The sequence below is a fragment of the Pseudoalteromonas luteoviolacea genome, from assembly GCF_018100925.1.
Classification (GTDB): Bacteria; Pseudomonadota; Gammaproteobacteria; order Enterobacterales; family Alteromonadaceae; genus Pseudoalteromonas; species Pseudoalteromonas obscura.
Genome location: NZ_JAGJEH010000011.1, coordinates 1 through 57671, shown reverse-complemented (window position 1 = coordinate 57671; position 57671 = coordinate 1). Strand labels below are relative to the sequence as shown.

The following is a 57671-nucleotide window of genomic DNA, read 5'->3' as shown; positions in this document are numbered from 1 at the left end:
ATTGAGACACGGATCAGCGATCCGCGTGGCGGATGTGTTGTCTGGTTGGAGCTGGGTGCGAGTATAGATGGTGGTACATTGTTCAATATGGCAATGGCCCAAGGGATCAGTTTAACGCCCGGACAGTTGTTTAGTGCGTCTGAGCGGTTTCAAAATTGTATACGACTGAGTTATGGACTGCCTTGGCAGGACAAACATGAAGCGAGCTTAAAGCGATTGGGAGAGCTGGTACAAGTACTGAGCGAAAAGAAGAGGGGGCCTTAAACAGCGCCCACTCATTGGTTGGAGTGCTATCTTACTTATTGGGATTTGGTGTGCATCAATGCGTACCCAGACAGCGTCGGCATTGACTGTGCTAGATGAGCTTCTTGCTGGGCTATCTGTGCAAACTGATCACATAGTGAGTCTGCACTTGCTTCAAGTTGTTCTGCTTGCGCATTTATTCGGTGTTCAAAATTAGCACCTAATTGTTCCATGCGTTGCTCAAAGACACTGATGTCACCGTCCGCGTTTTTCATTTCTGAGCCCAGTGAAATGAGCAGTGTACCGATTGACTCAAACATGGCACTTTTCACTGCGCTTTCAACACGGGATTCAAATTGATGCTCGAATTGTTCGCCAAATTCAGCCATGGTTTGCTCACCCATGACAAAAGTACCCTCTTGGTAAAAGGTATTTTGTACTTCCACATTTAGTTCATCGAGGATCTCTGATAGGTCATCAAAGCTGTTTAAATTGAATGTTGTGGCAACTTCATTTAAAGCAACCTCGGCCAGATCGACCGCTTGTGTCGCGACTTCGGCGACTTTTGGTAATTCAGCCCGCAATGTTTCTGCATAAAAAGAGAGCGCTTGGCGTTGCTGCGGTGTCACTGTGATTATTTGCCCATTAACAGACAAGGTACCGTCTGCAGCGATCATCATATTTTGGTTATTGGCTTGTGTTATTGAGATCTCTTCGGGAGTGATTTTGACATCATTTTTGAACTCTAACTGGCAGTTATCACTAGAGATTGAAAAGTTGTGATCGCTATGCGCATAGACAGAGGAAGACGATAAAATTGCAAGTGTAATTAAAGTGGTTTTCATGGCTTGGCTCTTATTTTTTGTTGATGACACTTTGTGTGCTCCAAGTATGATGCCAATTTTTAAAGCCTTTATTTTTCAAGTGTATATGGTTTTTGTCGAGATGGGAGGTTAAGTGAGAAATAACCTTTAAACTAAAATTTGGCCATTTTACTCATAAATTGGTTTAATTTGTTTTATTAATCGTCACGATAAAAATCATTCACTGTCCAAGAGGCTTATTTCGAGCTAAATACTTTATAAGTCGTAATGTGTCTGTGGGGAGGTCTTTTCGCCCTTTCCAGTTATGCACACAGTAGTAAACAGCTACATCCGTGTATTGAAAGTTAATCTCTAAAGGTTAAATAGGAGCTTATCATGGGTAAAACATATTCCTATGATCCATTGGATGACGAATATCAAGAAGAATTTGGCGTACTGAGTGAAAAGGATGTTAATAAGCAGCGGCAAAAGGTCAGAAAAAAGCTAGATGAGTACTTAGAGCAAAAGCGATTGCGGCGACATTTAGGAGATGATGAATTTGATTTTTTTGATGAGTAGTTTCACAGCATGAAAGAGAGCGACGGTCATGCTCTCTTTATATGTGCTGTATTTTGGCGATTAATCTTTAAATGATTTGTGACAATCTTTACAGCCTTGCGCCCACTTGCCAAATGCTTTGGCAATCACCTTTTTGTCTCCAGATTCTGACGCTGTAGCGAGCGCTTGCGCATACTTTGCGAAGTCTGCCGCTTTTTTATCAAATGTTGCTCTGTCGCTCCATATTTCTGGTAAAGCGCTGGTATCGCCCTTATCGGTGCCCGCGATAAACGCTTCCCATGGCATATTAGAAAGTTGGGCTGCATTGTGAGCACGTTGTTTGAAACGTTCTGCATCAAATGGCACTTTACCTTTAAGCATGTCACCCATATCACCAATCTGATAGCGAATTAATTGAAACGCTGCTTTGCGATACTCAATGGCATCCTCTTTTTCTTTAAATAGTGTGTTGGCTTGACTTTGCATACTGAAACCCGCCAGCAAGGTTACTAGTGTTAATAACTTTTTCATAAGTTGCCCCTTAAATAAATAATTCTATCCCTTTTTAAGGGTTTCAATAGGATTTAGCAAGATTCTGAGTTCAACGGTGGAGCAAGCGGTACAAAGTGAAAACAAACTGTTTACTTTATGGGTCCAAATTAGTGGCTCATTTACAGTAAATTTAATTTAGATCTGTTTACTTTTCTTCACATTGTTGATTTTTCTTTTAAAACAACATGTTACGGTGTTGAATAAAATTAAAGTTCAAAAAATGTAACTTAATTGTATTTCCATTATTGCAATTAACCATGTAGTCACATTATATTGATGAATGATTCTACTCTCTAAATATAAATAAACACCAAATTAAACAACAAGTCCTAGGGGAAACTATGGCCAAGTATTCATTTAAAGCGACAGCGGTAGCTATGGCTGTCTCAGGTGCTCTTTCAGCAGCATCAGTAAGTGCTGCGACATTAGAGACCAACACTCGTTCAATTAACACAGAAGTAGCAAAAGTAGAGCTATCTGCAAAGCAAGAAAACAGAGCTGAAGCTTTCTTAGTCGTGTTAAAGCAAGAAACTGCTGCAAACCTAATGGAGCGTGGTAATTACTCAGTAAGTGATGCACGCCAAACGGTTGCATCTGTAGAGACGTTACAAACAACAGTTAAACGTGATTTAGCAAGCCTAAATGCAGACATCAAAGTTGTTGGTTCTACTAAACTATTAGCATCTACACTGATTGTTGAAGCGTCAGATGAAGCACTTGAAAAGATTAAAAAGAATAACAATGTAGCGCGCATCTTACCTCTATATGACTATGAGCTACATGTTGCTGATGCAAACAATTACATCCAAGCTGCACCTATTAACACTGCAGGTTTCACTGGTACTGGCCAAAAAGTGGCTGTACTAGATACAGGTATTGACTACACGCACAAAGTATTTGGCGGCGCGGGTACACAAGAAGCGTATGACGCAGCACAGGCAGATCCTGCAGCGGTAACATGGCCACAAGGTCAAGTTGTTGGCGGTTACGACTTTATGCGTAACGATGCTGACCCGATTGAAAACGATCCAGCTAACCCAACTGAAGATGACGCACCAACATCTCATGGTACGTCTGTATCTCACTCTGTAACGGGTATTGCTCCTGATGTTGAACTTTACGTTTACTCAGTGTGTGGTGGCGGTTGTCCATTTGCAGCTCAGCTCGGTGCACTAGAAGCGGCAATGGACCCTAATGGTGACGGTGATATCAGCGACCGCGTTGATGTAATCAATATGTCACTAGGTGGTGAGTTCGGTTCTACAGATCGTGAAGACGGTACGCAATTCCTAATCCATCAAGCAGTTAAAATGGGTACTAACGTTGTTATCTCAGCGGGTAACGATGGTAACCACCCATTCCGTATCGGCGGTCCAAGCACGACTCCAAATGCTCTATCTGTAGGTGCAATGGGTCACCCTGTACTACCTGACCTATTTGCAGTTGGTACTTTAAATGGCGAACGTATCGATGTAGGTACTGCGAGCTTTGGTCCACAAGACCCGTTCTCATTCACTAACACAGATACAGAACTTGTTTACCCTGAAGCAAATCAAAATGGTTGTAACATCCCTGATCCAGATAACGAAGGTGAAGTGTTAAATCCATTTGAAGGCATGGACTTCACAGGTAAAGCGGTACTGATTGACCGTGGTGCATGTGCATTTGTTGACAAAGCATTGAATGCCCAAGCTAAAGGTGCAAAATACGTTATCATTGCTAACAATGTTGAAGGTGGTGCGCCAGGTCTTGGTGGTTCAAGTGACGCGGTAACTGTACCAACTATTTCTGTATCTCTAGATACAGGTACTGCAATTAAAGCGGTATTGGCAGCTGGTAACCAACCAACGTTTAACTTTGGTATTGAATCACACGTTGCAATTGACAGTGTGGCTGATTTCTCTTCTCGTGGTCCTTCAATGGATGGCCTACTTAAGCCAGAAATTACAGCGCCAGGTGTTAACATCCAGGTTGCTGCAACAGGTACACTTGACCAGCTAGCTGGTGCGACAGGTACTTCTTTCTCTGGCCCAATCACTGCAGGTGCTGTTGCACTAGTACGTGAAGCGCGTCCTGAGCTAAGTGCTGCACAAGTGAAAGCGGTACTAATGAATACTGCAAACCTTAATGTATTCATGGAGCCAAAATCACTAAATGCGGAAACAGAACTAGCGCCAATCAGCTTAATCGGTGCCGGTCTTGTTGATGTTAAGAAGGCAGTTGATTCACAAACTGTTGCATGGGTACACCATGATGACTATGACACAATTCAAGCTGCACTTTCATTTGGTTTTGACGTCTTAGAAGAAACAACAACTTATACTAAGACTGTATATGTTAAGAACTTCCACACTGAAGCGAAAACATATAACTTACGTACTGAAGATCGCTACACAAGTGATACAGATCTAGGTGCAACAAGCTGGAAATTCCCTGCGTCAGTTACAGTTGCTGCTGGTGAAACTGCTTCTTTCCAAGTTGAGTTAACAATTGACCCAAGTAAACTGCCTGCATGGAGCCTACCTAACCCACAAGGTGCAAATGACCTAACTGCACGTGCGGCGGCGTTGACTCTTTCTGAGCTAGACGGTGCACTAATTTTTGATGACCAATCTCTAGATGGCGATCATGACATCCACATGGTTTACCATGTATTACCACGTGCAAATGAAGGTGTTGAAGTATCTGTACTTGAAGAAGGCGACAAGCGCATTCAAGTAACAAACAACGGTTTCACAACCTTTAACGTTGTAACAGATCAGTTGGTTGCAGTAGGTGAAGAAGCATCTGCAGAAGACAAGCAATTCAATATCCTAAGCACGTCATTCAACGTATACGGTAGCGATTCATGTGCTTCTGGCGCATTGTTCACGGCTTCAATGGCACTACGTGATGAGCTAACAATGCACCGTCAAGCGGGTTACCGTATGACATTAGATGTTAACTACGATGGTGTACCTGATTTCTTCTTACAAAACTACAACGATGTAGGTCGTAGTGCAGCCGTTATCGGTCGTGCTCGTACATTGAGTGGTCCAATTGTAGACGGTGAAGATCAGTGGAGATTCTTGTCAGCTATGTTCCACGAAGGTGGTACTAACACAATTACATTCTCTGGTTGTACTAGCCTAATCGGTTTAGACACGTCTAACCTTGGCGACAAGATCATGATCGAAGCGCAAGCGGGTATTGGTAACTATCAATCAGGTATCTTCGAAGTAACTGACTCTTTAACAGGTCACACTACATTCGAAACTGCGCCAGCATCTCTAGTTGATGCAGATGGTAACCGTGTTGAGTCTCTAGCACCGGGTGCATCAGCGTTTGTTGATAGCTACAAGCCATTCACACTAGCGTCAGATGACCAAATCTTAGCGAATATTACAGCAGATATGCTACCAGCAGTTGTGGTACCTATGATTGCTGATGCAGACTTAGAAGTTTCTGAAGATGCAGAAGTAGGCCATGTAATTGGTCAGCTAGAAGTCGTTGAACAAGACGGTGCTGCTAAGGTTTCTGAGTTTGAGCTTGTTGCTCGTTCACACTCAGGTATCACAGTAAACAGAGACGGTTCAGTTGTTGTTGCTGAAGGTGAGCCTCTTGACTACGATGCAGGCGTAATGTCAGTTGAACTAACTGTTGTTGCACACGATGAAAAAGGCTTCAAGTCAGAGCCAACAAATATCATTGTTGACGTGTTAAACGCGGTTGACGAAGATTCAGAGAAAGCACCATATGTTGCTGAAGGCCAAGAGTTTGACGTTGAAGAAAACGCAGACCTAGGTACTGAAGTTGGTATGCTTGAGTTCATGGACCAAGACGACAATGTTTCTTCATTCAAAGTTGAAGGTTCTGATGCAATTGCAATTGACGCAGAAGGTAACATCACTGTTGCTGGCGAAATTGACTTTGACATGGGTGAGTCTTTCGAAGTAACTGTAACTGCGGTTGATGCAGATGGCCTTGAGTCTGAAGCGGTAACTGTCGTATTCAACGTTGAAGAAGACGAGTACGAAGGTAAGCCAATGATCGAAGAAGGTCAGAGCTTCAACATCGAAGAAAATAGCCCAATTGGTACTGTAATTGGTCAGCTAACGTTCTCTGATTTCGACAACGATGTTGTTGAGTTCATGGTAGCGGGTACTACGTTAATCACGATTAACGAACAAGGTCAGCTAATCGTTGCTGGTAACCTAGACTTCGAATTTGACCGTCAGTTCAGCTTCGACGTAACAGCGAAAGATGCGGCAGGTAAATACTCTGACGACGTTCGCGTTGAAGTTCGCTTAATTGATGTAAGCGAAGACAATGGTGACGACGATGACGATTCAGGTTCACTAGCTTGGTTGACACTACTAGCTGCACCATTTGCTGCACTACGTCGCCGTAAGCAAAAGTAATATGATTGATATCAGCTAGGTCTGATAACTAATCAAACATAATAAACACCGGCTTTGAGCCGGTGTTTTTTTATTTCTAGTCAGGATAACTTTTTGAAACTCTCGGGCAGTAGCCTAGATCTATGAAATGGTGGATCTGCAACACCTGCACTATATGAGAGGGAGAGTTATAGCTGAGTTTGTATGGAGGGAGCGGAACTTATATAGACTTATATAAACCCGCCAGAAAATAGGGAAAGGACTGAATTGAGCGCTTACCCTATATCTTTAAAAATCATACCGCGCCGCATACTACGTGTTGCCAGCATGACCTCAGCGAGCAATGCTAAAAAAGCCCCAATTAAAAGCAGCATGGCAGCAATGAAGCAGCTTGAAACCGTGATTCCAAGTGACCACGTATAGAGGTGTGAAATAAACAGTAGGACGACCACTGCACACACCATGAGTGCACTAAGGACGCTCATGCTAAAAGCGATGTGAATGCAGCGAGAGCGCTTTAGCAAAGCGCGCATTTCTTGGGTGAGCGTAAAATGTAGGGTGTCATCTTGATTGGCATTGAGCTTTCTATCAAGTAAACGTGCTCGGTCTGTAATACGCGCTAATCGATTAGATAAAACCCCCAAAAATGCGGCGATCCCTGTTAATAGAAAGACTGGGGCTACAGCGGTTTGGATCACTTTGGCCATAGTTAAGATACTGACTACGTCTGAGTTTAGTTCCACTTTACCTGCTCAATTATATTTTCTGTTTCACCAATTAAAGTGTTAACGACTCGGTTGTTTTCATCAAGTAGGATCAGTCTAGGCACCCCTTTATTGGCATATTGGCTGTAAACATTGCGCTGTTCATCTGTGATGAGGGGAAAAGAGACATTATAGTCAACAGCAAATTGTGCAAGTGATTCAGAGGTTTCTTCTCGGCCAATTGCGACAATCGTGAGATTGTGATCAGTGACTAAAGGAGAAGCGTTGAGTGCATTAAACATACGTTGTGAGTCTGAACACCAAGTAGCGAAGAAGATGACAAGCTTTTTGCCTGGAGCATTAGCCAAATCGATAGGCTGACCATGGATGTCTTTAAATGTCAGATGTTTAAATATGTCGCCTGGGCTAATATAGGTTTCATAGTCCGGGTTAGGGGCGGTCGATTCAGTGGTGCCACATGCGCTTATGGTTAGACATGCGGCGGCGAGAAAACTGATTGTGAGCTGACTTTTTATCATTGTTGATTTCCTTATGGTAGGCTGGTCCTATTTACGCGTATTTTTAATCACATAGCAAGCTTTGTGATTGCTGTATTTCCAACACATTTTGTCTTTTTATTATGGTTTATCTAAGTCTTTTTTTCAGCGCATTTATTGCTGCGACGCTGTTACCTGCGGCATCGGAGTTACTGCTCACCAGTATGGTTGTTAAGCAATCTGGTCATGTATTTTTGCTTTGGTGTAGCGCAACCATCGGCAACGTGCTCGGAAGTTGTGTGAATTATTACCTTGGCACGCAAGTTGAGCTGCTTAGCCATCGCCGCTGGTTTCCGGTATCGCAGAGCAGCATGGCGAGGGCACAAGCGCATTTTCAACGCTATGGCACATTTAGCCTCTTGTTTGCGTGGTTGCCGATTGTCGGCGATCCACTGACGTTAATAGCTGGGGTATTTAAAATAAGATTTAGCGTATTCTTGTTGTTGGTGAGTATTGGAAAAGGGCTTCGCTATGCCTTGGTGATAGCGTTGGCCATGGAGTTGTTTTGAGCTTGTTGGCAATGCTCCAGCCATCTGGAGCATTCGGGCTTTTTAATCTATGTTACGTGCCTTGCGCCATTCTAGTGTTAAAGATACAGAGTCAGCAAAGCGCAGCGCGTGGGGTTTATCAACTCGCACACGGGCAAAAGAAACATCCGGATGCTGGTGACACTCCGATAATATATCTGCGACTAATTTTTCTAACAGTAAAAAGTGTCCATTCTCAACGAGTTTAATTACCGATTTGGTAATCGTTTTATAATTAAGCGCATGATCAACTTCGTCTAACTGAACACATTCAGTGTCAGCGGGGTAGTGGATCTCAATATTGATAACCACGTCTTGTTTTTTTTCGCGCTCTTCGTCATTGAACCCGATGAAGGTTCGCAGCCTCAGGTTGGTGATATTGATAATCGCATTATGCATCATTGGCATGTCCTTGCAATTTAGTCGTGTTTGACGAGTTGTAAAAACTCATTGCGAGTTTTTGCATCCTCTCTGAAGTTACCTAACATGACTGAGGTGCGCATTTTCGAGTTTTGCTTTTCTACGCCACGCATCATCATGCACATATGTTTTGCTTCGACAATCACACCAACACCTCGTGCACCCGTCACTTCTTCAACAGCTTTGGCAATTTGATGAGTCAATTGCTCCTGAATTTGAAAGCGGCGTGCATACATGTCGACAATTCGAGCAAATTTAGATAAGCCTAACACTTTGCCATTGGGAATGTAAGCAATGTGGCAACGGCCAACAAAAGGGAGCAGATGATGTTCACACATTGAGTACAATTCGATGTCTTGGATCAATACCATATCGTCAGCATCAGATGAGAACACCGCATTATTGGTTATCTCATCTAAAGTTTGTCGATAACCTTGAGTTAAGTACTCCATCGCTTTGGCCGCACGCTTAGGCGTGTCTAACAGCCCTTCTCTGTCTGCGTCTTCACCAACGGCGTTAATGATCTCTGTGTAACTGTTCTTTAATTCTTCATGCATAATAATAACTCACAAAATTTGTGCTTGGGCTTAAATCAATGCATCAAACCCAAACTTACTTTAAATGCCTGCCACCATCAACGGCGAGTGTTCTACCTGTTATATAGTTGCTGTTGAGTAAGAGCTCAATACTTGCAATGACTTCTTTGCAACCGGGCTCTATGCCCATGAGCGACTTTTTAAGGGTTTTGGCTTTATAAGCTTCATCGTCGTGCTCATTAAAAATAATAAGTGATGGCGACACTGAATTGACCTTAATGTCAGGCGCATATTTGGCTGCAAAAGAGCGACTTAAATTGTCTAAGGCAGCTTTGCTGGCAGCGTATGCAATGTGTTTGGGACTGCCTTTTTCCGCGACATAATCCGTAATATGAATTATGTCAGTCACTTCTTGTGATGCTTGTAGTAGCGGGGCCAGCGCCATATTGAGCAAGTAGGGTACTTTGGCGTGTATGCGCATCATATCATCAAACAGGGCATCGTGATTCGGATTGAGTTTTTCACAATCCCAACTCGAAGCATTATGCACTATGGCGCGCAACGCTGGCGTATACTCACTGACTTGATGAACAAGTGTATCGATGGCGTTTGGTTCGTTGAAGTCAACTTGTATACACTTCACGCCTTGTGCAGCTAATTCTTCCACCGAATTGTGGCGCGTTCGATAGGTGACTATGAGTGGTACGTTAGCTGCGATGAAGTGCCGAGCGAGTGCAAGCCCAATACGCTGTGCTCCACCTGTGATTAAAATAGGGGCTTCCATTGGTTTCCTTTAAAATTAGTATCTTGTGGTACATTCAAATTCAAATTTGAGGTTGAATGGGTCAAGTGCCACCAGCTGATACACATAATAGATAATACGGGATAAGTTACCTTTATGATCACTAACTTAGCATGAGTTTTTATTGGCTGTACACAGATGTGTAACTATTTTGTTAAATAGTGGCGGCTGGAATAAAAATAGCGTTGGGTGCTAAGCGCACCCAATAGGATTTATTAGACTAGGGTTTAGTCATATACGGTGGGAATAGGCTGACGCTTGTGCTGAGTGCGTTGATAAATCGCAATCAGTCTTTCTTCAACCTCCTGTGAAACTGGTTTACCCTCTAAAAAGTCATCAATATTATCGTAACTTAAGCCGAGCGCAGCTTCGTCGGCCAAGCCGGGGCGATCACATTCAAGATCAGCCGTTGGCACTTTTTCGACAAGCTGTGCAGGTGCGCCTAACTGTGCAGCCAATGAGCGCACTTGACGTTTAGACAGTCCAAATAGTGGTGCCAGATCACAGGCTCCGTCACCGAACTTGGTGTAAAACCCGGTGATGTTTTCTGCGCTATGGTCTGTACCAACAACTAAGCCTGCACTCAGCCCCGCAATTTCATACTGAGCAACCATACGCTGCCTAGCTTTTACATTACCTTTGACAAAATCAATTTGCGTTTGTGCTGGGAGTGCTAATTCTGCATCTTTCATAGCTTGAATAGCTTGCTCATGCATCGCGTCGGCGGCAGGTTTAATATTGACGGTAAGACGTGTAGTTGGCTTAATGAAATTCATCGCCATTTGTGCCTCGTCTTCATCTGCTTGCACACCATAGGGAAGACGCATAGCGATAAATTGATAAGATTTATCTTGTTGTTCTTGGTTCAATTCATCTACTGCTAGCTGGCAAAGACGACCGCACGTGGAAGAATCTACTCCACCGCTGATCCCAAGGACTAGGCTGGTGCAGTGTGCTGAAAGCAAACGCTGTTTGATAAACTGCACTCGACGAGTGATCTCTTCGGTTACATTAATAGAAGGTTTAACTTTCATTTCGGCAATTATAGCTTCGCGCATTGAATATCCTCAGGCCTCTTCATAATCTTCACAAACAGTTTAATAGATCCGTCAGTCTTGGGGCAACGATGTTTTTTGCCACAGGCAATTTAAAGCCCCAAATGTTGTTTGATTGCTTTTAGCTCAGCCTTTAATTGATTGATTTCTTCTAACAGAGCGTTGAGCTCACCTGGCTCATCAATGGATGCCGTGGGGTTGTCTGCTAGATCTGGCACGTCACCAAATAGGTGCTGATAGCGACTTTCTCGCTTACCTGGTTCTCTTTCTAATTTCACCACCAGTTCTTGTTGCTGCAATTGATTGAGCGCTTCTTCGACTTCGGTTACATTGGCAAATTCGGCAAGACGGCCACTACGAGTACGTAACTCACCTGGCGTTTGTGGGCCGCGTAAAAGTAACAAGCATACAATAGCTCGCTGCTGCTCATTTAATTGCAGGCTACTAAACTCGGTATTACAAAAGCGGTGAGTATATTTAGAAACACGGCCTGACAAAGCTTCATCACACATAACTAAACGCTGAGATTTCAGTTCTGACAGACCATCTAAAACCTCAGCTTCTGTGAGCGCTAGTACGGGCTCTCTATTCGACTTTTGGTTGCAGGCATTGGTCAGTGCATTTACAGAAAGAGGATATTGATCCGGTGTGGTGGTTTCTTTTTCCAGCAAACAACCAATCAAGCGTTGTTCGATTTTAGTGAGCTTCATAGTTTCCCTTTTCAAGTAGTATCGTAAACGAAGTTTAGACACCGCTTGTTGGCTTTGTGGCAAGGAGCCAAATCGAAATAAGGGTGTCAGTAATTTGCTTTACTCTATGCTATTTAAAGATATTTTCCTAGTTGAGCCAGTCCATTCTTGTAGTGATTTTGTCAACAAATCAAAATTGATTGGCTTGCTCAAGTAGGCGTCCATACCTGCGGCTAGGCACTTTTCTTCATCGCCTTCCATTGCATTTGCGGTGAGTGCGATAATTATAGTGTCTTGATGCTGCTTACCACATTTTCCATGGCGTATTTCTTGGGTGGCTGTGTAACCATCCATTTCTGGCATTTGACAGTCCATTAGGATCACATCATAGGGTTGCTCTAGGCTTTGTAAATGCTCTATAGCAAGGCGGCCATTGGTTGCACACTGTGCCTTTATGCCTATTTTGGCAAGTAAGCTAAGTGCCACAGTTTGGTTGATTTTGTTATCTTCGACTAACAAAACAGAGCAATTGAGCTGCACATCTTGGTTTTCTGATTTGGCAGTAGGCCTTTTTTGCACCAGTGCCAGCGCGTTGGCAGGTGTGAGTGGTGCAAGTATGGTATTGCAGTCGTGAGCATGCGGCAATGCATCGAGTTCTTCAGGTGTGTGGCATAAAATGGCGTAGTTGAGTTGATGCTTTTTTATAAACGTAAACAAGGCTTGTGAAACCAACTCTGTACTGTGATTTAATACTGTGGCTGTGACGATAAGCGCGGGATGGGAGTTGCACTGTGATTCACAAAATTCAAGGGCATCAGGAATGGTTAAAAAGTGCTCTGTCGGAACTCGCCATGCATTGAGCATGTGCCGAGCACTCAGCTCTGTTTGAGCGTGCTGGTCTATTATAAGCAGGTAGTCACTGGTACTGTCTAACGCTTTTATGGGCTGTGCATCTTGCAGTTCAATATAAAAAGTAAAAGTGCTGCCAACACTGAGCTTACTATAAGCATGCAGCGCCCCGCCAAGTAATTCGCACAGCTGTTTGGCGATGGTTAGGCCTAGCCCAGTACCGCCAAATTTGCGAGTGGTGGAGGGATCAGCCTGTGTAAATGAGTCAAAGATTTTGTCGAGCTGTGCTTTGCTGATCCCAATGCCTGTATCTTCGATACTGCACCATAATCGCGTGTTTTGGTTACTTTGCTCGGTATAACAAGTTAGGGTGATCTTGCCATTTTCAGTGAATTTGATGGCATTACTGATCAAGTTGTTCAGTACTTGTTTTAATCTGTGTGGATCTGTTTTCGCAAATTGATATTGCATATTACGGCTGTCGAGAAACAGTTCGGTATGCTGCTCAATGGCTTTAGGGGCAAAGGCTGAAAAGCAGTCACTAATAATCTGAATTAAGTCACATTGCACCGTATCAATTGACATTTTTCCGGCTTCGATTTTTGAAAAATCGAGAATGTCGTTGATGATAGTTAATAAAGACTCCGCAGAGCTCTGGGCTAAGGTTAAATGGCGTCTTTGCCCGTCATTTAAGGTCGAACCACTCAAGATATTCAGCATACCGAGTATGCCATTCATTGGAGTACGAATTTCATGACTCATGCTGGCCAAAAAGGATGCTTTGACTTTGGCGGATTGCTCCGCCAATTCTTTTTCCATGATCGCCTTATGTTGTGCTTTTTGCTGCTGTTGACTACTAAACAGGCTTGCCAGCATGGCTGCAATGGCTTTCAAAAAGCGTTTATCACTTTGGGTCCATTGTGGATATGCGGTAGTAAACTCCGCTGTTAACGTGCCGTATAGCGTGTCTTTAAAAAATATGGGCACAAATACAATTGCATCTATTTCAAATGGCGAGAGATATTGCTCATTGATCACTCGGGTTACAGGGTGGCTTTTTGCCGCCCACGCTTCGATGATATTTTTATCGGCCAGAGCACTAAACAGCGCAGCCTGAGAGGTTTTTCGCCATGGAGGGTAGTGCTGTAAGCTGTCTTTTTTAGTATTACTAAAACAGACCGGGTAGAGGTGAGTTTGCTCCTCACTGAATAGCCAGATGCTGGCTCGGGATGCGTTGACACCCTGGCAGATTGTGTCAATACACAATTCTTGCGCTCTATCTAAGTGGTTGTTTAATATAGCTTCATGAGTGCTGAGCTGGGCCAAGAGCTCATTGTTTTTGGCGACTTTTTCATGCTCGACTTCCATGGTTTTACGCTGATGGATATTTTGAATTGAACCGTATACTTCGAGTGTTTTGCGACCCGAAGTTTTAGTTTGTGCTTTGATAAGTACCCAGCAAGGAGGTTTATCTTTAGGAACTACTAAAAACTCTCCTTGGAAACCCTGACCCTTCTTAATGGCTGTACTCATGGCATCTTGAAACTTCTTACGCTGTGCACCCTCTTTAAAAAACTCAGTACTGCCCATCCACGAGGGTTGGTAATGTGTTGGTACATTAAAAATTTGCTTGGTCACTGTGGACCAGTTGATGTGATGGTTACTCAATTCCACAGCCCATGCTCCAACTTCAGCTAAAGATCCCATACTGGTTAAGGAGTTGGCTTGATCTTCAAGCTGTTTTAGCAAGCGCGTAAAAAAGATAAAAGCGACAACAAATATTATCACGATAGTGAGCAATGCCAGTCGAAACGGCCACAGTGCAGAATCCTCTCCTGACCAACCAAACCTTGGTGCAGCATAGAGCAACCAAGAGCCAGAAGGCACATTTATCTCAAAGGATAGTGGATTGAGGTGTTGGATATCACTTGAGCCATAAAAATAGGCTCCTTGTTCTCCACGAGCGTGTTGTCCACGAATGGCAATTTGGTAGTTGTCTTCCAGTTCATTTAGTCGGGCGCTTTGATACAATTTTTGCATATCAATGACCACTGAGAGTAGCCCCCAAAACTGATCCTCGGAATTAAAAACGGGCACCCGTGCTATTAACGCTTCTCCGCCTTGGACAAGCTGAAGGGGGCCTGCTAATACGATTTCTCTGGTTTCCTGAGCTTTTAGCGCTTCAATTCGTTGAGTAGGGTGAGTGCGGTAGTTTAACCCGATTGCTTTTTCATTGCCCTCGAGTGGATAGACAAACTGTAAGATCATATCCGGTGCTGCGCCCAAATTGCGCAGTATGTCATCCGACTCGAATAAAGGGGATGCTATATTTGAAAATTTTTGTTGGCTGAGTTGCTCTTCATTGGCAAGAGCAATTGCAAGCCCACGCACTAATTGAATATTAGCTGCAAGCTGCCCCTCTATGCGGGTACGGTAGACATTGACTTGTTCATAAGTACGGTTTTTTTGTACTTCTATGAGGTGCTTATGGTTAACACGGTCAACATACCAACCCGTGGCGATGATCACCGTCAGTAGCATTAACACTCCAAGCTTGGATAATATTGCTTTCCTTGGCGGCACAACATTCTCAGTTTGCATGTTTTATCTGTCGGTTCCATGAATTATTTAACTATAGTTGTCTTGCCTAAAAGTCGCCAAATCAAACCTTGTTTAAACCAAGCTTAAATAAATTGCAAAAAAAGCGTCGTAAATTTAAAGCATCAAAAGTGTCTTTGAACGTGGTGAAATGAATTGCTATAACTGTGTTGGCGAATAGAGTAAGTTGCAACGGTGCGTATCACCCGCTTATTTGTAGAAAGGAAAGTATATGTTGAAATGGTTTAGGATTAGTGTCTCGGTCTTAGTTATAGGCATATTGACGCTTACAGCAGCAATATATGGGATACTCTCACTGAGTTTACCTGCTTTGGATGGTCATACTCAAAGCAGCAATTTGCAAGCAAACAGCAAACTGAGTCGGGATGCGCTAGGGCAGGCAGTGATCTATGCGCAAAATCGTCAAGATGCAGCGTATACGATGGGTTATGCGCATGGTCAGGATCGTTTCTTCCAGATGGACTTACTGCGTCGAAATGCCGCCGGTGAGTTGAGTGAGCTTTTTGGTGAAGGGGCTGTTTCACTTGATAAATCCCTTCGGTTTCATCAGTTCAGAAAGCGTAGTGAAGAGATTTTTGCAACTTTGAGCGCAGCGGAGCAAACCTTACTACAAGTTTACGCTCAAGGCGTCAATGATGGTCGACTGCAATCAGGCATGTCAAACTTCGAATATCTATTGCTTGGTGCTCAAGCCAAAGATTGGCGTCCTGCGGATTCCTTGTTAGTTATATTCAGTATGTATCTCGACTTACAGACTGCCACGTTCAAAAGAGATAAAACACTGATCCATATTGCTGAGCAGTTTGGCCAGCCTATGGTCGACTTTATTCTTCAGCCAAGTCAATTCCAAGCTGCACTGGATGGCAGCCAGTTGTCCACAGCGACAGTGCCGATCCCTGCTTTGACACCGTCAGTTAATGTTGCGAAAAATGTGACACACATTGAGGCAACTCCTGTTTACGGCAGTAATAATTGGGCTGTGACTGGGAGTTTTACTGAAACAGGTGCTGCGATGGTATCTGACGATATGCATCTTGGCCTTAATGTGCCGTCCATTTGGTATCGTGCTCAACTAAATTACCATGCTGACTCAGCTAAGCCTGTGACGGTAACAGGTGTCAGTTTACCTGGCGTGCCTGCCATTGTGGTTGGTAGCAATGAGCATATTGCATGGGGTTTTACCAATGGGTATTTGGATACAGCAGATTGGATTGAGCTATCAGAGCAAGATGAGGTGCAAACGGTACTTGAAGAGATCAAGCTGCCAAATGGTGAGGTGCGGACCTACTCGCTCCCTATGAGCCAATTTGGTCCAGTTAAGCAGTTCAACAATAAGCGTTATGCGCTGCAATGGGTTGCACATCAACCTTATGCTGTAAATCTGAACTTGCTAAAGTTGGAGCAAGTAGGATCAGTAGAACAAGCACTCAAGGTCGCAACTGATGTCGGGATCCCAGTACAAAACCTGATGGTAGTTGATAATCGGGGTAATGCGGCTTGGCAACCGATAGGCGCTTTGCCATCTCGAGTCTTTCCCAGTGATTTGGCTGTCCCATCTGTGCGAGCAGAATCATTGCTTTGGAAAGCGAATGAAGCGGTTCGTCCACAAGTGATCAATCCCGACAATGGCAAGCTATGGACTGCTAACTCACGAGTGATGTCGGCTATAGATCATCGCCGCTTTGGCGATGGAGGATACGCGTTGGGAGCGCGTGCAGTTCAAATTCGAGACCGATTGTTGGCAGCTGAACAATTTACTGAAACAGATTTCAATAAACTGCAACTAGACAATGAAGCGCGCTTTTTAATGCCATGGCATGACTTGTTGGTGAATACACTCACAAGTGCGTCAGGAAAAGAGCAAAATTACAAACAGGCGCTGGCCCATTTGGCTAATTGGCAAGCTTGCGCATGCACGGGTTCAGTCGGTTATACCCTAGTGAAGTTTTTTAGAAAGAGTGTGATCGATATTGTTTTTAGCCCCGTTGAGCAGTATCTGCAAGGCCAAGATGAAACACTGGCACATTTAGCGCGTTACTTTGAGCCAGCCTTGTGGCAGTTGATCCAAACACAGCCCCGTGCTTGGTTAGCGGGGCATCAAGATTGGCAGCACTTATTAGAAGCGGCATATTTACGTACTCATGCTAGGCTGCAAACTCAATTTGGCGCTGGAATGGCTAATTGGACATGGGGCGAGGTGAATACTTTGACCGTACAGCATCCATTTAGTCAGCAAATGCCATTTTTGAGCCGCTTTTTAGATATGCCCGCTGTTCCCGGATTTGGCGATAGTTTTATGCCTGCAGTTCAGGGAAAAAGTTTTGGTGCATCGCAGCGCTTTATCGCTCAGCCGGGTCATTTGGAAAATGCAGTAATGACGGTTGCAGGGGGACAAAGCGGTCACCCTCTTTCACCTTATTATCGCAAGGGCTTTGGTGCATATGCTGAAGGTCAATTGACACCTTTGTTGCCTGGCAGTATACAGCACACCATTGCGTTTTCGGCTCAGTAAAAAGTTATTGTAGAGAGTGTTGAACCGCATCTGAGTGGGCGCTGGTGGTGCGGTTTCGCCCTTTAGCTTTACTCATATATAACGCATCATCAGCGAGCTTGACGGCAACTCGAAACGGCAATGCAGGATGCCACTGTGCAATGCCAAAACTCATGGTGACAGGCAGGCGCTGATCATTAAACGCGTGCGTTGCAATGTCACGGCGCAAGCTTTCAATACGAGCTTGCGTTGTGGTTAAATCACAGTTGACGAGCACCAGTAAGAACTCTTCTCCTCCCCACCGTACCGCAATGTCTGAGTGTAATGTGTGTTGCTGTATTTTCGATGCAACTTCAATAAGAACCTCATCACCTATTTCATGACCATATTTATCATTAATGGTTTTAAAGTGATCAATATCGGCCATGATGACGGATAATTGCTGTGATGTTTCAATACTATTCTCTTGAGCATTGTTGATCAGTTCTTTAGCGTAGCGGCGGTTAAATAGGTTAGTCAGGGGGTCGATGGCGGCCATCTGGGCGAGTTGATAACGGTTTGAAAATGAAACCTCTCTAATATGGCCAATGGTATAAATATTGGGTAGGGCACAAATAAGCACATTGATAAAGTGAATATAAGGTGCAAATTCACTGAATAAAAAAGTGTTTTGTACCGTGTTGAACAGTTCAAAGAGCATGGCAAACGTAAGTATTAATAACAGAGCCAGCGCTGACGCAAATTTCAATTTGAGTTGATAATCAAGCAAGATAAGGCTGGCAATGGTCCAAAGATAATATTGAAACCCATAGTCCATGCCCAGTGTGGCACACACGAAAACGGAGTGCACTGTAACTTCAATGCAAAACAGTCTCAGGGCCAGAGGGGTTTGGTGCATGTATAACAGTTTGATCCCCACAGACCACGCAATCACACTGCCGACATTAACTGCGGCTAATACCCAAATATCACAGTACCAAAAGAAAACCAGCAACAGACTGTGAAGCGCCAAACAGTAATAAGCCAGCTGTTTGAACAAGCGGTTTTTTACCAGTTCGACAGTATCTGGCTGACTAAAGTAATGTTGACGTGTTGCCACCCCAACTCCATTTGTATTTCACCGTTACTACAGTATAGGAGAAGTATTACAAGCTGAAAACTTGCTGGGGAATAAGTGATGCGGTGAACAATATGCAGTGCAAATGAGGGCATCACAGTGCGATAATATCATCCGCCATTACTAAAACAGCCGCGAGTGCGATTAAACTGAGCCCCAGCGTATCGCGCTTTTTGGGCGGAGACTTGAGCCAATAAGTTGCGATTAACATAGTAAAAAACACTTCGATTTGGCCTAAGGTTTTAACATAGGCGACGTGCTGCAAACTCATGGCGCTGAACCAACCGATAGAGCCAATGCAGCTGGTAGTGCTGATCAACAACACGATTGGGAGATGTGCTCTGAACGATTTCCAAATTTGAGGTTCTGTAAGCCAGGCATACCCACTTAATAAGAGAGTTTGGCAACAGAGCACAGAGAGTAAAACCCAGCCAGCACTATGTGGAAAAGGTAGCGCCAAGGTCAGCGCGGCTTCTCGCACCCACAGCGATGTTAATGCAAAGCAGGTGCCGCATAAGATACCAATTGCTGCGGTTTTAAAGTTGAGCTGTTTAAAGCTGAATCCGCTGAGTAGGAAAACTGCAATCCCACCGATCAGCACGCCAATCCAGCCTAAGAATGTCAAAGCCGAACCAAAAAATAACATACCGAGTATCGCCGCCATTAAGGCTTCACTTTTTGCTAATCCTGCACCCGTTGCAAAGTTCTTTTGTTTAAATAGCACTACCATGAGCGCAGTCGCGATGATCTGCATGATGCTGGCGCCTAGGATATAGATTAATAAGGTATGTGAGAACTGTGGTGTTGGAGCAGGATCAAAGTAGTAAAGGAAATATAAGTAGAGTCCAGCCAATGGTGTGGCAAAAATAAATCTAGCCAGAGTCACTGCGTTGACGCTGGCTTGTTTGCTGAGGCGACTTTGTAGCGCATTACGCCAAGCTTGGCTAAATGCGGCGAGACAAGTAAATAAAAACCACCCCATGATTTGCTCCTTTGTTTAAAACTGCGTTGTTAAAATACAACTGTTATGTATTGTTTCATAATGAATTTTTGTGATATTGGCTATTTCTAAATGTGACTAGACAGCACTGCGACAATCTGTCGCAGTGCGCTTTGCAATCTGGGTGCATATACTGATTGCCGATGTTACTCATAAAGCCACTGGGATGTGATTGGGTGGCTTTATTTCTTCCAAATACACTCTATTGGTTGGAATGATTTCATTTCTTGATAAATTGCGCTTAAATAGTGGCCAATTGTTTATCAAGGAGTATTTATGAGTGTCATCATTGTGTGTGCACTGATCGGTGTACTACTACCCTATTTAGCAAAAGTCCCCATTATCATTGCCGCAGGTAAAGAAGGTGGCTACGACAATAAGCAGCCAAGAACACAACAAAGCAAATTGTCTGGTCTTGGCGCCCGCGCTGTTGCAGCGCACTACAACTGTTTTGAATCACTGATTGTATTTGGTCTTGCAATCGCAATTGTGCTCGCAACTGAGACTACTGGCACATTAATTCAAGGTCTTGCAATTACTCATATTGTGGCAAGGTGCTTGTATTGTGTATTTTATTGGCGTGATTTAGACATGTTGCGCTCATTGAGCTGGCTGGTGGGCATTGCCTGTCCCATAGGTATGATTGCGCTGTGTTTATAGCCTGAAGAGCGCTACACGGATAATACTAACGCCGCGATATCGATCTGACAATATTGTCCCTCTGGCACAGTCATTGGATCGAGCATGAGGTTGGCAATACGCACGCGGTACAAGTCCATCACTTGTCGGCCACAGTGTTTTGCCATTTTCCTGATTTGGCGGTTGAGACCCTGTTTTAGCACAATCTTAAATGTTCGTTCATCGATTTGAACCACCGTGCATGGCAGGGTAGTTTGCCCGTCGACCGGCACACCTTTTGCCAGCGTTTCACAAAAGGTACCATCAATGGGTTTATCAACTTTGACTATATATTCTTTTTCCTGATGTTTATCTGGGTGGATCAACGCGTGACATAACTCGCCGTCATTGGTGAGCAATAATAGGCCTCGGCTATCTTTATCGAGCCTACCTACTGGATAAACACGGGGGCCCTTTGGCAGGTGATGGAGCAGGCTACTAGGGTCTTGTTCACTTAACTTACAGTCTATGCCAACTGGTTTGTGATAAAGATAAAGTAACTTGGGGGCCAGTCCTACGACTTTTTGTCCATTGACCCAGATATCATCTTGTTCTGTGACATGGTCGATATGGTTCGCTGCGCGGCCATTTACTTGCACTTGCCCTAATTCAATTAATCTAGATGCCTGTCGCCTTGAACAAACTCCACAATGACTGAGGAACTTAGCTAGACGCATAGGAGCAATATGGGAGTTTTCAGACATTTACGAGGAGCCACAATCAGGATTAGAGAAGGGCAAATTATATCAAATCTCAATCGTTATGTATCTGCTATAAACCCCATCGGAATATGACGCGTATAACTCAATATTTGGAGGTCTGTTATGAAAATCACACTGGCGGCACTGGTAGACAAACCAATTATTGATAAGTTTATCATTAACTCACTCGATCAGGCACTGTACCAACTTAGCGTGTGCTTGGGTGATTCCGAATATATTGTTGTCGACGCACAGGGCAAAGGAATTAAAGCGCATAACCCGCTGGCACTGCAAAAGCTCGTCCAGCACCTGCCATATCAAAAAATGATGTTACGCCAGCAAAGCGCCTATGACGAGATGATAGGTCAGCCAGTACGTCAAAGCAGTAACCTACTTGAAGTTCCCTTTGGTGACAACAAGTTATACTAGCTAAATGTTGACATTGTGTTTGATTCTACTGATCTTGATATCTTTATTGTGCGGTTATTATCAATTTTTTAAATTGTGTCATAGTGGTTAAACTACAAGTAATACAAGGCCCTCATAAGGTTTGCATGAAATTTTATTGTGTGAAAAATTACTTTTCTTAAAAAAATTCACACTTTATTAAAACAATCATATATATTGGAGTTACACTTAATGTAACTTGGGTTAAATTGGTGTTACTGGTTGTGGAGATCAATAAATTACAGAGACAATTGAGTCAATGTGGTGATCTCGTACGAGTAGGTGGACCGCATGAACGTGGTCATCAGGTCCCAGCTCGTGCGATTTCGAGAACAAAGACATTACTTTCGTTGGGTGCAAATGACAATTGGCGCTTTGATAAAGCATTTCAGGCACTCAATCCTGAATGCCAGATAATTGGTGTCGATCACAAGCTCAGCTTATCATCGGTGCTCAGTGAGGCTTTTGGCAGTGGTGTTAAGTCATTGCGCAGTGCACTGTCAGGCAAGCTAAAACAAAGCAAGCGTCATGCAGACTCACTGCTTAATCAAATCTTACTTTATACGTTTTACAGCAGTAGTAATCGGTTGCTACGCCGTCGTGTTAGCACACAAACCAATGAAGTGGATATCAGTTTAGAAACCTTAATTGCTGTCTATGGCACGATAGATGACAATGCCACTATGTTGAATATTAGTATGTCCTGCGACGAATATCATTTAGTTGATGATATCATTGCACTGGAAAGCATGCTCAGTGTGGTGACGATCGAGCTGTCGCCAATACCACAATGTATTAAGCAAGTAGAAGCATTCATTGCGCGTATGTCAGAGAGCTTTGATATTGTTTATGTGTCTAGCAATGGAGTTGATGTTGATAAAGCGGCATCCATAGACTGTTTGGCAGCGCCGCTTGAACTGACATTTATGAATAAAAGGTTATCTGCGTCTAGTGCGGCATAATTCATCGTAAATTATCTTGGTTTTAAAATCAGTTCGGCTCGCTGTTGATCTATTTCAAATTCAAAATGACGCAAGAAATTCATGCCAAGTAACCCAGGCCCGTAATGGGATTGCTCCATTACCCCAAATTCAAAAGGGGTTTTTTGCTTGCTACCAATCTGTATCCCCGTACTCATATAAAAAGGAACTTCAGTTATACCGTTAGCCGTGCTCACACGACGAGAGTTTAAATAGTTTACGTCATATGCGAGTTGTTCGAATTGGGCGGCTGTCAGTGCCGTAATACTAGCCCCCGTATCAATCATTAAAGAAATTTCTTGCCCTGCTATTTGCGCTTTTAAAACATAGTGCTCACCACGGCGTTCCAATGGAATTCGCTCGACTTGCTGTGTGACGTTTTCAAGCACATCTTTAAGTGGTGCAATCGCTTTATGGCGTTGCTGTTGAGCACTGAGCTGCGAGAGCAATAACTCTGCCTCTACTGGGTTATTGAGCGCTAAGTGTGCTTCGATAATGGCGGCAATGATAGGGAGGTTATTAGGCTGCTCACTGAGCCATATTTGCCCTTGTGCGATTATTTCATGCCAATCGCTGTGTTCTTTGAGGTGGTTGAGACGTTGCGCGATCAAAGCTGCAATGATGTCCTGTAAATGTTGATATTCAGGGTAAAGGTGCAACAGCTTGATATAGCGATAAATCGCTTCATTTTGCTCTCCTTGCGCAAGATATACATCTGCTTCTAATTTAAGCGCTGCAAAGTCTTGGGGGACTACTGCTAGAATGCGTTGTACAAACATTAAGATACTGGCAAGTTGCTGCTCACTTTTGAGTTTTAAATCTCTGCGTAGCTCAGTTAGCCATGCATGTACTGTGTTCAGGTGCTGAGTTGGATTTGTACTGTCGTGCCACAGGCGCGCTGCGGTGAGTAAATCGCCCGCTTTAAAGGCTTGAGCTGCTAGCTCTAAGGGGGATTCTTTTTTGACTAGTTGGACGTCAGTGTGCGGAACATCGGACATAGAATCCATATTGATACTCTGCGGTAGCGGCTCAGCGTGGGAGAGCATACTTTTTAGCAGCGAGTGTGGCCGTTGCCATTCTAGGTAGACATTGAGAGACAGGGAACAGACAAGTAATAGTCGAATAAAGTATCGCATAATTGAACGTCCCCAATGTTGCTTTAATGGCTGTGCTGACTCAGCACTTTGGCTATTGCCGTGGCAAAATCGCGATGATGTTTTATACCCATTGTGTGCAACCTAGTGTCTTGTAATGCACAGTTGTATGGCCTTGTCGCTGTTTGCGATGGCTCTGGTAGCGCGACTAAGCCTTGTGTGTCAAGCGCTAGTGCCTTGGCAATCTCTACTGCCATGGCGTATTTGGTCATCAGCTGGTTGTTTGAGATATGGAAAGTACCACATTGTTTGTCGCGAGGTTGTGCTAATAAGTCGTTGAGTGTAAGTGCGATATCCTCAACATGTGTTGGGTAACGTATTGCCCAATCATCATGTGCGCTATTGCGGTCTTTTATGACTTGCTCAGCAATGATTGTAACGGCTGACTCTGCTAAATATTCTACGTCACCATAGAGTACGGGGACTCTCACTACTGTATGTTCAGGGCAAGCTGCCAATACCGCAAGTTCAGCGTGCGCTTTGCTTTGGCCGTAAAAATTAACTGGCGAAGTTGCATCATTTTCTGTGTATGGGGCTGATTGACCGTCAAACACGTAATCTGTGCTGATCAAGACAAATTGGATGTGTCTTTTTTTGCATTGGCTCGCTAAAAATTCTGCCGCCTGGACATTTAAAGCCATGGTTGCTTGGTGGTCATTTTCACAAATGTCAGGTTTGCGTTCAGCTGCGGCGTGCACCAACACCTCAGGTTGGTGTGTATCTAAAAAGGCTGTAATGGCTGTTTGGTCGTGTAAATCCAGTTGCTCAATTGGCGGAGCGGCTCTGCGAAAACCGGTACCAATGACAGTATTTGACTGTGACAACACCTTCACCAATGCACGTCCGAGTAGCCCCGTTGCGCCTGTAACGACGATTTTTTTCATGGTTGATTCATCTCCTAAAACACCTGTTTATCTTAACCTTAGAACTTGGTGTAAAAAAAGGGAAATGTGGAGAAATAACATAGCTGCGTAATCAGTGGCACGCAGCGTTCAGAGATGCAACACGCGTTTGGGTTGCATCTCTATGAACTGATTATGCAGGTTGTTGCTGGGTTTGCCCTTCCCAAATCTTAGCTCTGAAGCTAAATAGCAGAATAAGAATACCCACACCGATACCAAATAAGCTGATCTGCAAATATAGATTTGGAATTTGATCGACTTGTTCAGGATCGAAGTTGCCCGCAAGTAGGCCTGAAATAATATTCCCGATAGAATAAGTAAGTACAAATATCCCCATCATTTGACCGGCAAAACGCTTAGGTGACAGCTTGCTGACCGCACTGAGTGCCACTGGACTAAGGCATAACTCACCAACAGTGTGTAAAAAGTAAGTAGTGATCAACCACATGGGCGCTACTTTTAAGCCCTGTGCTGCATACTGTGAGGCAAAGAACATGACAATAAAGCCGCTCGCCATAATCACCAGACCAATAGCACATTTTAAGCTGTATGATGGTGTGATCATGCGTTTAGCTAAGTTTATCCAGAGGGCTGCAAAGAAAGGGGATAAAATAATAATGAAGAATGAATTAGATGATTGGAACCAAGCTGTTGGTAAGGTGAAGCCCGCAATGACACGATCAGTATAGTCTTGTGCAAACAGATTTAACGATGAACCAGCTTGTTCAAAACCAGACCAAAAACAAGCTGAGGCGACACAGACTAAAAACAGCGCCCATAGTTTTTTCTTTTCATCTGCATTTAAGTTGCCAGCAAAATAGATATAGGCATAGTAACCGAGAAAAATTACCGTAAACGCTACAGCAACATATTGAGCTAACACCACAGGGTTGATTACTATGCTGCCTGCGTAAGTGAGTCCGACAATCGCACCTGTCGCGGCGAGTATTGCACCAATAGCAAACCAAGCTTTTTTGCTGCCTGCTGGTGTCAATGGGTTACTGGGCTTATCGCCAACACCTTGGATGTTGCCCAAGGTGAAACGGTATTGCACTAGGCCGATGGCCATACCTACAGCGGCTGCACCAAATGCCCAGTGCCAACCAACATTTTCCATAAAATAGCCGCATACCATGTAGCCGATCACCGAACCAATGTTGATCCCCATATAGTAAATGGCATAGCCACTGTCGCGACGCACATCTTCACTACTGTACAGTTGACCAACCATCGCACTGATGTTGGGTTTGAGCAGGCCTGTGCCCATTGCGACTAAAATTAAGCCAATGAAAAAAGTACTTTGGGCGGGGATGGCAAGCACAATATGACCTAACATGATAATAATGCCGCCATACCAGACGGTGCGCTGTCCACCTAGCAACCGATCGGCTATCCAGCCACCTGGCAATCCGAGGAAGTAAACCGCACCGGTGTACAGGCCATAAATGGCTGTTGCGGTAGCGACAGTAAAGGCTAAGCCCTCTTCTTGGAGGCTGGCAGTCATAAATAATACCAGCAGTGCGCGCATACCGTAGTAACTCATACGCTCCCACATTTCAGTGAAAAAGAGGGTGGAAAGGCCTTGTGGGTGACCAAAAAAGCCCGTGTCTAACTTGTTGTCTGATGACTCAGCAGCAGCTGCTTCGTGAGATGACATAATGACTTCCGATTCTATGATTTTTATATTTGAAAGCCAATATTAGTACGTTATCTGTACATTGAATGCAACTTTAGCAGACTAATTGCGCATTGACAGTGCGCAAAAAGGACGCAACTCGAGTCCAATTAAGTCGTGGGTTTGGTGTCTAACACAGTGTACTAAGCTGGTGGATATCACAGATTTCAATGTCTGCAAGGCCTTGATATTTATAGTTAACACCTTGGTTGTTTAACCAGATGCTATGGCATCCTGCGAGGTTGGCGCCTTGTACGTCGGTATCTAAACTATCGCCTATGTGCAAAATTTGCTGCGGCTGTACATTTAAATCCTGACATGCGCGTCTAAACAGATCTTCAGCGGGCTTTGCTTGGCCATCTGGCCCTGCTAAATACACGCGCTCGAATACCCCTGATAAATTGAATTTGTCGACTTCCACATTGCCGTTAGTAATGGCGATCAAAGTGTACTTTTGTGCAAGTTTATCCAATAGAGTTAAAACTGATGTGGCGACGGTAATTTGGCTACGAGCATCAGCAAACGCTTGATATGCCAACTGGGTATGTCGCTCAATTTCCTCTTGTGTTAGGTCAAGTTGCGACAGGCCATACTCTAGAGCAACTTTCCTCCATTGCGTGACATCACTTTGCAAGTGTGGCTGTGTGTTACCTATGTACTGTCGACACGCCAGCCAATAGTCGCCTTCTTGGGCAGCCCACTGCGGGATAGATTGTAAATAAGTTTGCATAGCGCCAATGGCACCCAAAATAATAGGGTGGTTGTTATAAAGGGTGTCGTCTAGGTCAAAGCTCAAAACTTTGATGGGAGAAATCGCTCGATTAAATCGCATTGTGATCTTTAGTTTGGGCAACAATGAGTTCATTGTATGCCAAAGCCCTGTTATGGTGAAGTCAGCGGTGTGGGTAGGTTAGGGTTTCTTTTGCTTAGCACGCGGGTGAGATTGGTCATAGACCTTAGCTAGGTGCTGAAAATCTACATGCGTATATACTTGGGTAGCAGATAGGCTGCTGTGGCCGAGCATCTCTTGGATACCGCGTAGATCACCACTTGACTCCAACAGATGGCTGGCAAATGAGTGGCGTAATTTATGGGGGTGCACATTTGCACTAATGCCTTGCTTTATGCCCCACTCCTTCATTCTTGCGCGCACATGGCGAGTCGAAATACGAGTCTTACGTTTGCTGACGAACATCGCAATCTCACCATCAAGTGCAAATAATGGCCGTACCTGTAACCAAGCAGCAATGGCATCGAGGGCTTTACTACCTACAGGCACTACCCTTTCTTTGCTACCTTTACCCAATACGCGAATTTCACCTTCTCGGATATCCTGAACATTGGTATTGACCAGTTCGCTGATCCGCAAGCCACTAGAGTACATTAATTCCATCATGGCTTTGTCACGAACAGCGAGTGCATCTTCGTCATCAATATCCAAAAGCTGCATCATCTGGTCGACATCAAGGTTTTTAGGTAGGGGTTTTTGAAACTTCGGTCCTTTCTGACCTGCGGCTGGATCATGTAAATTATATCCAGTTACTTGTTTGGTTTTTAAAAATTTATATAAACTGCGGATACAACTGAGCTTCAAATTGATGCTGCGTGGGTTGTATTGCTTGGCACGCAAATGCATTGAAAAGCGACGGATCAAGTCGCTACTGACACTCAACCAGCTCTGACAGTGTGGCGAAAAAAACTGTGCAGCCAGTCTCAATTGGGTTTGGTACTGTGTCAATGTATGAGGTGAGTACTGTTTTTCGTAGCGCAGATAGGCCATAAACTCCTCAATGGGTTTTTGCCAAATTGCGCTGAGCGAGTGCTCGCTCATGCCAGCTCCTTGAGCCTCATTTGTAACGATGACACCAGTTCATTGACGAACAAGTTTCCATTGTCTGGTGAAAAGTGGTCAGCACAGTCACTGGCAAAAGCCAAAATGGCGGTCGGTTTGTCACTGGGGCCTAATAAATAAAGCGCCACAGACTGGCATGCAAAGCCGCTAAACAAGAGTTTCTGTTCTTGTAGGTCTAATCGTCCTAAGTAGCGAGCGAGCTTGTTGAATCGCCGGGTCACCAGCTCTTCCAGTGTCACATCATAAGGGATGAGTTGACAGACCGAAATCTTAGGAGATTGCGACAAAGTATCTGCCAAAATATCAGCTAACTCTTGAAAGTTATTGCAATACCACAGAGCGCGCTGACAGTCACTGAACAGCTTAAAAATCAGTTCATTTTCGCGCGCTGAATCGACCATAGAATCGATTTGCTTTTTGAGCTTAGTATTTTCATCGCGCAGCACGCGCTGTTGCATTAAAGCAAGGTTGGGCGCGCCATGGTGCTGCACATGTAGATTCATATCAAGCAGCAGATAGGGGTGCTCTAACAAAAAGTTGGGGTTTTTCTGCAAAAATGCCATGACATCATGGGCTGACATAGGATCTTGGTTATGGCTCATATTGCTACCTGTCCATCAAATACATGTTCAGCGGGCCCAGTCATTTTGACTGGTTTGTTTCCGCCATTCCAGCGTACTTGCAATGTCCCTCCTGGCAAATCGACGCGTACTGTATCTGCTAGTTTGCCTTGTTTGATACCAACTACAACAGCACCACACGCACCACTGCCACATGCCAGTGTTTCGTTAGCGCCGCGCTCCCAGACACGAAGCTTGATATGTTCTCGGTTAATGATCTGCATAAAGCCTACATTGGTGCGCTTTGGAAAGCGTTCATGATGTTCAATCATGGGACCCAAGGTATCTACGTCGGCAGTATCAATATCATCAACTTCAATTACACAGTGTGGGTTGCCCATAGAGACCACTCCACAAAAAATTGTGTGCTCCTGTGCTCTAAGTACATAGGTTAGCTCACTTTGCTGTGCTTTAAAGGGAATGTCTTGAGGTACAAACTGGGGTGTACCCATATTAACCGTGACTTGGCCGTCTTTTTCGGTGTAGAGGGTGATGTCTCCACCTTTGGTTGAAACACTGACTTTGTGTTTATTGGTCAACCCTTTCATGCGTATAAAGCGGGCAAAGCAGCGAGCGCCGTTACCGCATTGCTCAACCTCTGTGCCATCGGCATTGAAAATACGATAGTGAAAATCTAAATCAGGGGAATAAGGCGGTTCAACAAGGAGTAATTGGTCGAATCCAATGCCAAAGTGTCGATCTGCGAGCTTTTTTATTTGATCACGTGACAAGAAAACGTTTTGTGTGACGTTATCGATCACGACAAAGTCATTTCCTAGGCCATGCATTTTTGAAAAATTTACAAACATATTACCTTACTATTCTAGCCGCTGAGTGCGATGCATCATCGCTGTTATTATTCTGAAAGTAATGTTTCGCCTTGCCACAAAGACTCAAGCGTCTCTCTTGCTCTGATCACTTGTGCGCGATCACCATCTACCATTATTTCAGCCACACGTGGACGCGAGTTATAGTTTGAGCTCATGGTAAAACCATAAGCGCCCGCGCTGCGTTGAGCAAGTAAGTCACCTGGTAAAATGGCCAGTGTGCGATCTTTACCGATAAAATCTCCAGTTTCACACACAGGCCCAACGACATCGTAGTTGTGTTCCGGTGTGCCATCATTTCTTGGGGTCACGGCGATGATTTCCTGCCAAGCTTGATACAGTGAAGGGCGTAACATATCGTTCATCCCCGCATCTACAATAGCAAAGTGCTTATCTGCGGTCGGTTTTAAATACTCTACTTTAGTAACTAACAAACCTGCATTAGCAGCAATGGCACGTCCAGGTTCAAAGATTAATTCGAGGCTACTGTAAGACTCAAGGCGAGCGATGACCTGCGCGGCATACGCGCTTGGATGTGGCGGCTTTTCACCATCGTAAGGTACACCTAATCCACCGCCGATATCTAAATGTTTGAGTTCTATACCCGCTGATTTCAAGGTATCTATCAGTGCAAGAACCTTGTCCAAGGCGGCTAAAAATGGCTCAACCTCAGTTAATTGTGAGCCAATGTGGAAGTCCACACCGACAACTTGAATACCGGGTAGGGCACAGGCAAGTTGATAGACGTCAAACGCTTGTTTGATATCAATACCAAATTTGTTTTCCTTTAATCCAGTTGAAATGTAAGGATGGGTTTTGGCATCAATATCAGGATTTACACGAATAGACACTGGCGCTTGCACTTGCATGCATGCAGCAATTTCTGAAATCCGTTCTAACTCGGCTTTAGATTCGACATTGAAGCACTTGATATTTTGCTCAAGTGCGTAAGTGATTTCATCTTGGGTTTTTGCGACACCAGAGAAGACCACTTTTTTCGGATCGCCACCGGCTTTTAATACGCGTGCTAGTTCACCTTTTGACACGATATCAAACCCTGCGCCCATCTTGGCCAGCACATTGAGGACTGCGATATTACTATTGGCTTTTACTGCGTAACATACCAAATGTTTGTGTTTGGCAGCGGCATCTGTAAACGCACGGTAGTGGCGCTCTAGGGTTTTGCGTGAATAGACATAACAAGGTGTCCCGTACTGCGCGGCAATATCTTTAACAGCGACTTGTTCGGCAAACAATTGATTGTCTTTGTACTGGAAAAAGTCCATTTAGTTATCCTTTTCGTCAGTGTTTTTGCTGTCTGGTGCTTTTTTCTGTGATGTTGAAGAGCGGTTCTTATCCGCGTCTTCAGGCAAATACAGTGGACCACGTTGCCCGCAAGCTGTTAACGTTAAGGTGCTAGTCAATGCTAGGGCAAGTAAGCTAAATTGAGTGTATGTCGCTTTCATTAGATTAATGATGTCAGTGCCTTTATAATCGCAGAGTAACAGAATTCGCGAAAAAAGCAGCTTTTGCGGTTGAAATTTATTCCCTGTTTTGGGAAAGAAGGCTTCGCTTAGCCGTATTTAAGGAGTTAGTCATGACAGATCACGAGTATCATCAATTAGCCGAAGCGTTAATGTTAACTATCGAAGAACAGATCGATGATTGCGATGCCGATTTAGATTATGAATCAGCTTCCGGTATTTTAGAGATCATCTTTGCAGATCAATCTAAGATAATCATTAACAAACAAGCGCCATTGCATCAAGTATGGGTAGCAACCAAATTTAACGGCCATCACTTTGAATTACGTGATGATAAATGGATAGATAACCGTTCGGGCGCTGAGTTTTGGCAATTTATGGCTGATGCAGCTACTCGTCAAGCGGGTCAAAAAATAGAGTGGCAACACGACTGATGTTAGAATTTGTAGAATATGCAGCAAAAGGGCAGCACAAGGCGACTGTGATCTGGCTCCATGGGTTAGGAGACTCGGGCAATGGCTTTTTACCAATCGCACCGGAATTAGATTTACCAGAATCTTTGGGCGTCAGATTTGTCTTTCCTCATGCCCCCATCCAACCTGTTACGATCAACGGTGGCATGGAAATGCGTGCTTGGTATGACATTAAAAGTATGGAACTTGAAAACCGCGCAGATGAAGCCGGTGTTCGTGAGTCTGCAGCGGCTGTCGCCCAATTAATTGAGCAAGAAATCGCAGCAGGAATACCTGCAGACAAAATCATTCTTGCTGGTTTTTCGCAAGGGGGCGTGATCAGTTTACATTTGGCGCCACGCCTATCTGATACACTGGCAGGTGTGATGGCATTGTCAACGTATATGTGTGCACCACAAAAGCTTGGCTCAGAAGCCATTCAGCCAGCACTCAACGTATTTATGGCCCACGGAAGTCATGATCCAGTGGTGCCGATGCAAGCGGGACAAACTGCGTACAATGCGCTTGTAGAGCAGGGGTATGATGTCAGTTGGCAAGATTACCCGATGGAGCACCAAGTGTGCATTGAAGAACTTAAAGCGATCCGAGCGTGGTTGATTTCACGCTTGTCATAGTGAACAGGACATACATATGACTCAACGTATAGTGATCAAAACCAAAATGATAGATGCCACGTCACAGCCACGCCGAGTTGAAACCGTGGGTTATCAATATCATTGGCGGCGTATTTTCACGGCATTGTGCGTAGCGGGTTTTGGTGTGACTGCGTTGTCATATGGTGTGTTCACGTCCGTATATGCTGATGAAACAGATACTGAATTACAGCTAGCACCGAATGCGGTTGTATCAGGTGATGAGGCCGAGCAGCCAATATTGACACCTGTTGATACATCGGCAAGTGAGCAATCAGAGAGCTTGGTCATACCAACCTCTTTGGTGGCAGATACAGACACGCCCGAACCTGAAGTGGGTATGGTTGAGCCAGTTGCAGATGAACCTCAGGCGAGCGAACCAGAGCCGAGCAATCCTGCGCCTATCAATGAGCCAAAAGTGTCTAATTCACAAACACAATTTGCAGCGGATGCTCATGTGGCAAGTATTGCGCTAAATGCCAAAGTCGATACCAGTCACATTAGCCGTGCGGTGTTGACATCGGGTATTGAAAACCGTGAGCCTATCAATGTACTCAAGCATCTTGTTGAACCCAATAAATTTCAAGAAAAGCTATTTTTCTTTACCGAGATCAAAGGTCTGCAAGGTCAGGTAGTGCAACATTTATGGTTTCATCAAGACCAACTAATGGCGGATATTTCTCTGCCAGTCAGCACACCAAGATATCGCACTTACTCGAGCAAAAATATCATGCCGAGCCAAACTGGAGAGTGGCGAGTTGAAGTGATCACTGAAAGTGGTCAATTGTTGGCACAAAAATCATTTCGAATTTTAGCAAAGGCTCCTTAGGGGTCGACAAGGCAAGACATGACAGAAACTAAAAATAGCGTACGCATTGCAACACGCAAAAGTGCTTTGGCACTTTGGCAAGCAGAGTTTGTAAAGGCGCAGCTAGAGCACTTTCACCCAGACTTAACTGTTGAATTGGTACCAATGTCCACCAAAGGCGACAAGATCCTTGATACCCCTTTGGCGAAAATTGGCGGCAAAGGGTTATTTGTCAAAGAACTTGAACAAGCGATGCTTGAAGGGCGAGCTGATATTGCAGTGCACTCGATGAAAGATGTGCCTGTAGATTTTCCTGCGGGGTTAGAGCTGCATACTATTTGTGAACGAGAAGACCCGCGCGATGCTTTTGTTTCAAACCAATATAAGCACATCAATGAGTTGCCTGCTGGTGCCGTTGTTGGTACTTCTAGCCTGCGTCGTCAGTGCCAAATTCGCGAAGCCCGTCCAGATCTGGTGATCAAAGATTTACGTGGTAATGTTAACACGCGATTGGCGAAGTTGGATGCTGGTGAATTTGACGCCATCATACTTGCAGCAGCAGGGCTTATTCGATTAGAAATGGCCGAGCGTATTGCCTGTTTTGTTGCTGTTGAAGATTCCTTACCAGCCAATGGTCAAGGTGCTGTAGGGATTGAGTGCCGCAGTGATGATGCGCGAATTCAGGCGCTATTAGCACCTCTTGAGCATGCGCCAACACGCGCGCGCGTACTAGCGGAAAGAGCCATGAATCGCCGCTTAGAAGGCGGGTGTCAGGTGCCAATTGGCGCATACGCGGAGCTACAGGGCGAGCAGCTATATTTACGTGGACTTGTCGGTGCGGTTGACGGTAGTAAAATTTTGCGGGCAGAATTGACTGGTGATGTTGCCGACGCACAAGCTCTGGGCACTCAGCTGGCAGAGGCGCTGCTAAGCCAAGGTGCTGACAGCATATTAGCGGAAGTTTACAGAGACGCTTAAGGTGAAATTTGCCATAACTCGGCCGCAGGGAAAAGGGGAAGCACTTGCCACTGAGTTGGCAAAATCAAATATTTCAGCGCTGTGCACACCAGTGCTGAAACTCAATTCAGTCCAGGCCACACCACAGCAATTACTCGATGCCTGCGATGCCGACATCATTATTTTCATTTCACAAGATGCAGTGCAGAACTTTGCGCAGCAATTACAAGCTGATGGTTTTTCTTTAGCCACGACCTGTCAGCTTTTTGCTGTGGGTACGCAAACTGCTGAAGCGGTCAAGCAGTGTTTATCGCGCAGTGCAATTGCGCCAACGCGCCAAGATTCAGAGGGAGTGGTGGCGCTGACTGAGTTACAAGATATAGAGGCACAGCGCATCGTCATAGTGAAAGGGCGAGGTGGTCGAACGCATATTGCCAAAACACTCAAAGCGCGTGGTGCACTTCTAAGTACCTGTAATGTTTATGAACGTGTTACTGAGCACAACACAGCTGAAAACTGGTTAGACCACTGGCAGGCATCGAAAATTGACGGTATAGTGGTGACGAGTAACGCTGCCGTCGACGCAATATTCAACAGCCGACAAGCCGCGCATCAGCATTGGTTGCAAGCGCGCATATTTGTGGTAGTCAGTGAACGGACAGCGCAACATCTAAAAATACAGTATAAAATAACCGATACGCAGATCGTGGTGAGTGCAGGGGCAAGCAATGAGGCCTTAGCACAGACGATTTGTGGTTTAATTTCCCAACAGGGCAGCGCAATGACGGAAAAACAAGAGTCGTCGGCTTCAATACCATCTAATGAGCCGCAACAGATGGAAAAAAAATCAACTAAGAATACAGCGAAGTTGAGCAAAACAGCTGTGCTTGCCTTGCTGGTCGCCTTGACAGGAGTGGCAGGCGCAGGTGGCGTATATGTTTATAATCAACAGCAAGCGGTTAAACAAGATGCGCAATTGACGCAGTTGGCCGCACAAAATGCTCAGTTGGCATCGCAGCTCACTGCGACCCAAAAAACGCTCAATGACTTGCAAGCGCAGTGGCAAACACAGCAGCAAGTCATGGCCGCGCAGTTAAATAAGCAGCAACAAAAAGTCGAACAAAGTTTGCAGAAAACGCTCTCTCAAGCCCGCCAACAAGTAGGTGGTGCGGTCAGCTCAGAACTGCGTGCGCTAGCACGTTACGCCGAGTTTAAAGTTGCCAGTGAACGCGACTACTTGGGCGCAGTGATTGTTCTTCAGCGCCTAGAGAGTGCCATTGCAGAAGAGGTGGCGACGGATGCTTTGAAGTTGGCCATCAATCAAGATATCGCGATGTTACGCGCATTACCAAAGCCCAGTACTGAAGCCATATACATGGAATTGGCAGGGCTGATTTCGCAAGTAGATAAATTACCGCTTAAAACCATTGATAAGCCAAAAGCGAACGCTTCAGAGGATGCGCAACTGAGTAAAGACATCAGCGATTGGCAATCAAATATCATACGTAGCTGGAATAAAATTAAGGCTGATTTTTTGACAATTCGTCAGCATGATAAACCTGTGATCGACCCGCTGTTGGATGCACAAGAGCAGCAGTTGATCCGCGCGCAACTAAGAAGCTATTTACAACAAGCACAAACTGCCTTTTTGGATCAGCAAGCCAGCATTTTCGATCTGGCTTTGACCGGTGCTAAAAATACGTTGGCGCGTTACTATCGAAGTGGCGACGCGACGAGCGACATGGTGCTTGAACGATTGCAGGTATTACAGCGCACAGAGCATTCGGTTACAAAAGTGCCACAGATCTCCACACCTCAGGCATTGAAGGAGTGGTTGCAATGATCCGATGGTTATTGGTGGTGTCTTTGTTTTTCATCGTGATGGCCGGCGCGCATTTACTGATTGATGAGAAAGGCTATGTATTGGTGTCTGCGGGGGTTTATACAGTAGAAAGCACTTTGGTTTCGTTGATCTTTATATTGTTAATGTCCCTTGCTATTTTAGTCATCGCGTTTAAAAGTGGCAAAGCTATTTGGCGTGTCTTTGGGGGACTTTCAAAGCACCGTGCTAACAAGCGTGCAGCGCGTCAAGAAGCGGCATTTGAACAAAGCATTTGGGCGCTCATCAATGGCCAAGACGACAGTTTAAGCTATGCCTTACAAAAAGCAGAGTTTCCAGAAAAGTGGCGTGATCAGCAATGTGCTATTCAAGCAAAAGCGGCACTGCATGCGGGTCAAAAAGTTGTGGCGAGAGAGTATTTGCAGCAACTGAGCGAATCGGCTCAAAGTAAAGTTAGTCAGCTTTGGCTTGCAGCAGAGCAACAAGAACAAGCTTTGGAAAGTTTGACACCGCAAGCACAAATGAAAAAAGCCTCCCCAACAGAGCTACACGCTTATATCAGTGCACTGTTACAGGCCAAAGATTGGGATACATTGCTGTCGACTATAGTGCAGCGCCATAAACAGCTGCATTGGAATGAGCAGCAGTGGGACAGCTTTTTTAGCGGCTACTTTTACGCCATTACGCAACACACGGATAAAGATATTCAATCACTGCAAAGTGAGTTACCTCGGGCACTGAAGCTACTTAGTCACAAGGCGTTTATTGCGGTCTGTGTGCGCACAGGTCAATTGGCGCCAGTGCGTAAAGAGCTGATTAAGTTGCTCAAAAAGGATCAGCTGGACGAACTGGCAAAGATATTACAGCATCTAGGCGGTGCGGACATTGAACTGCGAAAACTGGTTCAAAGTAAACTTAAGAAGCAACCGGAGCAAACAGAGCTATTATTTTGTTTGGCGTGTCTAGCCAATGGTGAAGGAGATCACGGGCTGGCGGCACAAATTTTTGATACGCTTTCAAAGACACCTTGGCAGGCTATGTGGCAGCACCAAGCAGAGTTGGCTTTCGCAAAAACCGGACAATATGAAAAAGCTTATTTGTTACTGAGTGATCAGCAAAGCTAGAAAAAGCCAGCGATATCGCTGGCTTTTTTGTGTTCTGAGCGGTGGCTTGTTGCACCAGAGTGGTTTATTTGTCAGAGGTCTGGTTAGTTTATTTTTGCGGATAATTGTCCTTGTATCTAAACTTAAGATGCGTATGATCTGAAAAATTTTATCTGCAAACCGAGTGCCTTATGATCAATACCAAACTACCTTTACTTGATTTACACCGCCACTTAGACGGTAATGTGCGTGCTGAAACAATTTTAGACCTTGGTCAAAAGTTTAACATGGCGCTCCCTGCACACGATGTTGAAGGCTTAAGGCCGCATGTGCAAGTACTCGACAATGCCCCAAACCTGATGGCATTTTTGGCTAAGTTGGACTGGGGTGTTAAGGTACTGGGTGACTATGATGCTTGTCGTCGTATTGCAGTTGAAAACGTCGAAGACGCAATTGCACAAAATATGGATTACACTGAGTTGCGATTCAGTCCATATTACATGGCAAAAACCCATAACTTGCATCCTCAAGGCGTGGTAGAAGCGGTTGTTGATGGTATTAAGTCGGCCAGTAACGGGCGTGATATCAAAGTCAATTTAATTGGCATCATGTCTCGTACGTTTGGTGTTGAAAAGTGCCAATATGAGCTAGACGCATTACTAGCCTTTAAAAACGATTTAGTTGCCATTGACTTAGCTGGTGATGAACTTGGCTTCCCTGGTGAGTTGTTTATTGATCACTTTAAACAGGTTCACGATGCATACCTAGGCGCAACCATTCATGCCGGAGAAGCCGAGGGGGCAAGCAGTATCTGGCAGGCCATCCAAGAATTAGGTGCAACTCGCATCGGTCACGGTGTAAAAGCCATTGAAGATCCGAAACTGATGGATTATTTGCGCGACAATCACATTGGTATTGAATCTTGTTTAACCAGTAATTTACAGACGAGCACAGTGGCCAGCATTGAGACTCACCCACTGAAGCAATTTTTAGATCATGGTATTTTGGCAACCATTAATACGGACGACCCAGCTGTGCAGGGTGTTGAGTTAGACAATGAGTTCGAAAAAGCCGCGCCTCTGGCTGGACTGAGCGCGGATGATATCGTCCAAGCGCAGAGAAATGCGGTCGACATTGCCTTTTTGAGCGATGCTGACAAACACGCATTATTACAAAAATACGCTTAACCTAATGCGCTGCTCAATGCGTTGAGCAGCTTAAGTAGTTTTCTTTAAGTACATTGATAACCTGACTGCGGGTGACAATAGCAATGACTTTTCCTTCCTCAACAACTGGGTAAATTTTGGGTTTGTTTTGCTGCATTTGCGCTGCTAAATCGACCACTGTCATTTCTTTTTTAACGGATAACGTTTCTGTACTCATCAGTTGAGCAACTTGGTTTGCACCGTCGCAAAAATAACTGCTTTGTAGCAGCGGTGCGAGAAGCTGTTGTTCTGAAATGAACCCAACCAATTTACCTTGAAAATCTTGAACGGGTGCGCCAAACAGACCAAAGGTTTGCAATTGTTCAATAGCCTCGGTAATTTCTGTATCTGGTGTGATCGTAGGAAACTGGGTCGACATGATGTCTGCGATAAATTGATTTGCCATGGTAGCTCTCCTGTTAAGTGATAGAACTAGTATGGACAACCCTTAACCATTTTTAAAATTGATTATTTATATCGCTTTAATTGGTTTTTTCAATGGGTATGCGCGGCTGGATAACCGCGCATTAAAATGCATTACTTGATAAATGCAAAGGCATCCGCAAACATAAAGTCGCGCTGTGCACCATGATTGATAAAGTCATCGCGGACAATACCGATCATGTCGAATCGACCAGCCATATAAACACTGTATGGTTCTAGTGATACGATGTCTTTCATTACTGCTTGGTGTACATACCCAGTATGACCCGTCCAATCGTCAGACGCATTCTCTACCACAGGGATGAACTGGAAGTTTGTTTTGCCGTCAGCCCAAGCTTCCATTTCTGCTTTTGCATATAAAGCAGCTTCTTCTTTTACGCCCCAGTAAAATAGTACCGGTTGGTCATAGTTAATTTCTGCAAGGTAGTCAGCCATTGATTTAACGTAAGAAAAGCCAGTACCGCCAGCAAGTAATACTAAAGGTCTCGATTGCTCTGGACGAACCTGTGACACACCTAAACCAACTTCTAAATCAACATCGGCATCGTTACTATGTGCTTCTCTTAGATGGTCGAGTGCTTGCATCGCATAAGAGTCTGCGCCAGATGCGCCAATGTGTAGCTCAAGCTCTTGCTTTCTAGATGGGCTGCTGGCAATAGAGAAGGCACGCTTGTCTTTCTCGCCAAGCACGAGCTGTAAATAGTGACCCGCAGAAAATTCTGCATCATGTTGTGGCTTTAATAGCACTTTATGAACAAATTCAGTGAGAGGGGAAATAGCCTCTACACGCGCTTTTAGTGTTTGCATTTCGAACCTTAATTATTAAGCACTTTGGCGAAAGTATGCGCACTGTAACATATTTGCTCGCGATTTTGATATATCGCTTTTGGTGATTGTTTACCTAATTTGTAAACAATCACAGCCAGATAGTACGCACTGCATTACCGAGATCACTTCTTGTCCATGATCCCGAGGCTATCCCAAATGTCATCGACCTTACGTTTCACCTCGTCGTCCATCACAATTGGTACACCCCATTCTCGGTCAGTTTCACCTGGCCATTTGTTGGTTGCATCCATGCCCATTTTAGAGCCTAAGCCTGAGACGGGCGACGCGAAGTCTAAATAGTCGATTGGCGTGCTCTCTATCATGGTGGTGTCTCTGGCGGGATCCATACGTGTGGTAATGGCCCAAATGACATCATTCCAGTCGCGTGCGTTTACATCGTCATCGCACACTATAACAAACTTGGTATACATGAATTGGCGTAAGAAAGACCAGACACCCATCATCACGCGCTTGGCATGGCCTGGGTATTGTTTTTTCATCGTCACGACTGCCATACGATATGAGCAGCCTTCGGGTGGTAAGTAAAAGTCGACAATTTCAGGGAATTGCTTTTGTAAAATTGGCACAAAGACTTCGTTCAGCGCCACACCCAAAATGGCAGGCTCATCGGGTGGACGACCCGTGTAAGTGCTGTGATAAATAGGGTTTTCGCGATGAGTTATATGGGTCACCGTCATAACTGGGAAGTCGTCGACTTCATTATAGTAACCTGTATGATCGCCATATGGTCCTTCAGGTGCCATTTCACCTTGCTCGATATAACCTTCAAGGACAATTTCAGCACTGGCTGGAACCTGAAGATCATTGGAAATTGATTTAACGACTTCTGTCTTACTACCGCGTAATAAACCCGCGAACGCATATTCGCTGAGGGTATCAGGTACAGGTGTGACCGCACCCAATATGGTCGCAGGATCCGCGCCCAATGCGACAGATACTGGGTAAGGCTTGCCTGGGTGTTCTTTACACCACTCTTGAAAATCAAGCGCACCACCACGGTGTGACAACCAGCGCATGATGATCTTATTTTTGCCTAACAATTGTTGGCGATAAATACCCAAGTTCTGGCGCTTCTTATGCGGACCTTTAGTGACTGTCAGTCCCCAAGTAATGAGTGGTGCGGCGTCACCCGGCCAGCAGTGCTGAATTGGCAGCTTGGTAAGGTCTACTTGGTCGCCAGTGAGCACAACTTGCTGGCAAGGGGCTTTTTTAACCTCTTTAGCAGGCATATTAAGTACCTGCTTGAAAACAGGGATCTGTCCGATAGCTTCTTTGATACCTTTTGGTGGCTCCGGCTCTTTTAAAAATGCCAGCAGTTTGCCTACTTCACGCAATTCACTGACATCAGTTTGGCCCATGCCCATGGCAACACGTTTGGGTGTGCCGAACAGATTTGCGAGTACGGGAATATCAAACCCTTCTGGGTTTTCAAAAAGAATAGCGGGGCCGCCAGCACGTAGTGTGCGATCGGCGATCTCTGTCATTTCTAATTTGGTGGAAATTGGTTGGCTGACACGCACGAGTTCACCTTGCTTTTCCAGCAACTCGATAAACTCTCTTAAGTCTTTATATTTCATTTTTGCCTGTTACGCAGTGAGTACGCTTCTCGGTATGGCTGAGTATATCAATTCCCCTCGAGCCAGCACATACTCAAACAGCCCATTGATGTCACACGAGGTGAATTTATTTGTAACGGATAGCATACGTTTGTTGTTGTAATTAGGTCATTACATTCTATTAAGTATTATTAAGTAATTGGTTTAACACTGATCATATTTTTCTTCATGATACTCACTCTTTAGTTTCAATGCCCTAGTGTATAGGCTATATTCTGTGAGAGTCGACGGGTATTGGGTGGAGGCGGCTTGAAGAAAATAACAAAAATAGCACAGCGACTGCTCTTTGCTTGTATTGGGCTTCATGCGCCTAAAGTCTTATCACAAACACTCCCGAGTGAGGTGTTTGATAACCATAGTGCCGTGATGTTATTGATCGAGCCCAGTAGTGGTAAAATTGTCCGTGCCAATCAAGCGGCGGCGGATTTTTACGGCTATAACAAAGCAGAGCTCGAAGCCTTACATATTCAAGAGATTAATCAATTCTCTCCACAGCAAGTGGAAAAAGAACGTCTCTCTGCGCTAAATGAAGGGCGTAACTACTTTATTTTTCAGCATCGTTTAGCGTCTGGTGATAATCGCACCGTGTCTGTTTACTCATCTCCTTTTATGGATGAAGACGGTAGTGCACTGCTTTTTTCTGTCATCCAGGATGTGAGCGAGCGGCGTAAGCTTGAGCAAGCACTGTGGCACTATCAGAGCAACTTGGAGCAACAAGTTGCGCAGCAAACACAAGAAATAAAACACGCGAGCACAGTGCAAGTCTTTTTGCTCAGCAGTGTAATGGGGATATTTGTCGGAACAACCTTATTGTTGGGCTGGGGGTTTTTACGGCTGCGCAAAACGAAAAAGCGCTCTGAATTCCATCGAGCGAGACTGAATGCGATATTTGATGCCATTGGTGACTATCTCATATTCACCGATGTGAATGATAAGGTGCTGTCGGCCAACCGAGCAGCCTATCAAGATATGGGGGAGCTCGATGGCAAAGCCATTGCGGAAGTACTATCGACGTGCATTTGCTTAGAGCAAATACAATTTGAACCAAAAGAGTGTCAAATCACCACCAACTTTGGCACTTTGGATGTTGAGATCAGTAAAACCGATGTAATGGATCACGATGGAGGTCTGTATGGTCATATTTATTTGTTGCAAAACATCACCCAGCGCCTAGCAGATGAAAAAGAACAAAGACTTGCCAGCACGGTATTTTCAACAACCAGTGAAGGGGTACTGGTTTCTGACAAAGACAACTGTATTCAAATGGTCAATCGAGCATTCACCGATATAACGGGTTTTACCGGTCCAGAAGTGATGGGGAAAACGCCCGCTATTTTTAACTCTGGGCGTCACGATACAGCTTATTTTACGCAACTGTATGATGCGCTGAGTTCACGGGGACACTGGGAAGGCGAAATTTGGAACAAACGTAAAAACGGTGAGGTATATCCCAGTTGGTTACAGGTCTCTGCGGTATTTAATCAGCACGGCGATATAGATATGTATGTCGCGCTTTTTAATGATATTACGTCACGCAAACGCAATGAACAACTGATGTGGCAACAGGCAAATTTTGATAACTTAACAGGTCTGGCTAATCGTCATCATTATCACGCAAAATTCGACATTGCTTTAGGTCAGGCGCAGCGCAAACAAACGCGAGTGGCGGTGTGTTTTATAGATCTAGATAGATTTAAAGCGGTGAATGATACCTTAGGGCACCATATTGGTGACTTATTGTTAATTGAAGCTGCAAATCGCATTCGCGAGTGTACTCGAAACTCAGATACTGTCGCGCGATTAGGTGGAGATGAATTTGCATTGTTGTTGCCTGACATGGAACTGATCAGTGATATGGAGAAGGTCGCGGAAAAGGTGCTCAAAGCACTGAGCGCGCCATTTCATCTTGAAGGCCATGAAGCCTATGTGTCTGGAAGTATGGGGATCACCTTTTATCCAGATGATGGGGAAGATCGCAAAGTGTTGTTACGCAATGCTGATAGCGCGATGTATAAAGCGAAAGAGAATGGTCGCAATTGCTTTCAATTTTTCACCACGGCCATGCATGAGCATGCCAAAGCGCGCAGCCAACTAGAAGGTGCACTGCACAGAGCGCTTGCTAATCAAGAATTGCGAGTCGTGTATCAGCCTATTGTTGGCGACAACCGGCTTGGCTGTGAAGCGCTACTACGCTGGCATAATGACGCGTTAGGAGAGGTTTCGCCAGTCGACTTTATTCCCATCAGCGAAGAGTTAGGGTTGATCATGGCAATGGGAGAGTGGGTATTATATCAAGCCTGTGCACAGGCGCGAGCTTGGCTCAATAAGACCCAGCAGCCATTTTTTGTTTCGGTCAATGTATCGAGCACACAGTTTAAACGCCAAAATGTGGTGGCATTGGTAGAAAAAGTATTGAGAGATACTAGCTTGCCTGCGGAATGTTTGACCCTCGAAATCACAGAAACGGTACTGGCTGATAATTCGGATGATATAGAGCGTCAATTGGAGCAATTACGTGTGATGGGCGTGGGGCTAGCGATAGATGATTTTGGCACTGGCTATTCATCACTGGGGTATTTGAAACGTTTTCCATTGTCTAAGCTTAAAATAGATCGCGCCTTTATCAAAGATTTACCTGATGATGAAGAAGATAAAACCCTCATAAGTGCGATCATCTCAATGGCGAGTAAGTTAAATCTCATCGTGATCGCTGAGGGTGTGGAAACACCTGCTCAGCTCGCCTTATTGCAGCAGCTAGGTTGTGACTATACCCAAGGTTATCTGCACTCTAAGCCCAGCAGTGCCGCCGAATTTGAAGCTTTTTTATTAAAATATCAAACGCGCACAGATCATTCACAAATTTGATGCAGCGTGCATAAGGATGTAAGTGCTTCTTTGGCTTTTACGTTACCTTGTGCACTGGCTGATTTGAGTAGCTCAAATCCTCGTTGTAAGTTTTGCTCACCGCCCTCTGCTGCTATCAGCATGGTTGCTAAATTATACATACCCCATTGATCTTTGCTCTTTGCTGCGAGTTCAAAGGCCTCTCTGGCAGCGACAAGCTCACCGCGCTGATACAAGCCTATCCCTTGACTATTTTCTGCGGATAAAGCGGCACGCTGGTGTTTTGGAAAGTGAGGCAAGGCTCGCTGTTTGACAATACCGCCCAATACATAAATATCATTGGGCCGATATGCGGCGTAAATGGCACCGCTTTGATAATAGGGCATAACTTGTGATCTGGGAATATGCCAAGGCGCTGCTTGAAAATAATCGTCCACCATTAAATTATCAAGTTGAATGGCACGTCTTGCATCTCGTTTTCTGGCGTAAGTGTAGCGACCTTGTTTGAGCGTAAGTTGACTGTCATTGACTGCAATGACTTGGGCAATACGATACTGCGCCTGATAGACACGGTCAGTCTGCATTTTACCTATATCGACCATAATGACATCATCCACTTTTGGTGCCTCTAACCAAGTGTACTGTAGCTGTTGTGTGCGCTGGTGTTTGGCAATCCAATGGGCACAAAAAGCAATGATAATAAATGCGATAACAATAGCTTTGTAGCGACTTAGTAATTCAGAGATGATGTCGTGAGAACGAAAGATTGCGTGTTTAATCATCGCCAGCTCCGTGGTTGATTTTAATTATCATTATGTAGCGTGCCAAGACAAAGATAACATGCCTTTGCCTTGGCATAAAGCTAGGTTACTTACCAGCCATTTTTGTTTCAGCGTTGGCAGCCATCAAAGCAAATACCGCGTATGCAGCGGTGTTTTGTTTCAGTTTTTCTGGATCGACTTTATCCAACGTATCGTCAGCAGTGTGGTGGTAGTCAAAATAATCTGTACCCACCTGATGTAAATCGAAAATCGGTGCCGATGTAGTTTGTCTTAAAGGGATCAGATCAGGCCCGCCACGCGCTTCATTCTTGCGAATATATTTAACGCCTAGCGGTTTTAGTTGCTCGGCAATCGCTCGAACCACAGGTAACGATGCGGCATTTACATTTGATTCAAATGCATATACGACATCTGCGCCAAAATCAGATTCTGCAGCAGCAACAATATTACCTAGGCGTTTTTCATAATGCTTGAAGTACGCTTTTGCTCCCCATAGACCCAATTCTTCAGCGGCGAATAGGACAACACGGATACTGCGTTCAGGTTGGGTATGATCGGCAATGTGTTTTGCAGCAGCCATAGTCAGTGCAACGCCTGCACCATCATCCAGTGCGCCAGTTCCTAAATCCCAAGAGTCGAGATGACTGCCAAGTAGTACATATTGCTCAGGGTATTTAGTGCCGGTGATCTCTCCGATGACATTATAGCTTGTGCCTTCGCCCAAATCTTCAGTTTGAATATTTAGCTCCACTTTCACAGGGTTACCCAAGGCTACTAGACGTGCCAGTTGATCGGCATCTGGGTTGGCAACAGCGGTCGCTGGAATTTTCGTGATGCCTTTGGTGTAGTGGCTACCACCGGTGTGGGCAAAGCGGTGATGACTGGTACTGACAGAGCGCATCATATAAGCAATGGCGCCTTTTTTAGCTGCTTCAACAGCGCCTTTGTTACGTGCTTTCACGGCTGGACCATATCCATTGCCATCAATATCGCGATTCATTCGATAGTTTATAAAGGCAATTTTACCTTCAAGACTACCCGCAGGCGCAGCTTTTAGTTCATCAAAAGTCTCAAATAATACCACTTCACCTGTCAGGCCTTTTTTCGGTGTACTGATACTGTTACCCAAAGCAGTAAGATGAAGGGGTTGTTTACTTGGTGTCAAGATAAACCCTGACTCATGATAACGGCGCCACTCTGGAAATTTGGAAGGTTCCAACCACACTTTGTCAAAGCCTAGTTGTTGAAACTTTTGTTTGGCCCACGCGACTGCCATTTTGTCATTTTCAGTGCCGGGAAGGCGTGGACCGACTTCAGTGGTGAGAGATTCGACTAATTGCCAGCTAAGATTGCTGTTATGGGCGTGTTCACGCACTTTTTCAACCATCTCTAGCTCAGCTTTTGTAAATTCTTGTGCTTGAGCAAGTTGGCTCGCACACAGTGTCACAAGCGGAAGTATGCTGGATTGTATCAGCGTACGAAATGCATGTTTCATGATTAATCCTTGATAGATAAAATGAGCTTCATTTTGACATCGAAGCTTTTTGATTAAAACGTTAATAAGATGAACTGCATGGGCACTCGCTGTAGATAAGTTGTATTTATGCAATGATGACCCGCCATCTTGGCTAGAATGCTTAGGGGATATGGTTGTATACCTAGGTAGTAGATGTTTGTTAAAATTACTGCAATTTGATTTGTCAGGACATTCATGTGAATTCGCTATTTTCTCATCTTTCTTTGCGCTCAGAGCTTATGGAGGCACTATCCAAAGCGGGCTTTAGTAAAATGACGCCAATTCAGGCCCAAGCTTTACCCGAGCTTCTAGAAGGTAAAGATGTGGTTGCGCAAGCAAAAACGGGATCTGGTAAGACGTTGGCATTTAGCTTGGCAATGTTGCAACAGCTCAAGCCGGATGTGCAGCTAACACAAGGTTTGATCCTTGCGCCAACCAGAGAGCTGGCCTCGCAAGTAGCGCAAGAAGTGCGCAAATTAGCTAAGTCACTCGCAAATGTGAAAGTACTGACCATCTGTGGCGGAGAGCCGATTGGGCCGCAAATTAGCTCTCTTGAGCACGGTGCGCATATTATTGTTGGCACGCCAGGGCGTATTGAAGAGCACCTTTTTAAAGGGACTTTAGATCTCACCCAAGTCAGCCATTTCATCTTAGATGAAGCAGATCAAATGCTCGAAATGGGCTTTATTGATGCCATTGAAAACATTGCTGTGTATGTGCCACCAACACGTCAGACGATGATGTTCAGTGCAACTTACCCAAAAGACATTGAGCAGCTTTCCGGTCGTTTTATGCAATCACCAGCTTTGGTCAAAGGTGAAACAGAAACACTTAATAAGCAAATTAAGCAGCAGTTTTTCGCATTAAAGAATAATAAGTTACGCTTCAACACTTTGAAGCTGTTACTTCTACAACATAAACCAGAAAGTTGCATTGTGTTTTGTAATACCAAAGTAGAAACCAAAAAGTTGTACAGTGAATTACAGCAAACGGGGCTGCAAGTGGTTGTCTTGCATGGTGATCTCGCTCAGATAGAACGACAAAGAATGCTTTTGCGGTTTGCCAATAAAAGTGCCTCTGTGTTGGTTGCAACAGATGTGGCTGCAAGAGGGTTAGATATCGAAGATATTGATATGGTTGTGAATTATCATATGGCCCTTGATCCGCAAACACATGTACATCGGGTAGGGCGCACTGGTCGAGGTGGCAAGAAAGGTTTTGCTTGCTCACTGTATGGAGAAAACGAAAAGTTTAAAGTTACCCAGTTAAGTGAATTGTATGAACGAGAGTTTAACCCGTCACCAACACCTCCATTGAGTCTGTTAGACAAGCCAGTATACAAGCCAACCATGGTAACTGTGATACTCGATGTGGGCAAAAAGCAAAAGATTAGAGCGGGCGATATTGTCGGTTGCTTAACAGGAGAGAACGGTATTGGTTCTGCACAGATAGGTCATATTTCGGTGCAAGACAATCAAGCATATGTAGCGATTTACCGTGATGCAGTGAAGCCAGCAATTCGCAAGTTACAAACAGATAAAATAAAAGGCAAACGCGTTAAAGCAAAGCGCTTAGTTTAATTACGTTAATATGAGCGGTTTAAAGTGTGCCCTTAAGCTGCTCATACTCTTGTTTTAGTTGTTGGAAGGTCGCGGTACAACCGCCTTTGTCTGGATGATTGGCAATGGCTAATTGTCGCCAGCGCTTTTGCAACTGAGTGGCTGTGTATTGAGTGGGAAGTTGCCACTTAATTTGTAAGTTGGCTCTATCCTTATCGGTCAATCGTGCAGGTGTATGTAGGTATTTTTGCCAGAAGTCACTCAATAAAGATTCAACCTCTTCTTTTGTCGTTTCATAATTGTTCCAATCTAAATAATACGCTTTAAGTGGATCTCTTGTCTCTAGTGGCTGAGCATCTAGGTTGAGGTCAATTGGCTGTGTGAGCTGTATATGAATATCTAGGTTTGAGACATGTAAAGTATAACCGCAAGTATGCAATTCATCTTGTAGCTGATATAGCGCATTCATGATTAAAAAGTTTTTCTTAAACAACTCTTTATGAGGGTCTGGATCTAATATAGGCAGCGCTTTATTAGACTTCAGCTGAGTAGCGAGATCATGGATCTTTAAATGCTCGCCAGTAGTGATAATTTCAAAAATAGCATCAAGTAATGGGTTGGTCATTGTTCGTTCTGTAAACATAGTGTATCTTCATTGCCTAAGATATTGTTGATGAAATATTACGCTATTGCAAATTAGGGTTAACACGGATGGCATTAATAAAGACATGTTGCATGTTGATAGTGATACTGAGTTTAGGTATTCAGGCAACTGCATCACAGCCTTTAAGTGATATACGGTCACTGGAGCAGCAAATGGAAAATATTGCTCAGCTAGAGCGTTGGCAAGAGCAAAAAATGGCCGCGGAGCAACTACTGAGTCATCCTCAATTGGTGTCAGAGCAAAGAAGAGCTTTGTTAAAACAAATGGGGAAGCTTGCCTTTGAAGCAGGGCATTTGAATGATGGTATTGGGTACTTTAAAGAGCTAGAGCTTGCGGTTAACGCAGAGCACTCCCCTGAATTGCTGTTTCAGGCAATTAAAATGCAAGGAATTGGCTGGTATCACTCCGGTGGATTTGCCGCGTCACAGAAAGAGTATGCCAGAGCACTGATCCTTGCACAATCACACATGCCGGCAATAGAGATTGCGCATATTCAAAATAATTTAGGCTTGTCGTATTTGAAAATGCATGACTTAGTCAATGCATTGTCTTCCTTTACGCAGGCGTATTCACTTTATCAAACACATGGCAATGAGCAGGACGAAGCAGATATTATCCTAAATATTGCTGGTGTGTATATTCGCTTACTGCGCTATGAAAAAGCGGAGGAATTACTTGCTAAAGCAATCAAGCTTTTTAATGAGCTTTCAGACAGTTATGGCCTAGCGCTCTCTCAAGCAAACTTGGGGGTGGTATATACTCAAACAGGGCGCTATGAAGAGGCACGTGTGCTATTGCAACAAGCCGTCGACTACTATGAGGCTGCAAATGATATTAAACACTTGTCATACGAATATACCAACTTAGCAAAAGTCAGCGTTGCCCTCGAAGAGGTAGAGCGAGCGGAAGCAGAGGTGAATTTTGCGGTTTATTACGCAGAAAAATCGGGAAATTTATCTAATATGTCAGAAGCGTTGCACGTGCGGGCACAACTCGATTTAATTAATGGTCGCACCTTATCTGCTATGGAGTCTTCACAACGCAGTATGGAAATAAGTAAAAAGTTAGGTGCAACTTTACGTGAGTACAAAGCGATGTCGTTACTTGCGTTGGCCAAATCTGCTCAGGGGGAAACTGCACAGGCACTGTCCATATTGGCAGAATATAACAAAGGGCGTGCTGAGCTGTTAAATCAAACCCTATTAGAAGAAGCTGAAAAGTACCAAACTCAATTTGAAGAAAGTGAGTTGAGTCGAGAATTGGCACAATTGAAACAGGATCAACAACTTCAAGTGCTGAAGCGGCAACAGCAACAACAGTTAATTTGGATGAGTTGCTTAGTTATTGGCTTTGCATTTTTGGCTTTGGTTGCATGGTATCGGCGCAGTATCGAACGCAAAGCCAAATTGGACCTTCGTCATGAAGTCGCACAGCGTACCGCAGAATTACAAAAAACAGCAGATCAGCTGCGAAGTGCTAACCAGATAAAAAGCCAATTTTTAGCCAATATTAGCCACGAGATCAGAACACCACTTACCGCTATTCTTGGCTATAGTGAAAACATGCTACGTGAAAATCAGGGTAACATTGAGCTAAAGGAGCCACTGGAAGTGCTCGTGCGGCAGGGGGAACATTTAAAGGAGTTAATTAGCGATGTGCTGGACCTTAGCAAAATAGAAGCTGAGCAGTTAGAACTGGAGATGACAGAGTTTAATGTTGAGTCATTGCTAACTGATGTCACCGATATGTTCCATCACCCTTGTATGGAAAAGTCCCTCGAACTGATCGTTGACCACCAGTTAGATAGCCCGTGTCTGGTCTGCTTAGATTACGTTCGGGTCAAACAAGTACTTATCAACTTATTGAGCAATGCGATTAAGTTTACCCGTGAAGGTCATGTTGAATTAATAGCGGAATACTCTGAGAATGGACTACTATTTACGGTAAGTGATACGGGCATAGGTATGCCTCAATCGCAGCTAGATAAGATTTTCGACTACTTTCAGCAAGGCGATAATAGTATTACAAGACGTTTTGGTGGCTCCGGGTTAGGGTTAAGCCTGTCACAGCAACTGGCAAATATGATGGGAGGGACAATCCGGGTTGTCAGTGAGCAACATGTAGGCAGTCAATTTTCTTTTTGGCTGCCATGTACGCGTTTGAATGCATCAAGCTATGCGGTATCAGAGCGGATACCACAAATAGGGCTAGGAGCGATGTTTAATGGCGAAGTGTTAGTGGCTGAAGACCATGATGATAACCGCGCATTGTTCGAGCGGATTTTACGTCAGCTAGGTGTTAAGGTTGAGTCCGCAGTCGATGGGCGGCAGGCGGTTGAAAAGTGCCTGAGCAGCTTTCCAGATTTAGTGCTTATGGATATACAAATGCCTGAAATGGATGGTTTAGAGGCTTTAAAATTATTGCGTCAAGCCGGGTTTGAAGGGCCTGTCTATGCGTTGACGGCAAACGTAATGGAACACGAGATCAGTTATTATCTGGATTATGGTTTTGATGGCCATCTAAGTAAACCGATTGAACACAACAAGCTAGTTGAGGTATTGCATGCCGAGCTGGGTGAATACGTTGAAAAGTTCAATGATACAGATATGAGCTTGGATATGACGGATCTAAAACAGAGCTTTGCTTCTACTCTAGAACAAGAGCGCTACAAGTTAATAGATTTGTGGCAGGAAAATGACTATGACGGGTTACAGTACCACTGTCATAAAATAGCAGGTGCGGCATCCGTATTTGGTTTTACACCAATTGCAGATATTGCGAAGCAGTTCGAACAAGCATTAAAAGAGCAAAACAGCGCACAATACCAAGACTTATTTTTGATTTTGTGCGATGAGCTTAAAGTACAGTCCTATTCAGAACAGTTCGATATCACTTGATTCTTGATCTTCCTCGATGTGCATCGTTTGCGCTTTTTCAATACTGGTTGCAGGCTGATGCGCACGACTTTTATCAACTCGAGGATCTAAATCTGGTTCGGGCGTTTCGGTTTTAAATATACTCAGCTTTTCGTGGATGCTTGAAGACAAATTCAGTAGGTCCTTGCTCGATACAGCCTGAATTTTAGAGCTAGATAATGCGTCAGAGTTGAGCTCAACCATGGACTCAATACTTGATTGAGCCTCGTCCGAAACTTCTTTTTGTTGGGATACCTGAGTATGAATGCTGTGAGACATAGCGTTAATATCTAACATTGCATGCTCTATTTGATCCACTTCTCTGGTTGACGCCTCTGATAATTGAACTGTTTTATCTGTTTCTTCTAAAGCGAGCAACATTAAAGAGTGGGCGCTATCTGTACCCGCTTGGATCTTGCTGACCATAGTGCGTACTTCCTGCGTAGATTGGCTTGTTCGAGCAGCTAAGTTTCTCACTTCATCTGCAACAACTGCGAAACCACGCCCTTGCTCCCCTGCGCGTGCAGCTTCAATGGCGGCATTTAATGCCAATAAATTAGTTTGTTCGGCAATTGAGTTGATGACATCTATCACGGCACTAATTGAATCGCTATCTGCTTTTAACACTTCAATTTGTTGGCTAGTTTGACGAATATGGTTAGCAAGGCTGAGCAAGCTTTCTTGGCTTTTATCGGTATCAATTCTCGTTTTCTTGACTGCTTCGGTTGCGCTTTCGACAGAGTTGTAGATTTTTTCTAGGTTCTCATCCAGCTCTCTGGAAACAACTAACATACGGTTTATCGATTCAGCTAAATCTGCACCATGTGCATGTTGAATAGTTGCTTTTTGAGTCATGGAAGCGTACGTATCCCTAAGGTCATCAGCCATAGGACCCAACCTAGCCGAGCAGGTATACACTTCGCAGATCAAATGCTCTATGGTTGCGAGTCCGGCATTGAGAGCCAAACAAGCTGGGGGGAGCTTTTTATCTTGATCATCAAATCGGTAAGTTAGGTCAATGTGAGTTTCTGATAGCAGCGCATTAATTAGGTCATCAAGATAATTCCCCTTATTGATGTACTTTGAAATCGTGAAATAAATAAGCACGGCGCTAAGGAGCATTAAGGTACATAAGAGAAGTGTGGCTGTTAAAGTAAAATCAAAATAAACAGCGCAAAGTACTGTGATAACAATGTTGGCGCACGTGGTACTAATGACACCGACGTTTAAACGCATATACTTGATACTCCTTTCTATGAGTTTAAAAACTAGAAACTTTTTCCAATTAGATTAATAGGTATAGTCTAAATTAGAGCTAAATCCAAGTTGAAGAAGGGTAAAAAAAAACCTGCCGAAGCAGGTTTTTTCTATTTGCGTTTCATGGAGTCAAAAAACTCATCGTTTGTTTTACTCATTGAGAGTTTATCGATTAAAAACTCCATCGCATCTATTTCACTCATTTCATGTACAATCTTGCGTAAGATCCACATCTTCTGTAGTTCATCAGGCTTAGTCAGTAGTTCTTCACGACGTGTACCTGAACGGTTGAAGTCTATTGCAGGGAATACACGCTTTTCAGCAATCTTACGATTTAAGTGCAATTCCATGTTACCAGTACCTTTAAATTCTTCGTAGATGACTTCATCCATCTTAGAACCAGTATCAATAAGTGCTGTTGCAATAATGGTTAAGCTACCGCCTTCTTCTACATTACGTGCAGCACCGAAGAAACGCTTTGGCTTATGTAGTGCGTTAGCATCAACACCACCAGTCAATACCTTACCAGAAGAAGGAATAACCGTGTTGTAAGCACGTGCCAAACGTGTGATTGAATCAAGTAGAATCACCACGTCTTTTTTATGCTCTACAAGGCGTTTTGCTTTTTCAATCACCATTTCAGCAACCTGTACGTGACGGCTCGCTGGCTCATCGAAGGTTGAAGCAACCACTTCACCTTGTACTAAACGCTGCATTTCTGTTACTTCTTCTGGACGTTCGTCGATCAGTAGTACCATTAATGTCGCGTCTGGGTTGTTGTAAGAGATAGACTGCGCAATGTTTTGTAGCAACATTGTTTTACCAGCTTTTGGTGGTGCAACGATTAGTGCACGTTGACCTTTACCAATTGGTGAAGCAAGGTCTAAAACTCGAGCTGTGATATCTTCAGTACTACCGTTACCACGTTGCATAACTAAACGTTCATTCGCGTGAATTGGCGTTAAGTTTTCAAATAGGATCTTAGTTCGAGAGTTTTCTGGCTTATCAAAGTTGACTTCATTTACTTTCAACAGTGCAAAGTAACGTTCGCCATCTTTAGGTGGACGGATAAGACCGCTAATTGAATCACCAGTACGCAAACTAAAGCGTCTGATCTGACTCGGCGATACATAGATGTCATCCGGCCCCGCTAGGTATGAAGCTTCGGAAGAGCGTAAAAAGCCAAAACCGTCCTGGAGAATTTCTAAAACACCGCCGCCATAGATGTTTTCGCCGCTCTTTGCGTGCGCTTTCAAAATCGCAAAGATTATATCTTGTTTTCTTAGACGGGCTACGTTTTCGAGTCCCATTGACTCGGCAAGTTTTACAAGCTCATTTATTGACTTGTCTTTAAGTTCGCGTAAATGCATATTGGTGGGTTCTTTAATTAACGTTGTCTTCTCGTCGCACGAGGGATTGAGTTGATATTCGATAAAAGGTTAGTGGCTCTATAAGTTAGCAGCTAGCTAGCGAGTCGTCCAGTCTTTATACAAAAAATAAATCCATTTATCTTTCAGTTGTCGCTAGTCAGCAAAAGTAAAAACCCAAATACGCAGTATTTGGGTTTTTAATATTTTTTTAAACGTTTTCGTTTAAGAACTCAACCAGTTGAGATTTAGATAGTGCGCCAACCTTAGTTGCAGCAACTGCGCCATCTTTGAAAAGAAGTAGCGTAGGAATACCACGAATACCAAACTTACCTGGTGTACCAGAGTTTTGGTCTATGTTCAGCTTGGCAATCTTCACTTTACCATCAAATTCATCAGCTACTTCATCAAGAATTGGCGCGATCATTTTACATGGACCACACCACTCTGCCCAAAAGTCCACAAGAACTGGGCTTGTTGCATTTAGTACGTCAGCTTCAAAGCTATCGTCAGTTAATTGAATTATTTTGTCGCTCATTACGTTCTCCGATAGAAATTTGGCGAATTATTTAGTGCGTATTTAAACACTCTTGTTTCTTATTGCAAGTTTAAACGTTATGCTTTATTGCTATGACTAAGACACATTTGACCAACACGAAATTTTCAGACTTTGCTTTAGCACCGGAAGTGGTCGCCGGTTTAACAGCGAATGGCTTCGAATATTGTACGCCAATTCAAGCAAAGTGTATGCCTTACGTATGTGAAGGCAGGGACATTGCGGGTCAAGCGCAAACAGGAACGGGTAAAACATTGGCGTTCCTGACAGCGACTTGTCATCGTTTAATGCAATCGCAACCAGAGCAGCAAACTTCGGTACAGCCGCGTGCCATTATAATGGCTCCGACACGAGAGCTTGCAATACAAATTCACAAAGATGCTCAAATCATCGCACCGCACTGTAATTTAAAACTAGGACTAGTATATGGTGGCGAAGAATATGAAAAACAACGGGCACAGCTAGAAAAAGGTGTTGATATTTTAATTGGCACTACGGGAAGGCTCATTGACTTCTATAAACAGGGGGCTTTTAACCTAAATAGTATAGAGGTTGTTGTATTAGATGAAGCAGACCGTATGTTTGATCTTGGTTTTATTAAAGACATACGTTATTTGTTTAATCGCATGCCTGGTACGCAAGATCGCATGAACCTACTTTTCTCTGCGACGCTGTCTTATCGAGTTCAAGAGTTGGCATTTGAGCACATGCACAACCCGGTACATGTTCAAATAGAACCTGATGTTAAAACTGGCAAACGAATTCAAGAAGAATTATTTCAACCCTCACAAGAGGACAAATTGCCTTTACTTTTAACGCTAATCGAGGAAGAGTGGCCAGATAAAGCAATCGTGTTTGCTAATACCAAGCATAGTTGTGAAAACGTGTACGAATGGCTAAAAGCTGATGGGCATCGAGTTGGCTTATTAACAGGTGATGTGAATCAAAAGAAGCGGTTGTCAATCTTAACTAAGTTCACTAAAGGTGATTTAGATTTGCTTGTAGCAACAGATGTTGCTGCTCGAGGATTGCACATTCCTGAAGTCAGTCATGTATTTAACTTTGATTTACCAGATGACAGAGAAGACTACGTACACCGCATTGGGCGTACAGGGCGAGCTGGTGCTTCTGGGCATGCAATTAGTTTTGCGTGTGAGCAGTATGCATACAACTTACATGAGATAGAAGAGTATATTGAACATGCTATTCCCATTTCTCACTACGATAAGTCTGCACTTCTGGATGATTTAAAAGCGCCAGTAAAGCAGCATCGTAGAAACTATCCTGCTGGTCAAAGGAAGCGTGGTAATTCTAGACGTCAAGGTAATTACCAAAAGTCATCGCCTAAGCACAGTTAAAAGCAGTAAAGGTAAGTAGAGGTTACAAGCGTGGGATACAACTCACCACTAAATAATGTATATGCCGTCATTGATTTGGGCTCTAATAGTTTTCATATGCTTATTGCAAAGCACATGGCAGGGGGAGTCCATACAATTGGCCGAGTGAAACGCAAAGTTAGGTTAGCTGCCGGGCTAAATGAACAAAATGTTTTATCACAAGAAGCGATGGAGCGTGGGTGGGAATGTCTGTCTTTATTTGCTGAGCGACTGCAGGATATTCCAGCGCAAAATATAAAGATTGTTGCAACAGCGACATTGCGCTTGGCTGTGAATGCTGATGAATTTAAACAGCGAGCACAAAGTATACTGAACCATAAAATAGAAATTATTAGTGGTGAACTTGAAGCTTGTACGATCTATAAAGGTGTGGCCCATACATCGGCATGTCACGGCAAGCAACTGGTTGTGGATATTGGTGGCGCAAGTACAGAGGTTGTCATAGGTAGAGGCTTTGATGCGGAGGTTTACCACAGCCTGAATATGGGATGTGTTACTTACCTAGAAAAGTTTTTTAAAGATGACCAGTTAAGTGAAGAAAACTTTGCCAGCGCCATCGCTGCGGCAAAAAATACAATTGCTCCTCATGTCACCGCATTTCAACAGGTTGGTTGGGAGCTCGCGATAGGCGCTTCGGGTACGGTACAGGCAATTCAGGAAATTTTCTCGGCACTAGGTCTAGATGAATATCTATCACTGGACAAGTTATACGATATCAAGGCGCTTGCGAGCGAATGCAAAACAATCCCACAGCTCGACCTCCCAGGGTTGAGTGAGGAAAGACGCTTAGTATTTGTATCAGGCCTCGCAATTTTAATTGCCTTGTTTGAATCTTTAGAAATTGAATATATGGGTTTGGCGGGCGGTGCACTGCGTGAAGGTGTATTGTACAGTATGATTGAAGACTTGAGTGTTGCGGACATTCGAAAGCGTACTCTCAACTGTTTTATGGCACGTTACCATGTAGATAATTTACAAGCACAGCGAGTTTTTGAAATTAGTAATGGTTTCTTAAAGCAGCTACAAGGGTACTGGTCTGTAGACATGCGTTTTGGCAGTGACGCGCTTAAAGCTGCATCTGTGATGCATGAAATTGGCTTATTGATCGACTTCAAAGAGTATCACCTTCATAGTGCATATATACTGAATAATAGTGTAATGCCCGGGTATACACGTGCGCAAAAACAGCTTATTGCGGCTTTAGTGAGCTGCCATCGTCTTGATATAGATACCGATTCGTTTTCTAAGTTGGGTGTTAATCAACATTTAGCGGAAGTCTTGATCCGATTGCTCCGCATAGGTGTGATTTTATCTATGCGTCGACAGGATGATGTTTTACCAGAACTATTCCTGACGGCTTCAGAGCCGGAAACGCTGACACTCACGATGCCTAAAAGTTGGTTAGATGCACATCCTCTTATGTGCAGTGAACTAGAACAAGAAGCGCGATACCAAGAAAAGTGTGGGTGGCTTCTAAATGTAGAAAGTGAATAGCTTTTTGTTCAAAAAACAAGCTGAAATCACGTGTTTTGGTTGTGTTTTGTTCTGTTGAGCGTTTTTTTGTATTTTTATCAAAAAAACGCTTGCGTCAATCTCAAATCCCCCTATAATGCGCACCCACTGACACGGAACAACACGCTGAAAAGCAAGAAGCAAAGTGAAGGTC

The 57671-nt window shown here is 44.2% G+C and carries 51 protein-coding genes (1 of these 51 running past the window's edge); 20 read left to right on the top strand and 31 right to left on the bottom strand.

The annotated features are described in order from the left end of the window. Positions 1-264, top strand: partial view of a PLP-dependent aminotransferase family protein gene (locus J8M00_RS21670; protein WP_432652288.1) — the 3' end only. 1173 nt of this gene lie to the left of the window's left edge; the window shows 264 of its 1437 coding nt (coding positions 1174-1437); its start codon lies beyond the left edge, outside the window; the stop codon is at positions 262-264. Between the two features lie 35 nt (positions 265-299). Here the strand turns inward: J8M00_RS21670 and J8M00_RS21665 are convergent, their stop codons facing one another. After that, a complete protein-coding gene (locus J8M00_RS21665) occupies positions 300-1088 on the bottom strand; it encodes a DUF2884 family protein (RefSeq protein ID WP_211012556.1) in 789 nt (262 codons plus the stop codon). A gap of 354 nt (positions 1089-1442) precedes the next feature. Here J8M00_RS21665 and J8M00_RS21660 point away from each other — a divergent pair, with 354 nt between their 5' ends. Further along, the gene (locus J8M00_RS21660; RefSeq protein ID WP_211012555.1) at positions 1443-1625 is read left to right on the top strand and encodes a PA3496 family putative envelope integrity protein; all 183 of its coding nucleotides are present in this window, start codon (positions 1443-1445) and stop codon (positions 1623-1625) included. A 60-nt stretch (positions 1626-1685) separates the two neighbouring features. On the opposite strand, the gene J8M00_RS21655 is transcribed toward J8M00_RS21660, so the two are convergent. Then, on the bottom strand, positions 1686-2135 hold the full coding sequence (locus tag J8M00_RS21655) for a c-type cytochrome (protein WP_211012554.1): 450 nt from the start codon (positions 2133-2135) through the stop codon (positions 1686-1688). A gap of 362 nt (positions 2136-2497) precedes the next feature. Here J8M00_RS21655 and J8M00_RS21650 point away from each other — a divergent pair, with 362 nt between their 5' ends. Continuing rightward, on the top strand, positions 2498-6556 hold the full coding sequence (locus J8M00_RS21650) for a S8 family serine peptidase (RefSeq protein ID WP_211012553.1): 4059 nt from the start codon (positions 2498-2500) through the stop codon (positions 6554-6556). A gap of 254 nt (positions 6557-6810) precedes the next feature. On the opposite strand, the gene J8M00_RS21645 is transcribed toward J8M00_RS21650, so the two are convergent. After that, positions 6811-7242, bottom strand: a complete 432-nt coding sequence (locus J8M00_RS21645) for a DUF2721 domain-containing protein (RefSeq protein ID WP_211012640.1) — start codon at positions 7240-7242, stop codon at positions 6811-6813. A 26-nt stretch (positions 7243-7268) separates the two neighbouring features. Then, positions 7269-7778: a TlpA family protein disulfide reductase gene (locus J8M00_RS21640; protein WP_211012552.1), complete on the bottom strand. Its 510-nt coding sequence runs from the start codon at positions 7776-7778 to the stop codon at positions 7269-7271. Between the two features lie 101 nt (positions 7779-7879). Between J8M00_RS21640 and J8M00_RS21635 the strand changes: the two genes are divergently transcribed. Then, positions 7880-8305, top strand: a complete 426-nt coding sequence (locus J8M00_RS21635; protein ID WP_211012551.1) for a YqaA family protein — start codon at positions 7880-7882, stop codon at positions 8303-8305. A 42-nt stretch (positions 8306-8347) separates the two neighbouring features. On the opposite strand, the gene folX is transcribed toward J8M00_RS21635, so the two are convergent. From folX to J8M00_RS21605, 6 genes are all read right to left on the bottom strand, one after another. Beyond that, a complete protein-coding gene (gene folX, locus J8M00_RS21630) occupies positions 8348-8722 on the bottom strand; it encodes a dihydroneopterin triphosphate 2'-epimerase (RefSeq protein WP_211012639.1) in 375 nt (124 codons plus the stop codon). Between the two features lie 20 nt (positions 8723-8742). Continuing rightward, positions 8743-9300: a GTP cyclohydrolase I FolE gene (gene folE / locus J8M00_RS21625; protein ID WP_023399034.1), complete on the bottom strand. Its 558-nt coding sequence runs from the start codon at positions 9298-9300 to the stop codon at positions 8743-8745. Between the two features lie 55 nt (positions 9301-9355). After that, complete coding sequence (gene folM, locus J8M00_RS21620) at positions 9356-10063, bottom strand: dihydromonapterin reductase (RefSeq protein WP_211012550.1); 708 nt, start codon at positions 10061-10063, stop codon at positions 9356-9358. Between the two features lie 245 nt (positions 10064-10308). Next, on the bottom strand, positions 10309-11139 hold the full coding sequence (nadE, locus tag J8M00_RS21615; RefSeq protein ID WP_211012549.1) for an ammonia-dependent NAD(+) synthetase: 831 nt from the start codon (positions 11137-11139) through the stop codon (positions 10309-10311). 89 nt (positions 11140-11228) lie between these two features. Then, positions 11229-11846 carry a YceH family protein gene (locus J8M00_RS21610; RefSeq protein WP_211012548.1) on the bottom strand — a complete coding sequence of 206 codons (618 nt, stop codon included), beginning with the start codon at positions 11844-11846 and terminating at the stop codon, positions 11229-11231. 99 nt (positions 11847-11945) lie between these two features. Further along, positions 11946-15215, bottom strand: a complete 3270-nt coding sequence (locus J8M00_RS21605) for an ATP-binding protein (protein ID WP_247687507.1) — start codon at positions 15213-15215, stop codon at positions 11946-11948. A gap of 289 nt (positions 15216-15504) precedes the next feature. Between J8M00_RS21605 and J8M00_RS21600 the strand changes: the two genes are divergently transcribed. Further along, positions 15505-17805, top strand: coding sequence for a penicillin acylase family protein (locus J8M00_RS21600; RefSeq protein WP_211012546.1), 2301 nt, complete (start codon positions 15505-15507; stop codon positions 17803-17805). Positions 17806-17809: 4 nt separating this feature from the next. Here J8M00_RS21600 and J8M00_RS21595 read toward each other — a convergent pair whose 3' ends face one another. Both J8M00_RS21595 and J8M00_RS21590 read right to left on the bottom strand, forming a co-directional pair. After that, positions 17810-18883 carry a GGDEF domain-containing protein gene (locus tag J8M00_RS21595; RefSeq protein ID WP_211012545.1) on the bottom strand — a complete coding sequence of 358 codons (1074 nt, stop codon included), beginning with the start codon at positions 18881-18883 and terminating at the stop codon, positions 17810-17812. A 112-nt stretch (positions 18884-18995) separates the two neighbouring features. Beyond that, the gene (locus tag J8M00_RS21590) at positions 18996-19883 is read right to left on the bottom strand and encodes a DMT family transporter (RefSeq protein ID WP_211012544.1); all 888 of its coding nucleotides are present in this window, start codon (positions 19881-19883) and stop codon (positions 18996-18998) included. 294 nt (positions 19884-20177) lie between these two features. Between J8M00_RS21590 and J8M00_RS21585 the strand changes: the two genes are divergently transcribed. Continuing rightward, positions 20178-20561, top strand: a complete 384-nt coding sequence (locus J8M00_RS21585; RefSeq protein WP_211012543.1) for an MAPEG family protein — start codon at positions 20178-20180, stop codon at positions 20559-20561. A gap of 11 nt (positions 20562-20572) precedes the next feature. Here J8M00_RS21585 and J8M00_RS21580 read toward each other — a convergent pair whose 3' ends face one another. Next, entirely contained in the window at positions 20573-21283 is a 711-nt protein-coding gene (locus J8M00_RS21580; RefSeq protein ID WP_247687506.1) for a pseudouridine synthase, read from the bottom strand. A gap of 120 nt (positions 21284-21403) precedes the next feature. Between J8M00_RS21580 and J8M00_RS21575 the strand changes: the two genes are divergently transcribed. Further along, on the top strand, positions 21404-21709 hold the full coding sequence (locus J8M00_RS21575; protein WP_211012542.1) for a DUF6482 family protein: 306 nt from the start codon (positions 21404-21406) through the stop codon (positions 21707-21709). A 242-nt stretch (positions 21710-21951) separates the two neighbouring features. After that, on the top strand, positions 21952-22689 hold the full coding sequence (locus tag J8M00_RS21570; protein ID WP_211012541.1) for a hypothetical protein: 738 nt from the start codon (positions 21952-21954) through the stop codon (positions 22687-22689). A gap of 11 nt (positions 22690-22700) precedes the next feature. On the opposite strand, the gene J8M00_RS21565 is transcribed toward J8M00_RS21570, so the two are convergent. From J8M00_RS21565 to lptM, 9 genes are all read right to left on the bottom strand, one after another. Beyond that, entirely contained in the window at positions 22701-23843 is a 1143-nt protein-coding gene (locus tag J8M00_RS21565) for a retropepsin-like aspartic protease (protein WP_211012540.1), read from the bottom strand. Positions 23844-23866: 23 nt separating this feature from the next. Next, positions 23867-24745 (bottom strand): dTDP-4-dehydrorhamnose reductase family protein, encoded by an 879-nt coding sequence (locus J8M00_RS21560; RefSeq protein WP_211012539.1) that lies wholly within the window; start codon positions 24743-24745, stop codon positions 23867-23869. A 151-nt stretch (positions 24746-24896) separates the two neighbouring features. Further along, a complete protein-coding gene (locus J8M00_RS21555; protein ID WP_211012538.1) occupies positions 24897-26420 on the bottom strand; it encodes a peptide MFS transporter in 1524 nt (507 codons plus the stop codon). A 148-nt stretch (positions 26421-26568) separates the two neighbouring features. After that, positions 26569-27270, bottom strand: a complete 702-nt coding sequence (locus J8M00_RS21550) for an HAD-IA family hydrolase (protein ID WP_211012537.1) — start codon at positions 27268-27270, stop codon at positions 26569-26571. A gap of 78 nt (positions 27271-27348) precedes the next feature. Further along, positions 27349-28269 (bottom strand): tyrosine recombinase XerC, encoded by a 921-nt coding sequence (locus tag J8M00_RS21545; RefSeq protein WP_211012536.1) that lies wholly within the window; start codon positions 28267-28269, stop codon positions 27349-27351. After that, positions 28266-28892, bottom strand: coding sequence for a DUF484 family protein (locus J8M00_RS21540; RefSeq protein ID WP_211012535.1), 627 nt, complete (start codon positions 28890-28892; stop codon positions 28266-28268). Before J8M00_RS21540 ends, J8M00_RS21545 begins: the two co-directional genes overlap by 4 nt. Beyond that, positions 28889-29719, bottom strand: a complete 831-nt coding sequence (gene dapF / locus J8M00_RS21535; RefSeq protein ID WP_211012534.1) for a diaminopimelate epimerase — start codon at positions 29717-29719, stop codon at positions 28889-28891. Before dapF ends, J8M00_RS21540 begins: the two co-directional genes overlap by 4 nt. 47 nt (positions 29720-29766) lie before the next feature. Then, positions 29767-31023 (bottom strand): diaminopimelate decarboxylase, encoded by a 1257-nt coding sequence (lysA, locus tag J8M00_RS21530; protein ID WP_211012533.1) that lies wholly within the window; start codon positions 31021-31023, stop codon positions 29767-29769. Continuing rightward, positions 31024-31203, bottom strand: a complete 180-nt coding sequence (gene lptM / locus J8M00_RS21525; RefSeq protein WP_211012532.1) for an LPS translocon maturation chaperone LptM — start codon at positions 31201-31203, stop codon at positions 31024-31026. 131 nt (positions 31204-31334) lie between these two features. Here lptM and cyaY point away from each other — a divergent pair, with 131 nt between their 5' ends. From cyaY to add, 7 genes are all read left to right on the top strand, one after another. Then, positions 31335-31655 (top strand): iron donor protein CyaY, encoded by a 321-nt coding sequence (cyaY, locus tag J8M00_RS21520; protein WP_023399056.1) that lies wholly within the window; start codon positions 31335-31337, stop codon positions 31653-31655. Then, a complete protein-coding gene (locus J8M00_RS21515) occupies positions 31655-32308 on the top strand; it encodes an alpha/beta hydrolase (protein ID WP_211012531.1) in 654 nt (217 codons plus the stop codon). Before cyaY ends, J8M00_RS21515 begins: the two co-directional genes overlap by 1 nt. A 16-nt stretch (positions 32309-32324) precedes the next feature. Next, positions 32325-33155 (top strand): DUF2914 domain-containing protein, encoded by an 831-nt coding sequence (locus tag J8M00_RS21510; protein WP_211012530.1) that lies wholly within the window; start codon positions 32325-32327, stop codon positions 33153-33155. A gap of 18 nt (positions 33156-33173) precedes the next feature. Then, entirely contained in the window at positions 33174-34112 is a 939-nt protein-coding gene (gene hemC / locus J8M00_RS21505; RefSeq protein WP_211012529.1) for a hydroxymethylbilane synthase, read from the top strand. Position 34113: 1 nt separating this feature from the next. After that, positions 34114-35934: a uroporphyrinogen-III C-methyltransferase gene (locus tag J8M00_RS28635; RefSeq protein ID WP_211012528.1), complete on the top strand. Its 1821-nt coding sequence runs from the start codon at positions 34114-34116 to the stop codon at positions 35932-35934. Continuing rightward, positions 35931-37055 (top strand): heme biosynthesis HemY N-terminal domain-containing protein, encoded by a 1125-nt coding sequence (locus J8M00_RS21495; RefSeq protein WP_211012527.1) that lies wholly within the window; start codon positions 35931-35933, stop codon positions 37053-37055. The genes J8M00_RS28635 and J8M00_RS21495 overlap by 4 nt, the downstream gene beginning before the upstream one ends. Positions 37056-37225: 170 nt before the next feature. Beyond that, positions 37226-38221, top strand: coding sequence for an adenosine deaminase (gene add, locus J8M00_RS21490; protein ID WP_211012526.1), 996 nt, complete (start codon positions 37226-37228; stop codon positions 38219-38221). Positions 38222-38234: 13 nt separating this feature from the next. Here add and J8M00_RS21485 read toward each other — a convergent pair whose 3' ends face one another. From J8M00_RS21485 to ubiD, 3 genes are all read right to left on the bottom strand, one after another. After that, positions 38235-38645: a CBS domain-containing protein gene (locus J8M00_RS21485; protein WP_211012525.1), complete on the bottom strand. Its 411-nt coding sequence runs from the start codon at positions 38643-38645 to the stop codon at positions 38235-38237. A gap of 131 nt (positions 38646-38776) precedes the next feature. Beyond that, the gene (gene fre, locus J8M00_RS21480; protein WP_211012524.1) at positions 38777-39490 is read right to left on the bottom strand and encodes an NAD(P)H-flavin reductase; all 714 of its coding nucleotides are present in this window, start codon (positions 39488-39490) and stop codon (positions 38777-38779) included. 143 nt (positions 39491-39633) lie between these two features. Beyond that, complete coding sequence (gene ubiD / locus J8M00_RS21475; RefSeq protein WP_211012523.1) at positions 39634-41109, bottom strand: 4-hydroxy-3-polyprenylbenzoate decarboxylase; 1476 nt, start codon at positions 41107-41109, stop codon at positions 39634-39636. A 288-nt stretch (positions 41110-41397) separates the two neighbouring features. Between ubiD and J8M00_RS21470 the strand changes: the two genes are divergently transcribed. Then, positions 41398-44013 carry an EAL domain-containing protein gene (locus J8M00_RS21470; RefSeq protein WP_247687505.1) on the top strand — a complete coding sequence of 872 codons (2616 nt, stop codon included), beginning with the start codon at positions 41398-41400 and terminating at the stop codon, positions 44011-44013. Here the strand turns inward: J8M00_RS21470 and J8M00_RS21465 are convergent. Beyond that, a complete protein-coding gene (locus J8M00_RS21465) occupies positions 43998-44774 on the bottom strand; it encodes a sel1 repeat family protein (protein WP_211012521.1) in 777 nt (258 codons plus the stop codon). The genes J8M00_RS21470 and J8M00_RS21465 overlap by 16 nt on opposite strands. Positions 44775-44859: 85 nt before the next feature. Beyond that, the gene (locus J8M00_RS21460; protein ID WP_211012520.1) at positions 44860-46269 is read right to left on the bottom strand and encodes a M20/M25/M40 family metallo-hydrolase; all 1410 of its coding nucleotides are present in this window, start codon (positions 46267-46269) and stop codon (positions 44860-44862) included. Positions 46270-46487: 218 nt separating this feature from the next. Between J8M00_RS21460 and dbpA the strand changes: the two genes are divergently transcribed. Beyond that, positions 46488-47870 (top strand): ATP-dependent RNA helicase DbpA, encoded by a 1383-nt coding sequence (gene dbpA / locus J8M00_RS21455; protein WP_432652287.1) that lies wholly within the window; start codon positions 46488-46490, stop codon positions 47868-47870. Positions 47871-47889: 19 nt separating this feature from the next. Here dbpA and J8M00_RS21450 read toward each other — a convergent pair whose 3' ends face one another. Further along, a complete protein-coding gene (locus tag J8M00_RS21450; RefSeq protein WP_247687504.1) occupies positions 47890-48492 on the bottom strand; it encodes a DNA-J related domain-containing protein in 603 nt (200 codons plus the stop codon). Positions 48493-48584: 92 nt separating this feature from the next. Here J8M00_RS21450 and J8M00_RS21445 point away from each other — a divergent pair, with 92 nt between their 5' ends. Then, a complete protein-coding gene (locus J8M00_RS21445; RefSeq protein WP_211012519.1) occupies positions 48585-51410 on the top strand; it encodes a tetratricopeptide repeat-containing hybrid sensor histidine kinase/response regulator in 2826 nt (941 codons plus the stop codon). Here the strand turns inward: J8M00_RS21445 and J8M00_RS21440 are convergent. From J8M00_RS21440 to trxA, 3 genes are all read right to left on the bottom strand, one after another. Then, positions 51387-52664 (bottom strand): methyl-accepting chemotaxis protein, encoded by a 1278-nt coding sequence (locus J8M00_RS21440; protein ID WP_211012518.1) that lies wholly within the window; start codon positions 52662-52664, stop codon positions 51387-51389. The two genes, J8M00_RS21445 and J8M00_RS21440, sit on opposite strands and share 24 nt — an antisense overlap. Before the next feature lie 131 nt (positions 52665-52795). Further along, positions 52796-54055 carry a transcription termination factor Rho gene (rho, locus tag J8M00_RS21435; protein WP_023399073.1) on the bottom strand — a complete coding sequence of 420 codons (1260 nt, stop codon included), beginning with the start codon at positions 54053-54055 and terminating at the stop codon, positions 52796-52798. Positions 54056-54263: 208 nt separating this feature from the next. Next, entirely contained in the window at positions 54264-54590 is a 327-nt protein-coding gene (gene trxA / locus J8M00_RS21430; protein ID WP_211012517.1) for a thioredoxin TrxA, read from the bottom strand. Positions 54591-54682: 92 nt separating this feature from the next. Between trxA and rhlB the strand changes: the two genes are divergently transcribed. After that, positions 54683-55966, top strand: a complete 1284-nt coding sequence (gene rhlB, locus J8M00_RS21425) for an ATP-dependent RNA helicase RhlB (RefSeq protein ID WP_211012516.1) — start codon at positions 54683-54685, stop codon at positions 55964-55966. A 30-nt stretch (positions 55967-55996) separates the two neighbouring features. Beyond that, complete coding sequence (gppA, locus tag J8M00_RS21420; protein ID WP_211012515.1) at positions 55997-57499, top strand: guanosine-5'-triphosphate,3'-diphosphate diphosphatase; 1503 nt, start codon at positions 55997-55999, stop codon at positions 57497-57499. Positions 57500-57671: the final 172 nt, after the last annotated feature.

Bases quoted from the DNA above. Each gene is read 5' to 3' on its own strand.
- J8M00_RS21665 (WP_211012556.1), bottom strand. From the start codon at position 1,088: ATGAAAACCACTTTAATTACACTTGCAATTTTATCGTCTTCCTCTGTC.
- J8M00_RS21660 (WP_211012555.1), top strand. From the start codon at position 1,443: ATGGGTAAAACATATTCCTATGATCCATTGGATGACGAATATCAAGAA.
- J8M00_RS21655 (WP_211012554.1), bottom strand. From the start codon at position 2,135: ATGAAAAAGTTATTAACACTAGTAACCTTGCTGGCGGGTTTCAGTATG.
- J8M00_RS21650 (WP_211012553.1), top strand. From the start codon at position 2,498: ATGGCCAAGTATTCATTTAAAGCGACAGCGGTAGCTATGGCTGTCTCA.
- J8M00_RS21645 (WP_211012640.1), bottom strand. From the start codon at position 7,242: ATGGCCAAAGTGATCCAAACCGCTGTAGCCCCAGTCTTTCTATTAACA.
- J8M00_RS21640 (WP_211012552.1), bottom strand. From the start codon at position 7,778: ATGATAAAAAGTCAGCTCACAATCAGTTTTCTCGCCGCCGCATGTCTA.
- J8M00_RS21635 (WP_211012551.1), top strand. From the start codon at position 7,880: ATGGTTTATCTAAGTCTTTTTTTCAGCGCATTTATTGCTGCGACGCTG.
- folX (WP_211012639.1), bottom strand. From the start codon at position 8,722: ATGCATAATGCGATTATCAATATCACCAACCTGAGGCTGCGAACCTTC.
- folE (WP_023399034.1), bottom strand. From the start codon at position 9,300: ATGCATGAAGAATTAAAGAACAGTTACACAGAGATCATTAACGCCGTT.
- folM (WP_211012550.1), bottom strand. From the start codon at position 10,063: ATGGAAGCCCCTATTTTAATCACAGGTGGAGCACAGCGTATTGGGCTT.
- nadE (WP_211012549.1), bottom strand. From the start codon at position 11,139: ATGCGCGAAGCTATAATTGCCGAAATGAAAGTTAAACCTTCTATTAAT.
- J8M00_RS21610 (WP_211012548.1), bottom strand. From the start codon at position 11,846: ATGAAGCTCACTAAAATCGAACAACGCTTGATTGGTTGTTTGCTGGAA.
- J8M00_RS21605 (WP_247687507.1), bottom strand. From the start codon at position 15,215: ATGCTACTGACGGTGATCATCGCCACGGGTTGGTATGTTGACCGTGTT.
- J8M00_RS21600 (WP_211012546.1), top strand. From the start codon at position 15,505: ATGTTGAAATGGTTTAGGATTAGTGTCTCGGTCTTAGTTATAGGCATA.
- J8M00_RS21590 (WP_211012544.1), bottom strand. From the start codon at position 19,883: ATGGGGTGGTTTTTATTTACTTGTCTCGCCGCATTTAGCCAAGCTTGG.
- J8M00_RS21585 (WP_211012543.1), top strand. From the start codon at position 20,178: ATGAGTGTCATCATTGTGTGTGCACTGATCGGTGTACTACTACCCTAT.
- J8M00_RS21580 (WP_247687506.1), bottom strand. From the start codon at position 21,283: ATGTCTGAAAACTCCCATATTGCTCCTATGCGTCTAGCTAAGTTCCTC.
- J8M00_RS21575 (WP_211012542.1), top strand. From the start codon at position 21,404: ATGAAAATCACACTGGCGGCACTGGTAGACAAACCAATTATTGATAAG.
- J8M00_RS21565 (WP_211012540.1), bottom strand. From the start codon at position 23,843: ATGCGATACTTTATTCGACTATTACTTGTCTGTTCCCTGTCTCTCAAT.
- J8M00_RS21560 (WP_211012539.1), bottom strand. From the start codon at position 24,745: ATGAAAAAAATCGTCGTTACAGGCGCAACGGGGCTACTCGGACGTGCA.
- J8M00_RS21555 (WP_211012538.1), bottom strand. From the start codon at position 26,420: ATGTCATCTCACGAAGCAGCTGCTGCTGAGTCATCAGACAACAAGTTA.
- J8M00_RS21550 (WP_211012537.1), bottom strand. From the start codon at position 27,270: ATGCGATTTAATCGAGCGATTTCTCCCATCAAAGTTTTGAGCTTTGAC.
- J8M00_RS21545 (WP_211012536.1), bottom strand. From the start codon at position 28,269: ATGAGCGAGCACTCGCTCAGCGCAATTTGGCAAAAACCCATTGAGGAG.
- J8M00_RS21540 (WP_211012535.1), bottom strand. From the start codon at position 28,892: ATGAGCCATAACCAAGATCCTATGTCAGCCCATGATGTCATGGCATTT.
- dapF (WP_211012534.1), bottom strand. From the start codon at position 29,719: ATGTTTGTAAATTTTTCAAAAATGCATGGCCTAGGAAATGACTTTGTC.
- lysA (WP_211012533.1), bottom strand. From the start codon at position 31,023: ATGGACTTTTTCCAGTACAAAGACAATCAATTGTTTGCCGAACAAGTC.
- lptM (WP_211012532.1), bottom strand. From the start codon at position 31,203: ATGAAAGCGACATACACTCAATTTAGCTTACTTGCCCTAGCATTGACT.
- cyaY (WP_023399056.1), top strand. From the start codon at position 31,335: ATGACAGATCACGAGTATCATCAATTAGCCGAAGCGTTAATGTTAACT.
- J8M00_RS21515 (WP_211012531.1), top strand. From the start codon at position 31,655: ATGTTAGAATTTGTAGAATATGCAGCAAAAGGGCAGCACAAGGCGACT.
- J8M00_RS21510 (WP_211012530.1), top strand. From the start codon at position 32,325: ATGACTCAACGTATAGTGATCAAAACCAAAATGATAGATGCCACGTCA.
- hemC (WP_211012529.1), top strand. From the start codon at position 33,174: ATGACAGAAACTAAAAATAGCGTACGCATTGCAACACGCAAAAGTGCT.
- J8M00_RS21495 (WP_211012527.1), top strand. From the start codon at position 35,931: ATGATCCGATGGTTATTGGTGGTGTCTTTGTTTTTCATCGTGATGGCC.
- add (WP_211012526.1), top strand. From the start codon at position 37,226: ATGATCAATACCAAACTACCTTTACTTGATTTACACCGCCACTTAGAC.
- J8M00_RS21485 (WP_211012525.1), bottom strand. From the start codon at position 38,645: ATGGCAAATCAATTTATCGCAGACATCATGTCGACCCAGTTTCCTACG.
- fre (WP_211012524.1), bottom strand. From the start codon at position 39,490: ATGCAAACACTAAAAGCGCGTGTAGAGGCTATTTCCCCTCTCACTGAA.
- ubiD (WP_211012523.1), bottom strand. From the start codon at position 41,109: ATGAAATATAAAGACTTAAGAGAGTTTATCGAGTTGCTGGAAAAGCAA.
- J8M00_RS21465 (WP_211012521.1), bottom strand. From the start codon at position 44,774: ATGATTAAACACGCAATCTTTCGTTCTCACGACATCATCTCTGAATTA.
- J8M00_RS21460 (WP_211012520.1), bottom strand. From the start codon at position 46,269: ATGAAACATGCATTTCGTACGCTGATACAATCCAGCATACTTCCGCTT.
- J8M00_RS21450 (WP_247687504.1), bottom strand. From the start codon at position 48,492: ATGTTTACAGAACGAACAATGACCAACCCATTACTTGATGCTATTTTT.
- J8M00_RS21445 (WP_211012519.1), top strand. From the start codon at position 48,585: ATGTTGATAGTGATACTGAGTTTAGGTATTCAGGCAACTGCATCACAG.
- J8M00_RS21440 (WP_211012518.1), bottom strand. From the start codon at position 52,664: ATGCGTTTAAACGTCGGTGTCATTAGTACCACGTGCGCCAACATTGTT.
- rho (WP_023399073.1), bottom strand. From the start codon at position 54,055: ATGCATTTACGCGAACTTAAAGACAAGTCAATAAATGAGCTTGTAAAA.
- trxA (WP_211012517.1), bottom strand. From the start codon at position 54,590: ATGAGCGACAAAATAATTCAATTAACTGACGATAGCTTTGAAGCTGAC.
- rhlB (WP_211012516.1), top strand. From the start codon at position 54,683: ATGACTAAGACACATTTGACCAACACGAAATTTTCAGACTTTGCTTTA.